This window comes from Salinicoccus jeotgali, assembly GCF_039538805.1.
Lineage (GTDB): Bacteria > Bacillota > Bacilli > Staphylococcales > Salinicoccaceae > Salinicoccus > Salinicoccus jeotgali.
Genome location: NZ_BAABCK010000020.1, coordinates 1 through 57,671 on the forward strand (window position 1 = coordinate 1; position 57,671 = coordinate 57,671).

Sequence of the window (57,671 nt, forward strand, 5' to 3'; positions counted from 1 at the left end):
ATAATTAAAGACATTTCTTCTTTGTATAAAATAAGAAAAAAAATTAGAGTGTTAGCTCCTGATTTGGTTGCAATACATTCTTCAAAAGCAGGTATTTTAGGAAGAATAGCTGCTTATTCTTTAAATATTCCAACGGTATTCACTGCACATAGTTGGTCATTCTCTCCATTTAACAATTTTTTTAAAAGAAAATTGTTTTTATTCCTTGAGAAATATATTGCTAAAATAACTAATGGGATTATCACTGTCTCATACAATGATTATCTAATTGGATTAAAACATAATATAATAAATAAAAAAGCGACACGAGTCATCCACAATGGTATAGAAGATGTGAGATTTTGCAGGAACGACGACGTAAGAGATACATTACATTTGATTATGGTTTCACGATTTGCTCACCCTAAAGATCATCACCTATTACTAACAGCTTTAAAGAACATAGAGATTGATAATTGGGAATTAACGTTAGTAGGAGACGGACCAAATTTGAATGTTATTAAAGACTATGCCAAACAGTTGGATTTAGATAAAAAAATCATATTTACAGGAGAAAAAAATAATGTGATTCCATATTTAGAAAAATCTGATGTTTTGTTATTAATTAGTAAATCTGAAGGATTGCCGATTAGTATTATAGAAGGTATGAGAGCAAAACTTCCAATAATCGCTTCAGATGTGGGAGGAATCAAAGAGTTGATAGAAAATAAAAAACAAGGGTTACTTGTAAACAATAATGTAGAAGAAATTTCAAATGCGCTTAAAATGTTACTTAATGATAACAAATTATTAAAAAAATATGGTGATTCATCTTATGAAAAATACTTAGAACATTTTACTTTTGATAAGATGTATAAAAAAACAATTAATTTTTATACACATGTTTTAAATAAAAAATAGGAGAGTAAGTACGTGGAAAATTTTATAAAAGATGTTTTTTATCGATTAGGGGTTTATAGATATGCAAAAAAACTATTATTAAAGCCATATCTGTTAATGCAATCGACTGCTTTTAAACGTAATGCAAAGCCTGCTTTAGAAAAAATGACAACCACTTTAACAGAAAATAATTATACATATTGGTTAGAATTTGGTACTTTATTGGGTGCTATTAGAGAAAATAAAATTTTATCACATGATGCAGATATTGATTTAGCCATGCCTAGAGAGGTATATGACGATTACATTGAAAACAAGATAATTAATGCAGGATTTAAAAAAATAAAAGAAGCACGCTTATTAGATAATACTTTAATAGAAGTAACTTTTAAATATAAAACTGCTCAGGTAGATATATTTCTTGCATATAAGAAAAACGATAAAATAATATTTTATGACTACATGACTACAAAAGACTTGAGTCCCAACGAATGCATTAAAAAATATGGTGGTTTGATTGTTTATGAAAATGTAGTAAATAATTTCGAATTAGATAAACATTTGATGTACGAGAAAAAATTACCAATTCCAGCAAACTATCACGAACATTTAATTGAATTATATGGATTGGATTATATATACCCAAATAAAAATTGGAGTGGCGCAGATAGAGAAATAAGAAAAAAAGTTGATTTTTACGCAAAAGTTTATTACGAAAGTTAGTGAGATAATTGAATAATACTTTGGCCGAAAAAAACGTTTCTAGGAATCATGTGGATGACTATTGGAAAATTCGCACAATTTATTCTACAATTTATATCTTTATTTCTTTTGGTCCGTTTATTGAAACCGGAAGATTTCGGAATTGTCTCAGCAGCAGGAGTTGTAATATCATTAGCAAAACTTTTTTCTTTAATAGGAGTTGGCCCTGTACTAATACAACGTCCTCATATAACTAAATCTCATATAAAAACAGGGTTTACTATTACTCTGATTTTTAGTGTGGCATGTGCTTCTATTATATTTTTCATGTCTGATTTTATAGCAGATTTATTGAATATAAAAGAAACGAGTTTAGTACTAAAATTAATTACTATCATTTTTATAGCTAAGGGTTTCTCTACAATTTCAGAATCTTTGATTCAAAGAGATATGAATTTCAAAATTATTATAAAAATCGATATTATCACATTTATTTTATATTCAAGTTCAGCTATTTTACTTGCTCTATTACATTTTAATTATTGGGCATTGGTGTTGGCATTAATAATTCAAAATGTTTTAAAAGCTATATTATTATATATATATAAACCATATCCTTTAAAATTTCAAATTAATAAAAAAGAATTTAAAGAATTTATTTTTTTTGGGGGTGGATTTACAATTAGCAAGACTGCTAACCAATTAGCTAAGGAATTAGATAAACTTGTTGTAAGTCGATCATTTGGAGCATATACTTTAGGTCAATATGATAGAGCATATCAATTGTTAGTCGCTCCTGCCAATTTGTTTACTAAGATTATAGATGCAGTATTATTTCCAGCTATTTCTAAAATGCAAACTCAGAAAGAAAAAATAGCATACATATATGAAATGAACTTATCATTAATATCCTTTTTGACTATTCCTAGCAGCATACTTATGTATTATTTAGCAGAAGAAATTGTGTATGCTATATATGGGAGTAATTGGATATCTATCGTACCTATTTTTAAAATATTAATTATAGGGTTAATGTTTAGAACGAGTTATAGAATTAGTGATTCTTATATACAAGCACTGGGTTTAGTTTACCAATATTCTGTGATAAAAATAATTTACGCTTTTTTAATATTAGTAGGAGCTTGGTATGGGAAAAATTGGGGAATAGAAGGTGTTAGTATTGGCGTATTATTGGGAATCTTAATTAATTATTTGTTAATGACTATATTAACTATAAAAAATTTAAAAATTTCAATTAAAAAATTAATACTGGCACATAAACCAGTATTTTATGCCATATTAATGGCTTTTTTATCAATAATTATTATGGAAAAAATTACTAGTTTTTTAAATTTGTTATTTATGATAGAGATTTTGTTCACATTTGGTATATATATAATATTTCTATTATTGCTATATTTATTTAACTCAGAGAAATTTTATGGTGAACATTTTTTATGGATTAAAAACCAGATGATGATTCCTTTAAGAAATTTTATAAATAAATAAGAGAGGTATTTATTTTGAAAGAAATTAAAATAGCTTTTATCGGTGTAGATGGCACTGGAAAGTCAACGATCGCAAATATATTAAAAAATAAGTTGGATGAAAAAATTGAAATACAGCATATGGGCGCAAATAAGTCTGCTGAAACAAAATTTAGAAAATATATTGTGCAGAAAAAAAAGGACAACGTATTTTTCAAAATTTTAAGTGGAGTGTCACTCTATTATGATCGATGGTACCGTGTTATAAAAAATGAGAGGAAAAAAGGAGTAATTATTTATGATAGACATCCATTATATAATCCTATAGACGCTAGAAAATTTAAAAGGATTTTAGATAAGGTTATATATTCTTTAATGCCTATGCCACACTTAATTTATTATTTTTATTGTGATGTTAATACTTCTATCCAAAGAAAACCTTCAGAGTTTGAAAGTGAATACTCAATAATAGAACTTAAAAGAAAGAAAAAGATTTTTGATTATAAATATTTAAAAAATAAAAATATAAAAAAAATAAATACAGATCAATTAGGCGAACAGCAAATTATACAAATGATTACTAATGACTTAAAAAATAAAGGTTAAGGGAATAGAAATGAAAGTAATTGAATTTACTGGGAATCCAGGTTCTGGAAAAACAGCGTTATATAAAGCATTATATACATCAATGAAAAAAAATAACTTTTGCGTAGATTCAGATGATATCACTAAAATTTTAGGGTTTAAAAGAAAGAATAAAATAATAAAATATTTGATGTTAATAATTTATATCTTTAAAGAACCTAATCATGCAAAACCCTTTATTCATATTTTTATTGCGCAAAAAAAATATTCATGGCATAATTTTCGTTTTTTAATAAATGCTATGGAACATTTTTATATAGGTTTATTAATTAAAAATGAATATGAGAAAGTCGATTATATAATCTACGATTCAGGTATATTACATAAATTATGGTCTTCTACTAAATACGGTGAGTTGATAGATAGGGCTTATTTCGATAGTCTAGTGAATGAAATATCTATGCATTTGACAATTATAAATATTGAAGTAAAAGTGGGTAAAAGAATATCAATAGAAAGGATGCAAAAGCGTTTGAACAAAACTAGTATTTTCGATCATCTATCTTCGAATGATATGTTAAATGCTTTAACGTCAAATGAGAAACAACTAGAAAAAATGCAAAATGCTATTAATAAAAATAAGAATATTTTAAAAGTTAAACTAAATGGATTAAATTCTATAAATTACAATACCAATATAATTTTAAATGAAATTAATTATAAAACGTTAGGTTAAGGATCTTTAATGAAATTTAAAAAAATCACAATTAGTTTCTTGGTGGTATTTACACTGACAATACTAGCAAAACTTATGGCTTTTCTATCTGAGTTAGTTATAAGTTATTACTTAGGGACTTCTTATAAAGCAGATGCATTCAACACTTTGAATGGAGTTCACTTAATTTTATATCCCATGCTTAGCCTAGGAATATGGGCAGTTTTTTTGCCCGTATACAAAAAAATAAGTGTTACTATTAATGTGAAAGAAGCAGATATTCTAGCCAATAAAATCCTCAATTTATTTATTTTAATATCATTAGTATTTTCCGTAGTTCTATTTTTTTTCGCAGATATTATTGTGGGTATGGTAGCTCCTGGATTTAATCATGAAACTAAATTATTAACTACAGATTTGCTACAAATCGTGTCTATTCAATATGTTTTTATTATTATTGCTTCTATTTATTCAGCAATGTTAGAAGCTCATAAAAAATTTTTCGCGAGTAAAATCAGAGAAATTGTATCATATCTTCCACTATTTATACTTGGATTTTTTTATTACGATGAATATGGAGTAAAGGTTTTTGCCTATGCATTAGTATTTGGCAGTATTTTAAGATTTTTGATCGTATTGCCATTCTTAAATTGGGGATATAAATTTAGAATAGATTTAGATTTAAAAAATAAAAATGTTATTGAAATTTTTAAAAATTTTCCAGCAGCGATTACTAATGCTGCAGTCATACAACTGAATACTTTAGTTGACCGAATGTTATCTTCAACTTTAGAAATTGGAGCAGTATCTAGTTTAAGCTATGGACAAAGATTAGTAAATGTCTTCAATGGAATAGTATCTACAGCTATTGCTACGGTATGGTATCCAACCGCAACTGAGTTAGTAGCAAAAAATGAAAAAAGAGAACTTAAAAATCACTTAATAAAAATTATATATTTAATATCTGCTGTGATGATTCCAGTAACTTTTATTTCTGTTTTCTACAGTGCAGATATAGTGAGTACCATTTTTGAACGCGGTGCGTTTGAACAAAAATCTGTTACTTTAACTTCTTTAGCCTTTACTGGATATATCCTAGGGTTATGTTTTTATAGTTATAAAGAAATAATAGATGTCGTTTTTTACTCGAATGGTGATACAAAAATGGTAATGAAAATCAGTATAGTTACTGTTTTATCTAATATAATATTAAATTTAATTCTCATAAACATACTTGGTGTTTTTGGGTTATCTTTGGCGACTTCTTTAGCTTCGATGATTGGATTTATATATTCTTTTTTTAAAATAAAAAAATATGTAAATATACATGCGAGAGAAATCACAAGTGAATTAATTAAAATAATCGTTGCTTCTTTAATTTCTAGTACTATTGCTTATATTATTTATAAATATTTTATGTTTGCGTTGCTGTTAAAACTTTTAAGTAGTGTATTCATTACAATAATATTTTATAGTCTCTTTTTAATTATTTTTAAAGCTAAAACTATAAGAATAATTATTGGTTACATCAAATATTAGAATTATTATTTTGTCCATAAGTTGCACGTGCTCCATTTTTTCTGAGAAAATGTTTATCTAACAAAGTTTGATTAATGGCCTCAAAATTATTAGAGAGTAATTTTGCATTAAATGTCATTTTTGCTACTTCTTCCAAAGCAATAGCATTTTCAAGTGAATCTAAGGCAGATTTTCCCCAAGTAAATGGACCGTGTTGATTAACAAGGACACCCGGTATATCTTGAGGCATTATATTCAAATCTGAAAATATTTCGTAAATAACTCTTCCTGTGTTTCTTTCATAGTTATAAAGAATTTCATTATCTGATAATTTTCTTGTGATTGGAATACTGCCATAAAAATGATCTGCATGAGTTGTTCCGAGTGGAGGAATACTTATTCCAGATTGTGCGAAAGAAGTTGCATACGATGAATGTGTATGTGTAATGCCCTTAATGGTAGGAAATTTATTATACAAATAAAGATGAGTCTCCAAATCGGAAGATGGATTTAAATCGCCATCGATAATTTGTCCATCTAAATTTACGATTACAATATGTTCAGGTTTTAATTGTGAATAGGGGATACCGCTAGGTTTAATGCCAATGACATTTAAATCTTTATCTATCTCACTCACATTTCCCCAAGTTAAAGTAACTAATTGGTTCGTTTCTAGCAATTTATTCGCATCGCTTACATTTTTTTTAAGTTGAAAAAACATAATAATCACTCCTAATAACAATATATCAAATTACAGTGTTATTAGAAATAGAAAGGAAACAATAATGAAAATTATCATCACATATGGTACGTATGATCTACTTCACAAAGGACATTTAAATCTGTTAAGAAGAGCAAAAGAGTTAGGAGATTATTTAATTGTAGGTTTATCCACAGATGAATTTAATAAAGTAAAAAATAAAAAAGCTTATTATAACTATTCACAAAGAAATCAATTATTAGAAGCGTTGCGTTTTGTTGACGAAGTCATTCCAGAAGTATCAGATAAAGAGCAAAAGTTAAATGATATTAAAAAATATAATGTACATACATTTGTAATGGGAGACGATTGGAGGGGTGCGTATGATTATTTAAAAGAGTTTTGCGACGTAAAATATCTTCCAAGAACACCTAATATTTCGACTACACGTATTAAAAAAGATTTAAAAAAATTCAAATAATAGGAGATAGAAATGAAGGTTTTAATTACTGGAGGAGCCGGATTTATCGGTTCTCATTTGACTAAAAAATTATCAGGAATAGGAAATAAAGTATATGTGTTAGACAATTTATCAACTGGAAAATTATCTAATATATCTTTTTTACCTAAAGAACAAATTTTTATTGAAAATTTTGAGGATAAACAATTTGTAGAACAACTTATAAAAACATATGATTTTGATTATGTCATTCATTTAGCTGCAGTAGTGAGCGTTGTAGAGACTGTTGACAACCCTTTAAAATCTCATGAAGTCAACGTAAATGCGACTATAAATCTTTTAGAATCTATACGTTTGTATAGCAATAATATAAAAAAAATAATTTTTGCTTCGTCAGCAGCTGTATATGGAAGAAACGATCAATTGCCAAAATCTCTTGAATCTAAAATAGATATTCGTTCTCCATATGCGATTCAAAAATTCACTTCAGAGCAGTACATGAAATTATATCATGATTTATATAATCTTCCTACTGTATCATTACGCTTTTTTAATGTGTATGGACCGTTACAAAATCCTTATTCTGATTATTCAGGAGTATTGTCAATTTTAAAGAGAAGTTTTATTAATAAAACTGAATTTAAAATATTTGGAGATGGTCATCAAACTAGAGATTTTATTTATATTGACGATTTAATACGAGGAATCTTAATTGTATTAGATAATGAAGAAACAACAGGAAAAATATATAATTTAGGTACAGGGACTTCTATGTCTCTTAATGAAATGTATCTTATATTTAAAAATAAATTTGGTTATGATATTCCTCTTAATTACGTATCACCCCGGAGAGGAGATGTCAAACATTCTGTAGCAGATATTAAACGGATCAAAGAGTTGGGGTTCAAACCTTATCGATCTAGAATAGAAAATTTACACAAATATATATTATTCGATGAAGATAATAAATAGTATTAAAACACAAAAAGAAATGTTTATATTCTCCCTTTAATGTTGATTTTACCACTCAATTTAAAGGGAGTTTTTATATAAAAATGATAAACATAAGTTTGAATTTTAAAATTTACAATGAAGTAACAACTAAATTATGCGACATTTTAAAGTTCATAAAACGACCGTTTTTTGGAAAGTTTATCTAAATCAAATTTAGTTTTATATAACGGGAATATTCTCTTTAGAAACTTGTTTAAATATCAGTTTTCATTTACTTAAAATTTACGTGAGTTTTTGTACTAGAAGAAAATATACTTTGTTTGGATAAATATAAAGTCTGTATCTAACCTAAAGTAGAGGGGGAGATACAGACTTTTTTTAAGGCGTGAAAGTAACAACATTTATATTCTCAAGAAATTACGATGATTAACGTATTGTTATTAATGTGTCTCGGTAAAGTTAGGATGGATCGTGCATTATTCTTCAATAGCTGTCTTGATGCTCGAAGCTATCAGCTGCCAAGCCTCTTGAGCCTTTTCTTTTGGGCCGATATGCGTGAACGCATGGATGCAGTTTATGAAGAGGTGATCTTCGACACTTACTCCAACTGCTTTTAATTTGGCAGCATACATTTCCGCTTCTGGTCTGAACGCATCATGCTCTGCAATTATGATAAGTGCAGGAGCCAACTGGCTGTTTATATCGGCATAGACGGGGGAGGCCAGGGGGTGTTTGGCATCTTCCTTTTTAGGCACATAGCACAGATTCAAAAAGTGAGCGACTTGTGGGAAGCGTGCGCGCCACTTGTTGGGCTCGGGTTTTTCTGAGAATGGTGTGGCAAAATCAAGCATTGGAGAAGAGAGGACTTGGAGGAGGGGTTGTTTTTCGCCAATTTCTTCAAGATGGAGGCACAGAGCGGCTGCGATATTACCGCCTGAGCTCTGGCCACCAATCATTATTTTATCGGCATCGACTTTCAAGTCATCTGCACTTTCCTTCATCCACTGTAGTACTTCATAACATTGTTCAATCGCCTTGGGAAAAGGATACTCGGGTGCTTTCACATAGTCGATGTTAAAGACGACACATCCCGTCTGACTTGCCAGGAAGCGGCAATAGGGATCATCCATGTCCTTGTCATTCATGATGAAGGCGCCGCCGTGGAGATTGATGTAGACGGGCCGCTTCTTTTGTTTGTCTCCCAATGGATAGTAGAAGGACACTGGAGTCGGCCCTATGGATGTCTCAACTGTGAAATCCGTTTTGGCTTCTATATGTTGATGATCGACCATGGGTGCTTTAATCGCTTGATCGGGGAGCGCCCGTAATAGTTTCGCGATGATGGTTTTAATGATAACTGACTCACTTCTTTCTCTGCTGTGATGCAACAATGGTTGAGGAATGCTACATAACTCCAGTCTCCAAAAGTATAGCTGGCACTATCCCTCAATTAATAATGGGTCCTGTGGATGGGCGAGTAGGGGAGCTTAGAGACAACATTCACTTGAGGGTTATCTTCCGTCCTCTCCAATTGACGGAGCGCAGTATGTGTACCCGGAATAGGGAATATACGAATACTCCTGCAAAGAATGTAAAGAGGATAGGGTGGAAGAGGAAGATAAACCTTTTGAAATTCCCGCTTCTTCGGGCGAACCCCATCGTTTGAAATGCGTAGAGTAGATACAACAAGCCCGTGAGCACGATGGCTACTGGGTCCATTGCCACAAGGGAAGAGATCAATGCGCCGGCACTTATGAAACTGCCGGAAATCCAGATGATGGTCATCATCATGACGAGAGGGTGTGTGGATTGTGAACCGAGCGCAAAACTTTTACACCAGCCGTCTACAAGACTTTTGAATCCTTCAGGGTACATGCGGAAAGATATGACGCCTTTACCGCCAAGACAATAAACAGGTAAATCTTCATCTAGAAAAGCTTCGCCCAGTGCGAGATCATCCATTAGCGCGCCCTCGATTTTCTTATGTCCGCCTGATGCAAGGTAATCGTCCCTATTGGATAAGATGGTCGGGCCGAATGAGCCTGCTGGCTTGAATCGGCGCCCCCATATGGTGAAGACGTTCATGCCCACAATGACGATTATGTTGAAGATCGCGGATAGATTTTCATACATATCTTTGATGTGATGGAATGGCTGCAAGGATAACAGGCCCCTTGCGCCTTTTTGGCGATAGAACTCGAGCAGATGACCCAGACTATCTGGAGTGGTGAAGTGTGTGTCGGCATCGAGGAAAAGCAGCCATTCTCCTTTTGAATGCTGCACACCGTGCCAACATGCTGCTGATTTCCCGGCACCCTCCTGCGTCGCTTCATTACACAGCACGGTGGCCCCGAAAGATTGCGAGATGGACATTGTATCGTCCATAGAGTCATCATCGACGACCAGCACTTCAAATGCTTTGAAATTCTGATGCTGCAAGGATTCTAATAGGGCGGGGATCCTTTCCGCTTCATTCCTTGCCGGAATGATGATGGATACAAAAGGCATGTTGGCATGCCTCCCTTGGCTGTGAGGAAGTGGCAGCTGCCAAAACATGAGGATCCCCACCAGAATTGTGAGTAGCCCCAATATGATACTGACCATCATAAATTGTTCCCTCTCTTCATTCAGTGATCATTCGTGGTTCATATTTCATCTGTCATCCTGCATGAGTGCGTCTGTCGCAATCTTTGCAGACATCAGTACAATCGGCACGCCTGCACCTGGGTGCGTGCTGCTGCCTATGAAGTACAAATTGTCACAGCTCGGCGACTTGCTTTGCGGGCGTTTATGGATACTTTGTGAAAGGGTAGGCTGGAGCCCGAAAGCAGCCCCATTATACGCATTGAATCTGGATGCGAATTCATGTGGTGTGAAATGGGTTTCGGTGACGATTTCCTGCTCAATGTTCTCGAAGCCCTTTATTTTCTTCAGAGTATCCAGGATATATGTGCGGTAGTAATCAATCGTTTCATCATTCCACTCATAGTCTGCTGTGGCGACATCCGATACCGGCATCAGTATATACAGTCCATCTTTGCCTTCCGGTGCAAGCGTGGGGTCGAGTTTCGATGCAATATAGACATAGAATGATGCATGTTCGAGCTTCTTGCCATCAAAAATATCCTGCATGTTCTTCTCAAGCTTTTCATTGAAGATGAAGTTATGGACATGCTCGACGTCTTCGTACTTCCGGTCCATTCCCAAATACAGCAGGAAGCCGGAACAGGAGTATTTCATACCCTCAATCTTCTTGTCTGTGAATTTCCCCTTGGCCTTAGGTGCTTTCACCAGATGCTTCATCGCATACGGAAAATCTGCGTTGCAGACGACAAAATCCGCTTCGACCTTCCTATCATCTATAATGATGCCATCTGCCTTATTGTTGTCGATGGTTATTTCCTGCACCGCGCTTCCGTAGTGCACCACACCGCCAAGTTCTTCAAAAAGCCTTTCCATGGACGATGCCATCGTATACATGCCGCCTTTAATGAACCATATCCCATATAAAAATTGAATCATTGGGATCATCGAATAGAAAGAGGGGCCATTAAATGGGGACACTCCGATATACAATGTCTGGAAACCGAAGATCTGTTTTAGGCGTTCACTTTCAATATACCTTCCGATGAAATTATCAGCAGTGCCGACCAGTTTCACCTTTGGTGCTTTTTTAATCATGGAAAGGTTATAGACATCCTTTCTGTTATAGAAAGGTCGATTAAGGATGTTTTCCATGGCAAAAGTATAGCCTTTATATATATCACTCATATAGTGAAGGAAGCCTTCGACATCCGCTTCATTGATGGCATTGATGGTTTTGGTCAATGCAGTCAGATCGGATGAGATGTCTATCGGTTCATCGGGCTTATCGCTGAAGTAGACCCGATACATGGGATCCAATTTCTCCATAGGGATATAGTCATCAGGGTCACGTCCGCACAGCTCGAACACTTCCCGGTATAATTCCGGCATCATGACGATGCTCGGGCCGAGATCAAATTGATACCCATCCTTTTCTATGCGGTTCATTTTTCCGCCCGGAGTGGATGCCTTCTCATGGATTTCCACCTGATAGCCGGCGTACTGCAGTCTGATGGCGCTTGCCAGTCCGGCAACCCCGGCCCCGATGACGATCACTTTTTTACTCATGGTTATTCCCCGTTCCTAAAGCATATTCAATCCTGTTTATATTGTAATGCGCTGTGTACAGTGTTTTGGTATGTAGGCCGACAGTTGAAGCTGTCTGTTTATGACAACATCTTTTCAATGCGGCCGCGGTTGTACCGCTGGGTGATGATGAAGGGGAGGTTGAAGACGACTGCATAGACGATCATCAGAAAACCTGCCAGAGGCGGATTCCATAAAAAGAACAGTGGAGCGGGTAGAATGGATGCCCAGTGCGTCAGCTCGGCCCGCTTCGTCTCTTCGGCAAAAGTCTTAAGCTCTGATCGATTCACCCCGTGCAACGTCTTTTTCTGATACCCTTTTTTAAATAGGGAAGCGCCGTCGATCAATCTGCCTTTCCATGATTTCACGCGGAATAGGCGATGCCAAAGATTTCCTGAATCTTCCCATCGATAGATGCGCGACCAGAAAGCATTGTTCTGAAAAGAAGCAAGCGGCAGTTTGAAGCACAAGACTGAAATGATCATATGGAAAAAGAACCATGCGATTATATCAAGGATGATGGTCCAAAATAGGGGGAGCGAGATCATTTGCATGGCTTGGCCTCCTAATCGCTTTTATTATTCGAAACAGGCTTCTGTACCCCTGCCTTTAACACTAGGGTGATTCCAGGGGAGTTGGGCATCACTCTTCCTCTGAATCCCTTTTGACAATCTTATCGGCAACATGCTGACCACTCAGCGTCACCATCGGCATACCGCCGCCTGGATTGACCGTGCCGCCGACAAAGTAGAGGTTATTATAGTGGGGGCTTTGCTTCGGGTGTTTGAACCCTTTATTCTTTTTACGGTCCGATAGGGTGCCGTAGATCGCCCCGCGGTCTGATCCATATGCGCGCTCGATGTCTTCTGGTGTCCATATATCTTTTGTGACAATGTTCTGCCGAAGGTCCTGAAGGCCCATCCTTTCAAGCTTGATCAAGGTTTGTTCCGCAAACCGCTCATAGTCTTCAGCGGTAAAAGGTTCATCCTGGATATATGGGATGTGGGGGAGGACCTTCAAGTTTTCATGGCCTGGCGGGGCCTGGTTTGGATCGGTCTTATTGACGTTGACGAGATAGATGACGGGGTCATCCGGCAGTTCATGGCGTTGGAATATCTTGTTCATCTGTTTCTTCATATCTTCTGCAAAGAAGAAGTTATGATGCGCAAGCTGAGGATAGCTTTTCTTTACCCCCAGATGCATGATGAGTCCGGAGCTGGCCGGTTCGAATTTCTTTTTTATCTTCTCGACATAATCCTTGTTCCCCCCGATCAGCTTTTCGTAGGTCGGGATGACTTCCATATTCGAGACGTAGTAGTCTGCCTGCAAGTCTGTGCCGTCTTCCAAAGCAGCGCCGATGATTTTGCCATCTTCATAGTGGAGGGCCGTAATCTGCTGGCCGGTATGGAATGTCACGCCGACCTCTTCGGCGAGCTGCACAAGCCCTTTGGCAAGATTACCCAGACCGCCCGGCACATACCACACGCCCTGGTCATGCTGCATATATATCATCATGTTCAATACAGCAGGCGCATCGTAGGGGGAGGACCCGACATATTTGATGAAATAGGACAGCATATCCTTCAATTGGTCATTGCTGATCCGCCTGTCGATGCCCTGATAGATCGTCGAGAATAGATCGAAGCCCTTCAAAGTGCTGATCAACCCCTGGTACTCCATGATGTCCTTCTTATCATCGACCCCTTTGAAGTAGCTGTTCTCGGTCGTATGGTAAAGCTTCTTGGAATACGCAAGCAGATCTTCATACTGTTTAATATCCTTATCACTCAATGATGGATTCTGCTCGCGCATATCTTTTAGATCCTCATACAGATCGATGACATTGCCATCCGGGAAGAAGGAGCGCCACTGGTGGTCGAGCTTAATGGTCGGCACGTAATCTGCCATCCTTTTCTCGCTATTAGTAAATAGCGTTTCAAATACTTTCGGCATGGTCAGAATGGAGGGACCAAGATCAAACCCGAAGCCATCCTGCTCCAGACGATTCACCTTCCCGCCCAAGTGGTCATTCTTTTCATATAGAGATACCTTGTATCCTTTTTGGGCCAGGGAAATCGCTGCAGACAGGCCGCCGAGCCCGCCGCCGATTATCAATACGCTTTTTTGTGGCATTCGACACATCTCCTTATATAGAAACGATTAGTTACACTGTATTACGCATCTTACGTTTACAGCAATGATATCACAGTGATTGAGTGTACAGAATTATTATAATTATCTAGATGATTTTAAATATCTATCTTAATTTATATACCGTAACCGTAGAAAATTGATGGAATTGATCATCCAAAATGGTATAAAAAGACGATTCATGCAGTCGTTCACATGAATCGTCCATTTGTCATTTCCGGTTGATTATTATTTGCCGCCGTCGAAACTACGTTTGGCGAGCTCCCGTTCATAGATGAAGAGGGCATTGTTGTCGTCTTTGATGCGCTCGATATAGTCGATATGGCGCTCGAATGTGGCTTCTTCCTCAACCTGTTCATCGAGGAACCATCTGACGAAGGACAGTGTCGCATATTCTTTTTCTTCAGTCGCGATATCAGAAATAGTGTAGAAGGATTCCGTCACTTCCCTCTCTTGTGCCAATCCTGCCTTGAAGGTGTCGATGATAGAATCATAATTCACTTTTGGAGCAGGAATCTCTTTAAATGTGGCGTGCACGCTGCGATCATTTAAATAATTATAGAGCTTCATGGCATGGAAGCGTTCCTCTTCCGCCTGCTGAATATAAAAGTTCGCAAAACCATCATAACTTCTATGCTCGCAATAAGCGGCCATAGCCATATACTCGTGAGCTGCCGCAAATTCATTATTCATCTGATCATTCAATTTTTCTGTAAGTTTTTCCGATAACATACTATAAACACTCCCTTTAGACGATTTAGTTATATTTACCCTCTTCTGATCAAATATATCATTTTTAAGAACAAAAATTTAATGTCGTCCCTTTATCCCTTCAGCAATAGAGGGAGGACTTCCAGCAATCAGTTAAATCGAAAAAATCACTGAAAAACAGAATTTCTTGTGATATCATTTAATTTGTCAATTATTTGAATTCCGAATAATATTTTAAACGAATGAAAGGAGTGTAATGTATGCCGGAATCTACAGTGGCCATTACGGAGCTGAATAAAAAGATCGGACGTAAAACCATCATTAAAGACCTTGATTTTACCGTGCGTCCGGGAGAAGTATTTGGCTTCATTGGACCCAATGGAGCAGGCAAGACGACGACCATCCGAATGATGGTTGGGCTCATGGGCATCACAAGCGGGGATGTGATCATCCAAGGCAACAGCATCAAAAAGAACTACAAGCAAGCAATCAGTGAGGTCGGTGCCATCGTCGAAAACCCTGAAATGTACCCGTTCATGACCGGTTGGCAGAACTTGAAGCACTTTGCCCGCATGTCACAAGGTGTGACACAGGAACGCATCAATGAAGTGATCCGTCTCGTGGGCCTTGAAAATGCGATCAAAACGAAAGTGGCGAAGTATTCTTTAGGGATGCGCCAGCGTCTCGGCATCGCCCAGGCTCTGCTGCATAACCCATCGGTCCTCATATTGGATGAGCCGACGAACGGCCTTGACCCCTCAGGCATAAGGGAAATACGCAGATACATACGTAAGCTGGCGGTTGAGGACGGTGTTTCTGTCATCGTCTCGAGCCATCTATTGAGCGAAATCGATCTGATGTGCGACCGCATCGGGGTCATTAAAAATGGTGAAATCATCGCCATCAAGGACTTGAACGAAGTAGATGAAACAAAGGTGCATACCGTCAAACTCACCCTCGAGCCAAAGGAGCAGGCGATCGAACTGCTCAAGCTTGAAGAGACAATTAAAATAGTGGATACGACCGATCAGATTCAAGTTGAAATGAACCAGTCCGACATCCCGCAACTGATCACAAAACTGGTGGCCGAAGACATCGCCGTTTATGGTGTGGATGCGGCCAAATCAACATTGGAAGAACGATTCCTCGAGATGATTGGAGAGAATGTCATTGAATAGAATAATGAGCCTGATCAGAAACGAACTGTCGAAAATCTACATCATGAAATCAACTTGGATTATGTACGCCTTCCTGTTGGCAGCGGTCGTCTTCAGCCTGGTGATGAACACCGTCACCGATTCGGTTGACACTGAAACGTCCTATTCGGACGACTGGAAGACCGAGCTCGAGGAAGAGAACGAGACGCTGATGCAGGAGATCGAAGATGAAAAGGAAGAAGATCCGTTCATTGAACAGAGAAATATGCAGCAGATAGAGGAGAACACCTACAGAATCGATAATGATGTGCGGCCTTCCGGCTATCATGCCGGCAATTTCGTTTTGGATAATCTATTCGGCTCTTCGCTGATCAACCTGTTCACCATCATTGTTGCAGGAGGGATTGTGGCCAATGAGTTCAGATGGGGCACCATCAAGCAACTGCTGATCCGCCCGATCCCGAGAGCGACGATCTTGTTGTCGAAATATATAGCTGTATTGTTGTTTGCGTTGTTGACCATGTTGAGCCTGCTCGTGATGACTTTTATCATCGGTGCAATCATGTACGGATTGCCATCAGCTGGTCCGGAAACGTTAGTGAACCGACCTGAAGGCCTGTCCCATAACGGCGTGATGTCCGAAATAATGCTCCAATACGGATTTAAGCTGATAAACATAATCGTGCTCGCAACGTTTGCATTTATGATATCGAGCATATTCAGGAGCAGTGCCCTGGCGATCGGCATTTCGATGTTCCTGATGTTCGCCGGCACGACGGCTTCAGTGGCCATGTCCCAGTACGCCTGGTCTAAATTCGTACTGTTTGCCAACACCGACCTGGCGGTCTACTTCAACAGCATGGGGCCGATAAGGGAAGAGATGACCATAGGGTTCTCAGTTGCGGTCATTGCCGTCTATATGCTCATCTTCATCGTTGCGGCGTGGAGTGTCTTCACTAAACGCGACGTCACATAACCACTAGGAACACGTAACGAGATAAATCCCGTCACATGTTTAATTGCATATGCCACAAAGAAAGGACACCTGCTATTCAGCAGGTGTCCTTTAATGGTTATAGATCTTTCAGCAGCTCATGAGCCGCTTCATTTTTGCGTGGCGCCCTTTTGAAGAGATATTCGCCATTACGTACAGAACAGAGTACTTCCGCTCTCTCACGGATGGCTTCGTATGCGTCTTGTGCATCGAGTACGATGAAGTTGGCCGGATTCCCCACTTCCAACCCGTACGCTTCAATGTTCATGACTTTCGCGCCATTATAGGTGATGAGATCGAACGCTTTGTTGATCTCATCGATGTGGGTGTAGTGGGCGAGATGGATGCCGTTATCGAGTATATTCATCATGTTTCCGTTGCCGAGCGGATACCAGTAGTCGGCTATGGAGTCTTGTGCGAACGCGACCGTGTTGCCGTTTTCCAGGAGCTCTTTGACGCGCGTCAGTCCCCGACGCTTCGGATAGGAATCCGCGCGTCCCTGGAGGTGGGCATTCTCTGTGGGACATGAGATGAAATTGATCTGGGACGCCTTGAACAGTCCCATCATCTTCGATGCATAGGAGCCATCGACCGAGCCGAAGCTGCATGTGTGGCTCGCCGTCGTTTTCGGGCCGTAGTCCTGTTCCATGGCGAGTGCATTCAGCACTTCCAGGAAGCGGCTGTTGGGATCATCGTTTTCGTCACAGTGGATATCTATCATGACGTCGTATTTGACCGCCAAGTCCACAATGCGCCTCAATGATTCGACGCCGTATTCATAGGATATTTCAAAGTGGGGGATGCCACCGACGACATCAGCGCCCATGGTCAATGCTTTCTCAACCAGCTGTTCTGCGCCTTCGTACCGGAAGAACCCTTCCTGTGGAAACGCGACGAGCTGGAGCGTGACAACATCCCTCAGCTCTTCTTTGAGCTTCAGCAGTGCCTTCATGCCGGTGAGGTTGGGGTCGGTCACGTCGACATGCGTCCGGATGTATTGTACACCGTGGTTCATTTCTTTACGGATGCCCTCTAATGCACGTTCGCGTACCATTTCCTCGGTCAATGACTTCTTGTTGTCGCTCCATCTCTGTATCCCTTCGAACAGGGTGCCTGAGCGGTTTGCGTTGCCTTCGCCCAATCCGGAAAAAATATAATCCAGATGGAGGTGTGGGTCGACGTAGGGTGGCAGTACCAATTTCCCTTCAAGATCAGTAACGGTGTCGACTTCTCCAACATCCGGCGCGATTGATTTGAACTTCCCGTCGTCGACCAGAATTTGCTGGGGCCCTTCTGTTCCATAAATGTTGGCGTTGATGAATTTCTTCATTGCGATTTACCTCGTTTCTGTTATTGCTTGATTCAATTTTATTATATTTATCCGATAACCATATTAATTATCGATCAATACCCAACTTCTACGACCGCATTGACGATATACATCAGATCATTTTTATCATTCTGGTCTTCCAGATAGATGCCGCTTGAAGTGGCAAGACCGCCGTCAAGCAGTTCAACTGTAACCGTACCGTACGGAATCATACCTTTGACCGCTTCAACATCCAGGCGATCATGATCCATCGGCAGACCAAGCTTCACATTCACCTTCATGTTGGAGAGGTTGTTCTCAGGCAGTATGTTTCTGATGCCCGGCATCGAATTATAATGTAGGGCATTCTCCACAGCCCTACGGGCCGCCACATTTATATCCTGGCCATGCACGTCGGTGCCGGTGCCTGTTTCGATGAAAACAAGTTGTTTCATAATCAACACTCCCTGTATCATTTTTTGTATCCACCATTACTATACCGTTTATGGTGGCGTAGGAACAAATTTTTCGGGCAATTAAAAGCTGTACACCTGTAAGTTATAATTTGACTGAATATTCAGAAGGGTATAAGATGGATATATGTTCCATATTTTGGACTTATGTAAAGCGGATAAAGCCATTCGGCTTATCATATAAAAACCTTGGAAAGGAGATGAAATTTAAGCACCTTGTCGCTCTTGCATTAAGCTGTTCAACAAAACATATTACGCAGTGCTTGTGCACTGTCAGGAGGGGTATCATGCAAGGAAACCGTGGTGTAGTCTATACAGGTAATGGTAAAGTTGAAGTTCAGGATATCAGTTATCCCGATCTCGTATTGAGGGATGGGCCGGGTGTGCCGAAGGAAAACGTCGGCAGGAAATGTGAACACGGCGTCATCCTGAAAGTCATTACAACAAACATATGCGGCAGTGACCAACATATGGTAAGGGGACGGACCACTGCACCGGAAGGAATGGTGCTCGGTCATGAAATACTGGGAGAAGTGATTGAGGTCGGCCGTGATGTCGAATTCGTCAAGAAGGGCGATATCGCATCTGTACCGTTCAACATAGCGTGCGGCCGTTGTGTAATGTGCCGTGAACAGAAGACGCATATCTGCCTGAATACAAACCCTGAACGGCCAGGCGCCGCATATGGGTATGTCGACATGGGTGGGTGGGTCGGTGGCCAATCCGAATACGTGATGGTGCCATATGCCGACTTCCAGCTGCTCGTCTTCCCGGATAGGGAAGTCGCAATGGAGAAGGTGCTGGATCTGACGATGCTGTCGGATATATTCCCGACAGGCTATCATGGTGCATACTCTGCAGGCGTCAGGACAGGCTCGACCGTCTACATCGCCGGTGCTGGCCCTGTCGGCCTGGCAGCAGCCCATTCAGCGCAACTGCTCGGAGCATCTAGGGTAATTGTCGGTGATCTGCAGGACGATCGCCTCAAACAGGCGGAGAGCTTCGGCTGTGAGACAATCAACGTTTCTAAGCATGACCGTTTGGGCGAACAGATCGAAAATATCCTCGGCACCGATCAAGTCGACTCTGCTGTGGATGCGGTCGGATTCGAAGCTTATGGCCAGGAAGGTGAAGACAAACCAGCAGCGGTATTAAACAGTATAATGGACGTCACCTCTGCCGGTGGCAGCCTTGGCATTCCAGGGTTGTATGTTACAGAAGACCCAGGTGCAAAGGATAAAGATGCACAGCAGGGAAGCCTAAAGGTCCGTTTCGGTCTGGGTTGGGCGAAGGCACATACATTCGTCACCGGACAGACGCCTGCAATGAAATACAACCGCGATCTGATGAAGGCGATACTATCAGGCCGAGCGGAAATCGCGAAAGCCGTTAATGCGACTGTCATCAGCCTTGATGAAGCACCAGGCGGTTATGAGGACTTCGACAAAGGAGCGGCTAAGAAGTTCGTCATCGACCCACATGGCGCACTCAAATAAATAGGCCACTCAATTTAAAAAAACCTGGATGAAGTAATCCCTTCATCCAGGTTTTTCTGCGTCTTCCGGCAAACGTGGAAACGTTTGAAGTCGTTATTCGATGATTTTTTTAAGGAACTGCTTGTCTTCAAGCTCAAGGAAGTCCACACCGAATAACACAAGAATGGAAATTCCAGCCGTCCACAAGATGACGCTCGCCGTCACCCACCAGAATGTCGCTTTCCTGCTGCCTCCGAGAATGACTGCCATCAGGGCAGTGAAGTGGCTGCCGACGAAGAAGGGGCCGATGAACGCCAGACCCGGCAGACCATATTTATGCCAGATCTTCTCGGCACGCTGTGATTTACCTGAGCCATTTTTGCCTTTCGCTTCCCGTCGCCTCAAGTACCAATTTTTAACCCGGTCGATTACTACGACGAGCAGCAGCAATGTGACCAGATTGCCGATGATGCCGATGAGCAGGGTCATCGGGAAGTTCATGCCGCTCAGTATGCCAAGCGGTACGATGACGAATGATTCGAACAGTGGCACTGCAGAGAGCACAAAGACGAAAAAGTAGGCGATAAGTAGAGATGAATTCATGACTTTCCTCCAAACCATGCAGCATTATAGAGACAGCATCGATGTTTTATATTTCTCCAATCATACACGAATGCGGGTATCCCATCAAAGGAAGCACACTTTCTGGCATGCTTATCAACTCCTATAAAAGGGAATAAACTACTATCATTCAGGTGAGGAGGATTAAGATGGCAGTGGATATCAAAAAAGGTGAAAATATGCTGTTTGTCGGGGAGGATGAGCTCGATCCCCAGGCTAAAATGGTTTTCGAAACGGACGCAGAAGGGGACTATGTCGTGACACATACAGAAGTGTCAAGCGACATGGACGGGGAAGGCATCGGCACACAGCTTGTAGAAACCATGGCTGATTTGGCGGCTCAGGAGAAACGCAAGATTACACCGCGCTGCTCCTTTACAAGGAGTGTCATGGAGAATGATGATAAGATGAGAAAAATGATTAAAGATTAAAATGCACGCCGGGGATGAATATTCCCCGGCATTTTATGTATAATGGATGGCAGTGAAAAAATGAAAGGATGAAGGATAGTGGCAAAAAGTGTCGTACTCGCCGAAAAACCATCCGTAGCGCGGGATATAGCGAAAGTGTTGAACTGTCATAAAAAAGGCAATGGATTTTTAGAGGGGGATAAATATATTGTAACGTGGGCGCTCGGTCATCTTGTGACACTGGCCGACCCTGAAAGCTACGATCAGAAATACAAGACATGGAACCTCGATGACCTCCCGATGCTCCCGGATCCGCTCAAGTTGACTGTCATCAAGAAAGCGGGCAGGCAATTCAATGCTGTAAAGTCACAGCTGATACGTAAAGATATAGATAAAATCATCATCGCAACGGATGTTGACGTATCTCTATAAAAATTTATGTACAGTACCTCAAATATTATCCACCTTATAATGTTACTAGGTATACAATAGTATTTTATTAGCTGTACATAAAGGAAACATGCACATAAATCTATATATTTTTATTATTTATGTGCACTTTTCTTATTTTAATAGATTTAAATAGATTTAAAAACTATCTAGTACTCATCTCTCTAACATTAATTCGGGTAGTCTGAAATCCAGCTTTGTCAAATTTATATCGTGTATAAAGTGAAACTTGGTCACTATGTGTAGATAATATAACTTGATAGTTTTTAAAGTCATTTTTGAGTAATTCTATAAAAGATACCATATTCATTTCATCCATAGTTTGAACAGGGTCATCGATTAAGAGTGTTTTGATTCCATTATGATTATAAACTTTATTTAAAGATAATGTTAGAGCCAAAATAGTGGCAGATAATTGACCAGAACTAAAAGTATGCACTATATCATGATCAGTACCTTCTGGAGGAACAAACCTAAGAGTATTAATTTTTGACTCATTTTGTCTATTATCATAGAGAAATACACCTATACCACGTTGATAGTGCTGAAGGATTTTACCAGTATATATGAAGAAGGGTACTTCTATTTCTGATATCATTTCTGAATTATGAAGGTTTATTTGTTTATTATATACATCTAAGGATCTTTTAATAGATTCATACGCTTCTTTGAGTTTGTTATGTTTCTCAATCAACTTAGTGTACTCCTGATATTTTTGGTTAGATTGTAAAAAATATAAATAATTAATATAAGCTTTCTTTTGTTCAAATTTTGAGGTTTGAATCTTGTCGATTAAAGAATCATCTTTCTTAAATGTATTTATATATAGATCTTTCGATTCTTCAAATATTGTGGAATCAAATGAGTTATTATCATTCAGTTTTTCTTTAAGTCTATTTTTCAAAACGTTAGCTTTCTGTGAGAGGTCATCAAAATTATCCAGCTGTTTATATACTAAATCGTTGATATCGATACCTAGACTATTAAATGTTTCTGCAACTTCCTCTTTATTAAAGCCTTTATCATCGTACATTTTTAAATGTGAGTAGATTTCATCATCTATGAGTTTACTACTATACGTTTCTATATCTATTACTAAGTTGTTTATTATATCATCGTATAATGCTTTAACATGTTGTTCTGATATCTTAGACGATTCATCTAGTTGCATTTTTAGCAATTCAGTTTGATTTGATAAAACCTTGAGTAAATTGGCATGGTTCTCCCATTCTTGACCACATAAGGGACAGGTACTATTATCAATCCCATGACTTTCAACATTATGGTTTTCTATTAAAGATTCAAAACTTCTCTTAAGTCGCTCTCGTTGGTCGAGTAAATCTTTAATCATACTTGATACCTGATTAGTATGTTTGTTTAGGTTTTGTATAAGTTTTAATCTATCATCTAACTTTTCTCTTGTGACTGGCAAGTTAAAATGTTCATATAACAAATCCCAATTAATATGTTTGTTTAGAATTTCATGGCTTTTCAGTGACTTAATAATATCACTTAGATTTCTTTTTAAATAATGCTCTGCATTAATCTTTTCCATAGATTGATGGTGATGGAAAAGTGTTATGACTTGCTCAATTTTATAATCACTATAGATTAATTCATTAATGTGATTATTCATTAAAAGTTGCTTAAAAGAAGTGAAATTACTGATAAGGTACTTTAAAGTATTAATTCTATTAAAGTAAGTCTCTTTTAGCTGAATGTTTAAATTGTTAATTACACGATTATCCCAGGACTCTTTTTGATTTACTTCATCTGGCAAAAGTTTGAAGTATTCAATTTTTTCTGCTTCTGGATTTTCACTTGGTAGATTTGTATCTCCTTCATAATCCTGTATTCTTTTAAATAGATTTCGAAGATTTTTCGACATTATATTCTTTGCTTTTTCTAATTTATTGCGTTCATTTATTTCTTTTTCTATATTAAATAAAGAACTTATTATTGCCATTCTCTCTGTTTCTGAACGCTTGAGAAAATGAGAACTATCTTCTTGTTCTATGTAATTATAGAGTCCATAAGTATTTTCAAAGTCGTTTAGGTCGATGATTTCTTTGAAAGATTCTTTTTTATTTTGGTTAGATAAATCATCTTCAATGTCATCCAATAAGTGAATTGTACTTTTAAAAAATTCAGGTCTATTCTCTTTTTTTCGATTTGATAAATGATCTATTTTGCGGCCAATAGTTACCTCGTAATTATTTTCAGCATCATCAAGTGTTACTTTTAAAATTATGGGTTGGTTTTGATCTTTAGCATATAAATAATCCTCATAACCTATATTCCCATCTGTGATTTTTGTTTGTACTGTCCTGCGTATTTGGCCAGTCAATACTAGCTCTATTGCGTCAAAAATTGAGGTTTTTCCAAAACCATTTGGCCCATCTAATATTGTAAGGTCTTTATTTTTTAAATCAATATACCAAGAGTCAATTCCTTTAAAATTTTCAATAATAAGTTCTTTAATTTTATAATTCACCATTTTCCACCTCTAAGCTTTTTAATATTTCGTCCCAACTGATACCTTCTAATGGCATATCTAAAATATTCTGTATAATATTTTTATCTATTGGTGAAATCTCTGTATCTATTTCTTCAGATAAATTAGGTAATGATTTATCATCAATATCAAGTGTTATGAATGGGAGTTTTATAATTAGTTTAGAAACAATATCATATGTCTTAGCTTCATCTGTTGATAGACTTGAACTGTCTTTTTTGAAAGCAGAGAAGAAATCTTTATCATTTATTACAGAATTAATAAATTCAATAATACTACGGCCAAGAGTTGATTCAAGAACTAATGGTTCTGATTGACCTTTAACAAAAGGCAGTACATATTTTTTGAATTTAAAAGGATCTTCTTCATACTTATAAACTAGTTTTTGAAAATCATCACTATACTGAGAAGTAGGTCTCTCCACCAATAATAACAAGGATAAATTTTTATCAATCCCGGGTATTTCATAAGCATTGAGTATATCTTCGAAAAAGTCGGAAATTATTCCATCAATATCTTCTGTTTTCAATTGATCTTCGGTAAGTTCAACAACTAAATAAAAATCAAAGAAATTTTCATCATGCCGAGTGGCAAATAAATATTCGAGACCATGTGTTTTTATTCCTAAATTTTCTATAATATTAAAATTACTTTCACTGAAAATAGATTTTATGATACTAATCATCCAAATACTCCTTTTTGAAAGTATTTATACTTATAAATTTTATATTTTTGGGATCTGTAATACTATCGCGGTTGTCATGGTCGGTAACTATATTTGAGTTAGTATCTGATTGTATCTTAGTAATGGAACCTTCGAACTCATTATCTATATCTTTATTAATATAGCCGTCAATATCGTATAGTAAAGAAAACATATCATCGTCTGTTTTTAAATTCTTTATGATACTTTCACCTCTATTTTTATAAGCACTAGGGCCACTTCCTTGAAGAGTAGAAAGGCTGAAAAATAAATGTTTTGAGTGGATGTTGTATGAAGTTTTTGGTTCTTCTGGCAGATTAATAACTTCAGCAAGTTCAATTATTGCGTGTAAAAAAATCTCACGTACTGCTGAAGGCTCCATTAAATTTCTGAGTTCTGAGAGAGTTGCCTTTTCTTTATGTTGAAGCGAGATGTGGGGTGCTAACTTTCTACATAATAAAAAAAAGTTTTCTGCGTTGAAAATTTTCAGTTGGTCTAAATGAAATTTCAATAATTCGCTAGGCTCATCCTCAAGTTCATAATCAATATAATATGTATAATATTGATCTATAATATCACTTAACAATAGGCTGGAAATAGTTTTTGGAGTTATATCAAATACACTTTTATTATTTAATATCTGAGTAAATTGTGTAAAGTCTATTAAAATTTTCCCTTCAGGGTTTTCTTTCTGGTGTTGTGACATGACTACTTCATCGATTAAGTTAATAAAGTTAGAGTACATAAACTCTCTGTTTTCCTCATTTTGAAATTGTGTGGAGTTTAAATTATCACTCTGATTAGAGTAATAAGTCTGGATTTCAATTAAAATCATATCTTTGATATCTTTGAATTTTATAGCACGTTCAAATTGAATATCTCCTTGATGAGGGAATATGCCCCCGTCTGTTGAAACTTTGAACTTTTTAAAAAGTTGATCAAATGTGTTTTCTTCAATAATTAAATCTTTGTAATCACTAAGGGACTTCTTTTTGTTACTGACATCGAAATCTTTAATTCCTGAGTATATTTCACCTTGGTCAAAGTCTTTTAGTTTTGAAGCAGTATGTAAGTTAACCTCTTTTATATTATTGTCATTTGCAAGTTTTCCCAGTAAGTCTATAATAGCAGCTTTATAACCACCAATTGTCTTCATTTCAGGTTTTGCTTTTACCTGATGAAGAGAAATATAGTTGTTACTCTCTAAGATTGAGAAATCTTCTAAGTGTTCAATCTCTAATTTTAATCTATTAATCTTATGAGCGTTTTGTCCTTGTATACAGAAGTTTATGTATTTTAAAGTTGTGTAAATCGCGACCTTTCCTTGGTATGTATAACCATTCCAACTAGAGGATGCATCGTGAGTAGTTTGGTTAACTATACTGTCTTTATTCGCATCAGATCCAGAACTTTTCATCTCATCTGCCATCTAATCCCTCCTATTTCTGAAAGAATTTCCATAAACAAATATCTTAATATTATAATCCCGTAGTTATTGAAAAATGCATTTTGACACGTTACTTAACAGTATAACTTAAAAAATGAATAAAAAACCCTCTGTTAGAGGATTTCTTATTCTTTGAGCTTGGATAATACCTCCGCAAAAGGGTTGTTTACAAATTCATTATCTTGATTATTAATATATTTATTAATATCCTTCTTAGATACCTTAGACTTCTGGTGTTTTTTTCGCCTTTTTTCAAAAGTAGATAGTTTCTCCCGGTGTCCACAAACACATGTAAATGTTTGTCCATCACCTTCACCATAGAGTTTTAATCGTTTTTTACAGTTAGGGCATCTGGCATTAGTGTTTTTATAGACGTTCTTTTTATGATTACATGATTGGTTTTTACACCTTAAAAATTTGCCCTGTCTATTTTCTATTTCTAGCATAAAATCATCACATTTAGGGCATTTAGTTCCAGTGATATTATCGTGTTTAAAAGTTTCATCCATGTTCTTAATCTGTTGAACAATATCTTTAGTATATGACTTTATTTCAGAAATGAATTGATTTTTTTCCAACTCTCCATTTTCGATTTTGAGCAGTTTATCTTCCCATTCTGCCGTTAAAGATGCGGAACGAAGATCTTCAGGGGCAAGATCCAGCAGTTGTTTCCCAGTCTTAGTTAGGTGTAGATATTTCCCTCTTTGTTCTATATACCGACCATTTATAAGCTTTTCTATTACATCAGCACGTGTTGCTACAGTACCAATTCCTCCAACAGCTTTAAGTGTCTTTGTCATTTTTTGATCAGTTTCTTCCATGTATCTAGCTGGATTTTCCATCGCTTTTAATAGTGACCCTTCTGTATGTCGTTCAGGAGGTGACATACTTCCTTCTTTAAGAAGAAGCTGACCTTTAATATGTTGCCCTTGTTTAAGGTTGCTACCTTTGTTACTTTGTTTCTCTCCGTAAATCTCTTTCCAACCTAGTTTTGTAGTTAGGTTTTCTTTAGCGACTAGTGTTTCTCCGCTTACTTCTGCTATTATTTTTATTTGTTCATATTCAAAAGGCTCGCTAAGTACTGCCAAAAATCTCTTTATTACTAAATCATATATTTTTCTTTCATTGGTATCCAATGCATCAATAAAAACAGCCTCTTCTGTTGGAATGATTGCGTGATGATCACTAACAGCTTTATCGTTTACTACTGATTTTGGTAAGTGAAAAGTTTTATGAACCAACTTACTAGCGTATTTGTTATATTCACTAACACTGCACGCTTTAATTCGGTCTTTAAGTGTCGGTACAATATCTGATGAAATTACTCGAGAGTCAGTTCTTGGATATGTTAAAACCTTATGTCTCTCATAGAGTTGCTGCATTATGCGTAACGTCTGTTTCCCGGAAAATCCGTAGATTTTATTAGCATCTCTTTGTAGCTCAGTTAAATCATATAGCTGTGGTGCAAATTTTTTCTTCTGACTCTTTTCAATAGAATTTATAATTGCTGTATGGTTATTCATTTTATTATAAAGATTGTCTGCTTGTTCCTTATTAAAAATTCTGGAATTATTTTTATCATCATTCCAGAGAAAATTTATGCCATTGTTAGACTTAAAAGTAACTTCATTATATTTTCTTGGGGTGAAGTTTTTTATTTCTTCTTCACGTTGAGCTATTATACCTACAGTTGGTGTTTGCACTCGTCCTGCAGATAATTGAGCATTAAACTTTGTAGTAAGGGCTCTTGTTGCATTTAAGCCAACGTACCAATCTGCTTCAGATCGTGCTACAGCTGCATGGTATAAGTTTTCATACTGTTTACCATCTTTTAAGTTTTTGAAGCCTTCTTGAATTGCTTTATCAGTCACTGATGAGATCCACAGTCGTTTAATTGGCTTATTTATATTAGCTTTATCTATTATCCATCTCGCAACCAATTCTCCTTCTCTTGCGCTATCGGTTGCTATAACGACCTCATTTATATCTGAACGGTTCATTTGCCTCTTTATTGAATTGAACTGTTTATTGGTTTTTTTTATTATAGTCGTTCTTAAATTAGAAGGAATCATAGGTAGCTCTTCTAAGTTCCAAGTTCTATATTTAGTATCGTATGATTCTGGGTCTGCAAGAGTAACTAGATGACCAAGTGCCCAAGTTATAATATACTTGTTTCCTTCTAAATAGCCATCGCCTTTTTTATTACAATCTAGTACACGTGCAATATCTCTAGCTACAGAAGGCTTTTCAGCTATAACTACACTTTTCTTCATTACTCATTCAACGTCCTTTCAAAAATGATTGATAACAATTATATCATAGGAAATATAAGGGAGGTTTTATGAAAGTTAAAAGTCATTGATTTATTTAACAACACAATTCCAAAACGATTCTGACATTTATTGCTATTACATTGTTATGAATTAGGGTTAAGTGTATTATTGAAGTGAGTTAATTCTTACATGGTAGTACTTTAATTTAGATAAAACATTTTATAGATAGTGACATTAACTTTAATGCATAAAGAATAGAGGTAATGAGATGTCAGTTATTGAATTAGAAGATATGGTAATAGATATAGTGAACAAAGATAACCATTCAAATTTCATCTATGATTTTTTGAGTGTTTATAACATACCTAAAGCAACGATTACTAGATTAAAATCTGGAAATCAAAATTTAACTAAAAGAGATGACGAAATTCATTTAAAAAATAGATTATGGTATAAAAAAACCGATGGTAATAAAATTTTTGATGCTTTTGTTGATGTGGAAGAAGAAGTAAAGGAGCTGTCTGCAAAGCCACGATATATTATTGTGACTAATTTTGAAAACTTCCTTGCTAAAGATACTAAAACTCAAGAAGCGCTTGATATTGATTTTAAAGATCTACCACAATACTTTGAATTCTTTTTGGGATGGATGGGGATTGAAAAGATTAATTTTGATAAAGAGAATCCAGCAGACATTAAAGCTGCAGAAAGATTTGCCAGGATATACGATACTGTTAAAAGAGAGAATGAAGATATTGTAGCTAGTGAAGGCTTTGATATATTCTTTATGAGACTTTTATTCTGTATGTTCGCGGAAGATACGGATATATTTAAACGAGGAAGTTTTACAAATACCATTAAAACTTTGACAAAATCAGATGGATCAGATCTTGATTATTTTTTCCACGAACTTTTTGATATCTTGGATAAAAAAGATCGAAAAGAAGTACCAAAACATTTAGCAGATTTTCCATATGTAAATGGACAGCTATTCTCAAAAGAACATCAAAGTATAAAATTCTCTTCTAAATCAAGAAAACTAATAATTGAATGTGGAGAATTGCTTAACTGGACAAAAATAAACCCTGATATTTTTGGTTCGATGGTCCAAGCAATTGCTACTAATGAAAATCGTAGCCTGTTGGGAACCCACTATACAAGTGTACCCAATATTATGAAAGTCATAAAACCTTTATTTTTAGATGATCTATATCGAGAATTTGAACGCGCGTATGATAATGTAAAGAAACTAGATTTATTGAATGAGAGACTCGGTCAAATTAAGTTTTTTGATCCAGCTTGTGGATCAGGTAATTTTCTAATAATTACATATAAAGAACTTAGGATATTAGAGATTAAAATATTATTAAGAAAACGAGAGCTAACTGAAAATTTAATGTATCTTCCTTCAGTGACACTTGATCAATTCTTCGGAATTGAAATAGATGATTTTGCTCATGACGCTGCTAAATTATCTCTTTGGATTGTCGAACATCAAATGAATATGGAACTAGAAGAAATTTTTGGTTATAAAGTTCGTGCTACTTTGCCCTTACAATCTGTAGGAGATATCAGGTGTGCTAATGCTATAAAAATAGAATGGAGTGAAATATGTCCTGTAACCACAGGCGAAGAAGTTTATGTTTTTGGTAATCCTCCATATCGTGGTTCTAAGAAGCAAAGTAAGAGCCAAAAATCAGATATGAATACTATTATAGGAAATATTAAAAATGGGAAAATGTTAGATTATATCTCTGCTTGGTTTTTATTAGGTGCAAAATATAGTCAAAAAACAAATGCAAAGGTAGCTTTTGTATCTACCAATTCAATTACTCATGGGGAGCAAGTTTCTATTCTTTGGAATGAGATGTTCAAACATAATATACAAATAAATTTTGCATATACCTCTTTTAAATGGGAAAATAATGCAACAAATAATGCAGGAGTAACTGTTGTAATTATCGGATTTAATCAAACTAATAATCATAAGAATAAGGTTTTATTCACTAATGAAACTCAGAAAGTAGTTAAAAATATAAATCCTTATCTAGTAGAAGGCAAAGACATCCTAGTCACATCAACTAAGAAATCAATCTCAAATTTACCAAGACTAAGGTTTGGTAATATGCCCAATGATGGTGGCGGCCTTCTTTTTACACGTACAGAATATTTAGAAGCAATAAATCAATACAATGAATTAATTCCATACTTCAAAAAGTTTAAAGGATCGGTTGAGTTTATTAATGATGAACCAAGATATTGTTTATGGCTAGACGAAAGAAAATATGAAGAAATAAAAGATAACCCTATCGTTAAAGATAGAATCTTAATAACTAAAACACATAGAGAAAATTCACGAGATACAGGTACTAACAAACTCGCTTTAAGGCCTTGGGAATTCAGAGACACCCACGAATCAGAACAGTACTCTATAGTCGTCCCAGCTGTTTCTTCAGAGAATAGATTCTATATTCCTATGGGAATTATAAGTGCGGATACAGTAATTTCAAATCGTGCATATGTGATTTATGATGGCGATATTTTTCTCCTTGGTGTACTAATGTCGCGTATGCATATGACATGGGTAAAAGCTATCGGTGGCAGACTAAAGACTGATTATAATTATTCTGCAGGACTATGCTATAATACGTTCCCATTTCCTAAAGTTTCAACTGTAAGACTAAATAAAATTAGAGAGGCAACTTTAAATATATTGGACATAAGAGAAGAACAAGGAGGTTCTCTTGGTGAATTGTATAGTCCTGAAACTATGCCGAATGAATTAAAAAATGCTCATATTGAACTTGATGATATCGTTGATAGAATTTATCAAAAAAGAGAGTTTATCAATGATGAAGAACGTTTAGCTGTCCTTCTTAATTTGTATCAAGAAATTACAAAAGTGTAGGTGTTTTAATGGAGAAATTAATAGAGATAAACTATAACCAGACAGGGAAAAGTAAACACGAAAATGATTATGGAATGCGTGAAATGCAAGCAAGAGCATTTGAAAAACGAGAGTCACAATATTTGTTGGTTAAAGCTCCGCCAGCTTCTGGTAAGTCGAGAGCTTTGATGTTTATTGGTTTAGATAAACTGATTAACCAAGGATTGAATAAAGTTATTGTTGCTGTACCAGAGCGGGCAATAGGAGCATCTTTTAAAAGCACTAATTTAAAAAGTAGTGGTTTTTTCGCAGACTGGGAGGTTAATCCTAAAAATAACCTTACAAGTCCTGGCGGAGATAAATCTAAAGTAAATTCATTTGTAAGATTTATGAATTCTGATGATAATATACTTGTTTGTACTCACTCAACACTTCGCTTTGCATATGAAAAACTAGATGACAAAGTATTTGATGAATGCCTGATAGCTATAGACGAGTTTCATCATGTGTCAGCAGATGTAGACTCTCGTTTAGGAGATGTATTACGTAACATTATCCGTAATTCTTCCGCACATATAGTTGCTATGACGGGCTCTTATTTTAGAGGTGACTCTGTGCCTATTTTATCTCATGAAGAAGAGGAGTTATTTGATAAAGTCACTTATACATATTACGAACAGCTAGATGGTTATGAACATCTCAAAAGTTTTGGTATAGGTTATCATTTTTATCAAGGGAAATACACAACCGCCATACACGAAGTACTAGACACCAATTTAAAGACCATTATCCATATCCCGAATGTAAATTCTGGTGAATCTACAAAAGACAAATATGATGAGGTTAATCGTATTATCGATTTAATAGGTGTTGTTGAATACCAGGATGAAGAAACGGGCATAATATTTGTGAAACGACACGAAGATGGAAAAATGCTGAAAATTGCAGATTTAGTTGATGATCAACTTGATCGAGAAAAGGTAGTTGAATATTTAAGAAATATGACAGAGTTAGATGATTTAGATATCATTATTGCTCTTGGAATGGCAAAAGAAGGCTTTGATTGGCCCTATTGCGAGCACACTTTAACAGTGGGATATCGCGGTTCTCTAACAGAAATTGTTCAAATTATCGGCAGAAGTACTCGAGATAGCTATAATAAGTCTCACGCGAGATTTACTAACCTAATTGCACAACCTGATGCAGAGGATGATTTGGTTACTTACAGTGTAAACACTATGCTTAAAGCTATCTCAGCTTCATTATTGATGGAACAGGTACTTACACCTGATTTTAAATTTAAGCGTAGAAAAGATGATGGAGAAAAAACATCGGGCAAAGAGGGAGAATTATTTGTAAAAGGTTTTAAGGAACCATCGACTGAGAACGTAAAAAAAATTATAGATAATGATATTAATGATTTGAAAGCTCAAATTTTCCAAGACCCTCAAGTCCAAAAGTCATTTACAGGCGATGTAGAGCCAGAAGTATTGAATAAGGTGTTAATACCCAAAGTGATTCAAAAAGTCTATCCTAAGCTAACTGATGAAGAAATAGAAGAGGTTAGGCAGCATGTCGTACTGGACACTGCACTCAAAGGTTCAAAAACAGAGGAAGTTGGGAATAAAAAGTTTATAAGAATGGCAGATAAATTTATTAATATCGAAGATCTTGAAATCAATCTTATAGACTCTATTAATCCATTCCAGAAAGCTTATGAAGTTCTATCTAGAGAACTGGATGCACCAGTATTGAAAATAATTCAAGAGTCAATAGAAGCTAAGCGTATAACTTTTGATGAGTCTGAATTGGTATATATTTGGCCTAAAGTAGAAGAATTCTTTCAAAGGAATGGCAAACGTCCAGATTCAAGCTCTACAGATCCTATCGAGAAAAGAATGGGAGAGGCAGTACTCTATATGCAGGAGCTAAGGAGAAAGAAAGAAAATGAACAATAGATATCATTCAATTGATGAAATAATGAAAAGTGATTTATTCGAAGATATAACATCAAAAACTAAGAAGATCAATAAAGTAAGTTATGATCCAGAAATAGAAAAGTTTAGAGAGATTATAGATTTTGTAAAGGAAAATGGAAGAGAACCTTATAAAGTTGATAACAACTGGGAAGAACGGAAATTAGCTAGTCGTTTAATTGGTATACGTAAAGATGGTGAACGATTAAACTATTTAAAGCAGTATGATGAAATTGGGTTATTGGGACAAAACAAAAAAGAAACAAAAATACCCGAAGTGAACTCTGTTGAGGATATTCTTTTGAGTGGGTCTTCTGAGTTGTTGAGAGATAGTTCATTGGAAAACGGTAAGAAGTCCATCTTTGACACAAGCTCAATACGAAAACCTATGACAATGCCAGGTTACATAGCTAAACGAAAGAAAATTAAAGATTTTGATAGATATGAGAAATTATTCAAAGCTTGCCAGAAAGATATTGCGGAAGGTAAAAGAAAACTTTTACAATTTAGAAATGAGCAAGATATTCATCCAAATAACTTTTATGTTCTAAATGGGGTTTTACTTTATGTTGAATCAGTTGGAGAGCGAAAAAAAGTTAATAATAAAACTAATGCAAGATTAAAGTGTATATTTGAAAATGGGACCGAATCAGATATGTTACTGCGGTCTCTAAGTGCAGAGCTATATAAAAATGGTAGAAGAGTGACTGAAAATGAGAATACTCTTTTAGACAATATAGGTACGGATGACGTGGCTACAGGATTTATTTATGTACTTAAATCTTTAAGTGAAGATGTTCAAATTAGCTCTATTAAAAATCTATACAAAATTGGTTTTACCACGGGAGCAGTTGAAAATAGGATAAAGAATGCAGAAAAACAGGCAACTTTCCTCTACGCACCAGTTGAAGTAGTTGCAACTTATCAAGTGTTTAATTTGAATGTGAGTAGATTTGAAACATTACTCCACCGAATACTTTCTCATAAGAACGTTAATATTTCTATAGTAGGACCGAATGGCAAAACAGTAGTTCCTAGAGAGTGGTTTGTGTCCACCTTAGAAGAAGTTGAAGAAGTGATTAATGACATTGTCATGAAAATCAATCTATAAAAAAATTAGTTTCCAGTGTCCTTTAATACTCAATCAAGAATGGATATAGTTTTAGAGAGTATTTCAAAATTGATAAATATAATAGGAGCTAAAATCCTTTAAATTAGGTATTTATGAGGGCTAAAGATCTTAGGACTCTTAGGCTGAGACTTATGTTTCAGCCTGTTTTTTTTAAATATAATAACGATATTATTTCTGTATTATATGAATTTTATATTTTTAATCTTTGTTTCCAGCCCTGCTTTGCCTGCTTCATATACGTATCTATATGATTGATCTTCTGTTATGTTACTGATTAACTCCAATTTACCTAAGAGAATTAACGTTGTTAATATATCTATTTGTTCGAAGTTATTATCATACACATCTTTTAGATGTTTATTGAAATCAATAGTGATTTCTTTAAATAAGTTGTCTAGATCTATATTACTTAAGTGTAAACGACAGTTATAAAATGTAGGAAATCGGCAATTTAAAATTGTTGGTTTACCTACATTTTTTAGTATGCTTCTCTTATCCGGAAGAAAGGAGACAGATGGATGAGAGCAGACATACGCGAAGGAGTGAGACGCTACGTGAATGACGACATCAAACCCAATTTCGCTGCACTGGCCCGACAGTACAACTGTGACTATCGAACGGTGAAGGCAGCGTATGAGGCGGCAAGACATCCCCAACCCGAAAGGCAACGGAAAAGGAAACGAAGCAAACTGGATACATATGCGGAGATCATCGACTCGAAACTGGAACTCCAATGCAGCGCCTACAGTATCTACACCTTCATCCGCAAGCAGGGTTATGATGGCAGCTATAGCCTCGTCAAGCAGTACTGCCGGAAAACCCGGCAGGAGAAACAGAAGAAGGCGACCATCCGGGTGAGCTATTCCCCCGGCCTGGCGGGCCAGGTGGACTGGAAGGAGGATATGACGCTGGTGAGCCGGCAGGGAGAGATTTTCCGATTCAACATATTTTTGTATGTATTGTGCTACTCGCGGAAGAAGTTCATTACCCTGACTTTTGAACGCAGTCAGGACACGCTGTTCAGCTGCCTGGATGATGCATTCCATCACACTGGTGGCGTACCGGAGGAGATCTGGTTCGACAATATGCGGACGGTGGTGAACCAGCCGAAGAGCCAGTATACGGATGTCCAGTATCACCCCCGGCTCTATGAATTCAGTAAGGATGCCGGATTCCAGCCCATTGCCTGCCGGCCCTATCGACCCCAGACGAAAGGCATGGTGGAAGCACTGGCACGGACGATGGACCGGCTGCGGGTCTATAACCATGAGTTTGAGGGTACCATTGAACTGCTTCACATTGTGGATGAACTCTGTGAGGAACTGAATACGGAAGTGTCCCAGGCCACAGGGGCGCGTCCGGATGATCTGTGGCATGAAACAGAAAAAGAGTACCTGCACACATTGCCGGAGAATCTGCTGGCCCCCTACTTCGAAGACCAGATTACCCGGGTGGTCTCGAAGGAAGCCATGGTGCAGTTCCGTCAGTGCAAGTACTCCGTGGATCCTCGGTATATCGGGAAGACCGTTGACATCGAACTCTCCGATACCGAGGACACCATACACATCCATTATAACGGAGAAATGATTCGTTCACATCCACTGACGACCGATCGATTGAATTATACAGCGGAAGACGCATTCCATATTCTCAAATCCGATGTATTTGCCGACCGCCCGGATGAAGATATCCATGCATACATCCAGGAATCATTGGCATTATATGACCAGTTGGAGGTGGAATCATAATGAGTGACTACCAGCAGCTACTGCTGAATTTCGAACGCCTCGGTTTGAATCATATGCAGGCACATTTCCCGGCATTCATGGACCAGGTCAATCAGAAGGAGACCACGCTGACTGCGGCCCTGCTGGAGATGACGGAAAAGGAGATCGGTTTTCAGGATCAACAGAAAACCGATCGTGTCATCCATAGAGCCCGTTTCCCAAAACTGAAAACCTTCGATGCCTTTGATTTTGATTTCCAGCCCGGTCTCAATCGAATGGAGATATTGGATCTCAAGCATCTTGGCTTTATGGCGCACAGTGAAAATATCGTATTCATCGGCAGTCCAGGGGTGGGGAAGACCCACCTGGCCACTGCCCTCGGTGTGGAAGCCTGCCGCCAGGGCAAACGGACGCTGTTCATCAACTGTCATGAACTATTACTCAGACTGCGTACCGCCTACGACAAAGGCACCCTTGAACGGGTGCTGAGGCGATATGCCCGGTATGAGCTCCTGATTATTGATGAAATCGGATATCTGCCTATTGAACGACAGGAGGCCGACCTGATCTTCCAACTGTTGAACATGCGCTACGAGAAACGGTCCACCATCTTTACCACCAATATCGCCCTGTCCGGCTGGGGCGAACTGTTCAAAAGCCCTGAGACCGCCGCAGCGATTCTGGACCGGATTGTGCATCACGCAAAGATATATAAAATAACAGGCAGATCATATCGTCTGAGACGAGATCCGTCTGCTTGAGCAATCTGGCACTCTACATTTTGATTGTCGAAAACCGACATTTTTATTTTGCCCTTAACCTACAATTTTAAGTTGCCCTTGACACTTAAGTTTAAAAAGGACTTTTTATTGTCTTTAGACTGTAGTTCTAAGTTGTTGTCAAGAATCTTTTTTAAATAATAATAATAGGCACTATGTTCTGACCCTCGTTCAAGAGTGGTGATAATATAAGAACTAAATTCTGTTTCATCGAAATAGTATAAAGCAGTATAATATATATATAACTCTTCTATTTCATCCAGCATTGCTTCATCGATGTAGCTTTTCCCACGCATACTTGTTATAAAATATTGTTTAAGTTGCGCTGGCATATTCTTCTCTTGAATATAATCATTTATATTATTTTTCAATATTTTCACCCCAGTTTTTATATTCCCATATTATCATATATCACTGCTTATGTAGACTATAGTCAGTAGACCTGAAGCCACATTCCTTTAAGAATTAGAATAAAGGAATGTGGGGATAGTTATGGAGATTGATAAAGCATTTGGCGAAGTATTAAAACAAAAAAGAGTACATAATTCAATTTCTCAAGAAGAATTAGCATATTTAAGCAATTTAGATCGTACTTTCATAAGTATGCTTGAAAGAGGGAAGAGACAACCTAGTTTAAAAACTATATTTGTTTTAGCTGATGCATTAGAAACTCTCCCTAGTCAGCTTATAAGTGAAGTGGAGAAAAAATTAAAATTATAAAATAATATAAGAACAGAGGCACTAGATTCGTGCCTCTGTTCTTATTCTTCAATATCAAAATCCTCTAATAGAATGTTCATATTCTTACGTTGCTGTTCTTCTTTCTCCCGGCTGGATTCTTCTTTTGGAATATCGGGAAAAAATGAATTTAAGTTCTCAATAGATATATTTTTATCTTTATTAAGATCCATGTTAATTAACTTTTCTTTAATGTTGAATTGATTAACTGCTGATTCTTTTATATCCTGTAGGTGAGGATACATACTTGAAAGAATTATATTATTATATAATTCTTCATAATGTCTCGCGCGATATTCTTGCTTATTTTTCTCTTCTCTTAGTAACTTATTGTCATCAATGTACTGTTTATATTTTTGTTCATTTTCTTTTAATTTTTTGAGTTCATTATACATATCGTACAGTAAGATCTCTAAATCCAGTAATTCATTTTTTAAATTATTATTTTCAATATCATGCCTTTTTAAAATGAGATCGATACTTGGTAATAATGAATCGTTTAAGTCATTTGGCGAGACTTTAGTTATGACAGGGTTATTTAATTCTTCAATATAGTTTTTCATACGTCTGCTCCACGTATTTCTGCCAATTTTGGTCTCTCTTTCGAGTAAAGAAGGTGTTAACTTTTCTCCATGAAGTCTATACTTTATATCCAAAGCAAGTCGCATTAATTGTTCATCTGTCCATTCGCTAGGTCTTCCACGGCGCTTCTTTAGTTTATTCTCTTTCAAGTGCTTCATCCTCCAATAAGTTGGAATCAATAGTTGCTTTTTTATCCATGAAAGCTGCTAATTGTTTTGATGTAGATTTTAATAAATCATTATTTCCTTGTATATAAGTTTTAGAAAGATTCGTTGATAAATCTCGCATCAGTATTATTGATTCTTTAATTTTCACACTTAAGTCATCAGAAGTATTCGTCAACCAATCAATAGCTTCTTCTCGCTCGTTAATTGCTGGTTTAAATGCAAACTTAGGACAGAATTTACAATACTCAATGCATGTATCCGGAAAAACAGATTTCTCTTCTGTACAAAACCCATATTTCACTCTACCAACAATTTTATCTAAATTATATTGATTAATATCGATAGTTCTGCCTTTATCATAAATATATCTTTTCCATCCGATAATCCCGCCCTCCATGTTATTACTGATTTTATTTTCTATTTGGTTTTGAGACAGGCGATAAACATAAGACTGTGAAAAATGTTCTGCATGAGAATAATAGCTGTATTGGCTTCTAATTTCATCATGTCCTGCCATTCTGGCTATCGATAGCATATTAAAACCTTGCAGAGCCATGTTAATAATTGCAAAATGTCTTGTGTCACCGGATTTAATTCTATCTAGGTTATAAATACCATATTTTCCTTCAACAATATTCTCATAAAACTGTTTTTTCATTAGATCAAAATCTCTTCTATTTATTCTTTCATTTTTTTTAGTATATTTCTTTTGTCTGAAGGCATATAGTAACTCAACAGGTAACAAATACTTTGATTCAGATTCAACAGTAGCCAATTGAAAAATAATGTTTTTCATCAACTTATAAGTTGATTCATCGATTTCGATTCTTTCAATTTGGTCTTCCGATATATTATACTCTGTATTTTTCTGTTTTATTCTCTGTATTTTAATTCTGTATGGTGAAATATAGTTTGCATTGAATTCTAAACAGTCCTTCTTTAATGATAAAAATTCAGTTGGTCTTAAAGGAATAATATTAGTTAGAAGCCACCAAAGCTTTATTGGTAAATACTCTAGTGTGTCTTCTGTAGAGTTATTTTGAAAGTAATCATTTAAAACTTCATCAAAAGTAATAATATCTTCGAATGCTGGTAGGTTTCTTTGAAGTTTCTTTTTAGAAAGATGACCATTACAAAGATTAATTATCTTTTTTGAAAGAGGTATTTTATAGAAAGACATAAAACTCTTAACCACAGTTAAAAGATGATAGCCTTGGTACGAATAATGTTGTGTTTCTTTGGTTAAGAGCTTTTCTAAACTATCGGTATCATTAAATCCTTCACTTGCTAGTGTAGCTTTTTTTAAAGCAATCACTTCATTATAAATAGTTAATGATTTCCTTCCAGATAGCAACCGGGTAATAGTAAATTTTTTTAATGCAAGATTTATCTCAGGATATCTATCGATATCAAATTTTATTGGTATGTAGTGATTATTGATATCGCAGGAAAGTTGCCATTCAGTTTGTTTAAATGAACCAGTGATGGATTTCTTAGATGAAAGTTGTTTAAACAAAACTTCATATTCGACTGTATCAAATGTATTAAAATCGACATTTTGTCGTTTCTCGATAATATTATTATTGTTAAATTGACTGACTATAGCTTTTATTTCCATAAGTTCACCTCTTTTTATTCCAGTTTAAGCTTATGAGATATCTTATTAATTTCATCCCACATTTTTTGGGAGGGTATATATGTGTTGACCACTTCATTTCCAAATGCTAATCGTGCTTCTTTCCAAACAAACAAGGTATGGAGCAAAAATTTTGTCTCTCTCTTCATTAGAAGATGATTTTCTTCCTCCTTAAGCCTCTTTATAAGACGTAGCATTTCCTCGTTTAATTGAATTAAGATGAGGTTGTTTGGTATTACATATTCACAAGAGAAACAATTTGTAAGTTGTGGATTTATACAACTGGGTGAAATCAAACATTGAGCATTTTCATTCTTGGAAGGAAGATTTCCTCTGGATAGTTTAACCAATATCTCTTGTATTTCACTTTTAGTATAACCCTGAAGTTTTGAAACAAGATTTTTTCTTTTGTTATACATTTCTTCTAAAAAACTCTCAATATTTTGATTGCTTTCGTTAGATGGTAAAGTTATGTTTAATGTAAATTCAGCAAGGTTTTCTAAATGACTTGGAGAGACATTATCTCTAACATTTTCAATTAATCTAGTCCGGTCTTCCAGTGTATGATGTACATGATCCAAATGGTTTAAATATATAATCAGATAGTTGTATAGCCACCCAAAATGACCACGTTTAAAGAGATTATAGGCAACACGATTAATTGAACCATCTTTATTTGTAGCCTGAATGTAACGACGAGTAGAGTCACCCCTATTATGAGACCGAGAGACTTGTGTTAAATGTAATGCAAGATCACTATCCTCACCATCTTCTTCTGCTATAGAATAGAAAAGATACGTTGCTACAGTATTATTCATTTTTCGTGAGCTAAATAAAAAATCATACTTGTTGTCAAGTTTGTCAAAAAACCTTTTATGACTTATCTTGCCTTCAGTTCTGATATTATTATACTTGCCTTCAGTAAAAGTATTTAAAATTAAACCACTCTCAACACTCCTTCTGTGTAATTCAGAAATCACTAAACCATATGCAAGTGGTTCTTTTAAATCAGGCGAAACAATGAAGGTCAAAAGTTCATCAGTTTTATTACTTCTTTGGTGTCTATAGTGTATATAAAGCTGCTTTATTACAGATTCAATTTGAAAATCCGTTAGATGATTATCGTTGAACCATTTTAAATCATCTATATCAAGATGTTGAAGATTAATATTGGGTGTTTTTAATATTAGATCCTGTCCTCTGATAAAATCAGTCATAAGCAAAATAGTATAAACCCACATATTTGCATAACTTCTATTATTAACTGAAGAAGGAATATGAATATTAACATTTTTTACATATTGGTAAATTTCAAAAAATACCTCTGGACTATATAATTCTTTTGTTTTTTCTCGGAATCCATTAGATAGTAATGAAAATTCAATCTCAGGATCAATAGCTTTTTGATTGTAAACATATTTTAAAAATAAAATCAGAATTTTCTTCTCCCCTTTTTTAAATGAAGAAGAGTCTTGAAAAAAGCTATTGATTTCTTCAGTAGATAACAAGAATATCTCGTTATTCATATTGCTAACTATTTTTTTGTAAAATCTTTTATACAATAAAATTCTATCTCTCACATAACGATTACTACCTTTTATTTTGTTTATCTGTTGTGAACAGTACTGTTTAAATAACTTCTTAGTTTCCGTTAGTTCTATCTTAGTGTCAAAATTATCAACAAACTCCTTTAATTCTTTTGCAGCGACACTGGGTGTATAGTCTATCTTTCTGTTCTTCGATACTTTCTTCATTTGGAATTCTTCAATTTCTTTTTTGGGAATATACCAAGTGTTATTGTGTTTAAAGGAGTGGGGGAATTGATTATAAGAGTTAATCAATTCTACTATGTTAGCACTATTTTTATAACCTAATTTTTTGGCTGCCTCTTTAACAGTTAAAGAGTTTTCTATGTCTAATTCTATTTTCTTTCTGTAAATTAAATATTTCTCATACTCTTTTATAGGAACCCACCATTGGTTTCCATATTTCATTGACTGATTAAATGTGTTGTCTTTGAACAATTTATGCACTTCGTATCTGCTTATATTCAAATTGTCGGAGATATCTTTAGCAGAAAGGTAATCTTTGACTAATGGATCGTCATTTAACTTAATTCTTTTATTACTATTATATTTGCTTCTTTGCATCTTCAGAGCATTTTTCTTCTTTACTAAATGGCTTTCAAAATTTTTTAAATCGTCTTTATGTACTCGCCAACTACCATTTAGTTTTAATGACTTGGGAAATACGCCAGCATGAATATAGCTTAATATTGCACTCCTGGACTTTTTGAGTATAATCATTATTTTATCAATACTTAAATAATCATTATCATAATATATCTTTTTATATTCGTCGAAATCTGAACGAGGTATTCTCCATTTTCCCTGAAACTTAAAAACATTAGGAAAGATGTTTCTTCTTATTAGTTCAGATACTGCGGCATTTGAACTCAAGCCAAGTTCTATTGCTGCCTCAGTTGTGCTCAGCGATTGAAAACTTTTAGATTTGTAGTTTTCAATGTCAGATAGAGGAATTCTCCATTTTCCATTAAGTTTAAACGCATTAGGAAAAATAGACAGATTAATTAAATCGATTATTGAAGTCGTATTATTATATCGAAGTATTTCCATAGCTTCTTTGGTATCAATAGAATTTTTTCTTTTATCTAAAATATTTTTAATATCATTTAAAGGTATTTTCCATGCTGAATCTTGCTTATAAGCATTAGGGAGTGCTTTCTTCTTTATTAGATGAAGCACAGCAGTAGTTGATCCAAGGCTTAGTAATTTTGCTGTTTCTTTAGTAGTTAGCAGTTTATTTTTGTCAAAACTCACTATAAATCACTCTTTTCTTGAGATAAGTCTAGGCATATATTTTTCATGTAGATTAGAAAATTTGTCCTCAATCTTTTTATGGATTCTTTCGGTAGAAACGATATATGTGAGTGAAGAATCAATGCTTGAGTCGCCTCGCAAGTGGGCGATTTCATATGGGTTTTCAGCTTCTTCAGCAATAATATTAGTAAAGGTGCCACGCCCAATATGAGTTGACCACTTCATATATCTTAAATGTTTAGCAATCAGTTTTTGTTCACTGTCACCATGGTTTTCTAGTAAGCTTATAAAATGACCTTTTACTTTTTCAAAGTATTGACGATAACTTCTTTGAGACATGGCTTTACCATCTCTGTTTACAAATAAAGCATTAGTGCCATCTTTAGTTCTATAAAGTTTAATATGATCACGAAATAGACTGTGTCCCCAACCATTTATCTCAAGTACCCTTTGGCTGCGTTCTTTTTTTACAGATGAATGTTCCTTTAAATCAGTTCTAAAATTTTGGTTTTGAAGTTTTAGAATATAATCACCTTCCTTCATTCGTCGGGCTACTTGTACTCTCTTTAAATTAATAACCTCAGAAACTCTTAGTCCTCCAAAGATTTGAAAGTAAATCCCCAGGGCAATAGGCTTAGCTACAGATATTGCAACTTCTAACAGCAGAGGGATATAATTAACGGGTAATGTATGTTCTATCTCTTTAGCTTCTCTTGACGGGTACATAGGTTTGAAAGGAGATTCTATATATAATCCGAAATGTGATTCCTTTTTCTCAAAGCTATTCTTGCTAAAGGAGTCTATAACATTAATACTGACTAACCAAAAATAAAAATGGGTCAATGTTCTCTCTACATCCTTAACTGTATCCCTCCTCACCCCAGATGATGAAAGATTGTTTAAATACTGGGTGCCGTGTTTTATTTTTAAATCGCTTAACAAGGTTATATTAAGGTTTTTTTGATTTTCTACTAAGTAGTTAAGGAATTTAACTGTGTTATTAGAATGTTTTCTTTGGGTGTTGTATTCTTTATTTTTCCAGTTATCGGTAATGAACTGACTTAAAGGGTGAATTATATGGGTGTTCGAAGCAATGTTTTTAAGACCTATTACTGCAAAGTGCTTTTTTTCAGTCTTACCATTACTTAAAAAAATACTATCGACCCATGCTGAGGTTGTACTAAATTTAATATTTTTATTATTATCAAACTGTATAATATTTTTAGTGTTCAATTTACATTCTCCTTTTATCAATTTATGAGTAAATCCTTATTTATAAGATCACCCATAGTTTATTTGTATATTGAGTATATTTCTATAATATACCTCAAAAGGTCTTTCGTTTATGAAATACTGACTGATAAAAACTATTTATTTTTAGAATAATGTACAGTTTTTCATATTCATACTTTCTAGATATTCATTTGAGGATAATTTTCTACTCTAGATTAATGTACAGTATATTTTAAATTGATTCCACTTGAAACTGTTTATATAAAGGGATTTAGAGTATCTTATGATTTAGTTTTTATGTACACTTTAATTATGTACAATTATATTCAGATAAGCCGGCCGTGAAGGGGAGCTTGTGGCCCGTTGGATCATCAAAAAAGCAAAAGTACAAAAGCCGATTGAACGGTTGTGGATCTCTTCAGTGACGGATAAGGCGATCAGGGAAGGGTTCAACAACTTGAAACCCGGCAAAAATTATGAAGATCTCTATGAAGCGGCTGTAGCGCGTTCTGAGGCGGACTGGTACATCGGACTCAACGCTTCCCGGGCTTTGACGACAAAATTCAATGCGCAGTTGAATTGCGGCCGCGTCCAAACTCCGACGCTTGCGATCATCGAACGCCGCGAACAGGAAATCAAACATTTCAACCCCAGGACATACTATGGCATAGAAGCATATGCACACGGTTTGAAGCTGACATGGCAAGATGATAAAGGCCAGACGCGCAGCTTCAATAAAGACGCTTTGGACCGTACCATGCAGAGAATTGAAGGCGAAGTATTTAAAGTCGCTGTCATCACACATAAAACGAAGAAATCTTCTGCACCTGGTTTGTATGACTTGACGGAACTGCAGCGCGACGCCAACAGACAATTGAATTTTTCGGCAAAGGAAACGTTGAATGTGCTGCAGAGCCTATACGAGCGCCATAAGGTCGTCACCTATCCACGTACCGACTCAAGGTATATTTCCGAAGATATCACCCCCACGCTCCCCGAAAGGCTCAAAGCGGCAGGCATCGGCGAGTACCGGCCCATCGCAACCAAAATATTGCGCAGTGGCATAAAGGCCAATAAATCATTTGTCGATGACAGCAAAGTCAGCGACCACCATGCGATCATACCGACTGAGAACCATGTGCATCCTGCAGACTTCAATGAAAGGGAAAAGCGCCTCTATGATATGATCATAAAAAGGTTCATGGCTGTGCTGCTCCCGGCACATGAATATGAGCAGGTGACGGTGAAGGTGAACGCCGGGACCGAGCATTTCACGGCTCAGGGCAGCACCGTCAAGAAAGAAGGATGGAAAGCGGCCTATAAGAATCATCGTGAAGATCCGGGGACTGAGCAGAAGAATCAGCAGCTCCCTGAATTGAATGAAGGCGATATCCTTGAAATTGACCGCATCAACCAGACATCCGGACAGACTAAAGCACCATCACGGTTTACAGAAGCCACCTTATTGTCGGCAATGGAAAATCCAACCAAGTACATGGAGATGGACGACAAGAAACTTAAGAACGTATTGGATGCGACAGGTGGGCTTGGCACAGTCGCAACACGTGCGGACATCATTGAGAAATTATTGAACGCCTTTATGATTGAAAAACAAGGTCAGGAACTTCGCACGACTTCAAAAGGGCGCCAGCTGTTGGAACTGGTCCCGGATTCGCTGCGCTCACCGGCCACTACAGCCATATGGGAACAGAAACTTGAGCAAATCGAAAAAGGTAGGCTGGATAGGGAGACTTTCATCAAAGAAATGAAGGCGCACACCAAAACGATCATCCAGGAGATAAAGGCGAGCGACAAGACGTACAGACATGACAATATTTCAAGCAGATCATGCCCTGACTGCGGAAAGCCGATGCTTGAAGTCAATGGCAAAAAAGGCAAGATGCTCGTATGCCAGGATCGTGAGTGTGGCCACCGCAAAAATGTTGCGCGCATCACCAATGCCCGTTGTCCGAGATGCAAGAAGAAGATGACTTTAAGTGGTGAAGGCGAGGGCCAGATATTCACATGCTCCTGCGGATACAGGGAAAAACTATCAGCGTTCGAAGCGCGCAAAAAGAAACAGGACCGCGGGAAAGTCGATAAAAAGACAGTGAAGAAGTATATGCAGAAGCAGGATGACGAAGCACCGATCAATAATGCCCTGGCAGAGCAGTTGAAAGGCTTGAAGCTTGATGACTAGATAAGTGGTGGTTTGCGTTATCGAGATGTCTATGGCATAATGTCGTGCATGCATGGAAGACCATGGACTCATTCACGAGCCTCCATATGACGAATGTATAAAGGAGAGGTACCTTGACACAGTGTAACAATTGTGGAGAGAACTGGAATTTTAAACATGTCATGACACAATATCTGGCATTCAATCCATCAATGGACTGTCCGTCATGCGGTGAAAAGCAGTACTTGTCCAGCAAGTATGCCAAAAGATGTGTGGCTGCCACGCTGCTGCTGCCCATCCTCATGCTGCTGCCCGCTTTTTTTGAAATATCCATCGTGGCGATGGCAATTATGTTTGCAATCGCCCTGATCGCCATAGTTTCCGTCCATCTGTTTACGGTTGAATTGATGTGCGAAGATGAAAGATGGCCAGGGCGTCTATATGACCGCATGGCAGACAGATGAAATAAATGAAGACAAGGAAGGCTCCCTTCCTTGTTTTTTTATTCACAAAAGTGTCGGTTTCGCCGCGTCCTGCCTCATTATGGGACTGCTATGATTGAAGCAGGAGGTGTCGGGATGAAATTCAAGAAACAGAATCAGCACGGTGCATGGGCCATGGTATTCATGCCGCTCATAATAGGCATGGTCGCCGGAGGCTTTCATCTTTCTCAGTTATTTTATATGGCAGGATGGTTGATGATATTCTTTATGGCGGATCACATCCTCCATTTCATCAAACGGTTCAAACGAAAGGAATATGGCTATTTGAAAGCAGCAGCCCTGTTCTTTGCAGCTGCCGCATTGCTCTTTGTCTACCCGCTCATCACCGAATACCGGATAATCTTCTTCTTTATGGCGATGATTCCATTCGGTATGGTAAATGCGCGCTATGCCTATATCAAAAAGGAGCGTGCCTTGGTCAATGATGTTGCAGCCATCATCATCTTTTCAATAGCAGGCGGGGGCATTGCATTTTTGAATCTACATACATTTACAAGTGGTATCTTCTTCACCATGCTGATCAGCTTGTTATTTTTCATCAGCACTGCATTATTCGTCAAAACGATGATCAGGGAAAAGAAGAACAGGATATTTAAAATCATTTCCTTTTCGTATCATACGGCACTTTTTATACTGATGATGTGGTGGCACTGGTTTTTGGCAATCGCATTCATATTCAGCCTGATCAGGGCTGTTCTCCTGTACGGCAGGGGATGGAAGATGAAGCGGATCGGCATCCTCGAAATCATCCATGCCATATGGGTGACGTGCTGGGCGATCATCTATCTTGTCTACGTCATATAGATGAAATGAAGATTCATCAATCGTCATTCATTCTGATATAATTAATCATGAATATGAAAAAGATTGGAATGACGAAGATGGAACGGGACACCTTGTACGAATCGGCTAGAGAAATACTCAATACTAAAAGGACCACCCGCAACGGCAAGTTGGGCCATGTCGCGAGCGCCATTTTAACCCGCACGGGCAATATTTATACAGGAGTAGCCATGGACCTGCCTTCATCAATCGGCTTCTGTGCAGAACATGCTGCAGTGTCCGCTATGGTGACGGCTGGGGAGTACGATATCGCAAGCATCATCGCCGTCTATGAGAACGGTGATGTCATGGCCCCATGCGGCAGGTGTCGCGAATTGATCAACCAGGTAGGGGAAGATAATTATGACTGCACAATCTATCTTCCTGACGGGCGAAGCGCATCCCTCCGGCAGTTATTGCCGGAACGCTGGGATGTGCGATACCTGAATTGAAGGGTGGACTATGCTAAAATTTGAGGGGAATTGAACGAAAGGGGGAGAATGATGGCTAATTTCAATGACATAAATGCAACGGCGCAAGGGAACACCAAACGTCTGGTGAAGAGCGTGCCGGATGTGATGAAAAGCTTCAAAGACCTGCAGGAGGCAGCCTACAAGGACGCAGCACTTGATACGAAGACTAAAGAGTTCGCTGCCTTATCCTATGCCATAGCAGACAAATGCGAAGGTTGCATCGGCGCACACGTCAATAAATTGATCAAACTCGGCGCGACCCGCGATGAAATCGCTGAAATTGCAGGCGTCGCCATCGTCATGGGCGGGGGCCCGGGCAGTGTATACGGTGGTAAAGCGTTACAGGCCTACGATGACTCCATGGAAAATCAAAGGTAATGAAATAACACAGACCAGGGTAGAGGCTACTCCGGTCTGTGTTTATTTTTTCGGCGCATGATGACGATTTTAATTGCGATATCAATTACTTATATTTTTGTTACTTAGGGCTTGATCAGTGTATTTTAAGCGAATCGGTGTGCTTACGAATCAATTGCAGTCAAGGGGACTTAGTGGTAAATTAAATGGGAGAAACTTTCACAAAAAGGGGTTTATGAATGTCTAACACCATAAATATGGACAGCCTCGAAGAGGCACAGGCACTATTGGGTGCAAATGATCAGCACATCTCATTCCTGGAAGAGGAATTCGGCGTCACCATCCATACACTGGGCAATGAAATCACTGTCGAAGGCAGCTCAGAAAAAAATGTTGGAATGGCTGAAGATGTGCTGAGCAATCTATTGAAAATCATCCAGCGGGGTATGGCGGTCAACCTCCGGGACGTCCAGTCGGCCGCCCTTATGGCCCAAAAAGGCACAATCGAATACCTTGCTGATCTTTATAATGAAGAAATTGCACGCGATCAAAAAGGCAAAAGCATCCGTGCCAAAACAACGGGTCAACGGCTCTATGTCGAAAATATCAAGCGGCATGATCTTACATTGGGCATCGGCCCGGCCGGTACAGGCAAAACGTTCCTTGCCGTCGTCCTCGCGTGCCAGATGCTCCGTGACAACAATGTAAAGCGCATAGTGCTCACAAGGCCGGCAGTTGAGGCTGGAGAGAACCTCGGCTTCCTTCCAGGTGACCTCAAGGAGAAGGTAGATCCATACTTGCGCCCGCTCTACGATGGTCTACATGCCGTACTCGGAGTGGAACAGACGGACCGTCTGATAGACCGTGGGGTTATAGAAGTTGCACCACTTGCATACATGCGCGGCAGGACGCTCAACGAAGCATTCGTCATCCTCGATGAAGCGCAGAATACCACTCAAATGCAGATGAAGATGTTTTTGACCCGTCTTGGCTTCGGTTCCAAGATGGTCGTCACAGGAGATGAAACGCAGATCGACCTACCGGGATCCACTAAAAGCGGCTTGGTTGAAGCCGTCAGAATTTTAGGCGACGTCAAAGGGGTTGCGGTCAACAGAATGGATGAAACGGACGTCGTCAGACATCCGCTCGTCTCTAAAATCATCAAAGCTTACGAGAAGGAGTGAACGGAATGGTCAATATAGATTTTCTCGACGAACAGAATTTCACAGACGACACAGAGAAGAAAGAGATAGATTCACTTCTTAACTTTGCATATGAACACCTCGATGAAACCGAGTCTGCTGAGATCAGCATATCGTTTGTCGACCAGGAGGAAATCAGGGCGCTCAATAATGACTACCGCGGCAAGGATAGTGTCACTGATGTCATCAGTTTTGCGATGGAAGATGAGGATGACAGCCTCATCCACGAAGACGCGCCAAGGATGCTTGGCGACATCATCATCTGTACTGACCGTGCAAAGGAGCAGGCGGAAGAGTACGGACACAGCTACAAACGCGAGTTGATGTTCCTGAGCCTCCACGGTTTTTTGCATCTGCTGAAATACGATCATATGGAAGCGGAAGAAGAAAAAGAGATGAATGAAACCCAAGATAGGATATTGGATGCTTTCGGCATTCCCCGTAAGAACTGATATGAAATGGTTGGACCGCTTCAAGTATGCTGTAAACGGCATACGGCAACTACTGGAGAAGGATAGCCATTTCGCACTGCATACAGGCTTTGGCTTGATTGCCGTTATGGCCGGGGCGATCATTGGCATAGACAGGGTGGAATGGCTGTTCATACTCAGTGCGGTGTTTTTTGTATTAGTGGCTGAAGCCTTCAATACTGCGCTGGAAACGGCGGTGGATCTTGCTGAACCGGGCCGCCATCCACTGGCGGGTGCCGCCAAGGATATGGCAGCAGGCGGTGTGCTGCTCTCAAGCATATACGCTGCAAGCGTCGGATTGATTGTCTTCATACCTTATTTGATTTGAACAGGGAGAGATTGCGATGAATGATGGAATTTATAGAGGAGAGTGGCTGGAAGAGGTCAAAGTGGCGCAAAGCCGTGCCTATACGCCGTATTCCAAATTTAATGTAGGTGCATTGCTGGTTACACAGGATGATGAATATATTTATGGTGCCAATATCGAGAATGCCGCGTATCCCGCGACGATATGCGCCGAGCGCAGTGCCTTAGTCAGTGCGTATTCCAACAACATCAAAACATTCAAGGCGATCGTCATCATTACAGATGCAGAGGAGCCAGCAAGCCCTTGCGGGACATGCCGCCAGGTGATGAAGGAACTGTGCGATGACGATATGCCAGTCTATATGACGAACAAGGCAGGGGAAGTGATCAAGCGTACGGTGGATGAACTGCTGCCGCTTGGTTTCTCAGGAAAGGATATGGATCTATGAGTGAAAAAGGGTTTAAATCAGGTTTTATAAGTATCATTGGACGGCCGAATGTCGGTAAATCGACGTTCATGAACAAAGTACTGGGGCAAAAAGTCGCCATCATGTCGGATAAGCCACAGACCACACGCAACAAAATCCAAGGGGTCCATACCACTGAAGACAGCCAGATGATCTTTATCGATACCCCTGGAATCCACAAGCCGAAGCACCAGCTGGGCGAACACATGATGAAGGTGGCCCGCAATACGCTAAGGGAGACGGAAGTCATCCTCTTCATCATCAACGCAGCTGAAGAAATCGGCCGGGGTGATGAATACATCATCGATATGCTGAAAAACAATGACACCCCAATCATCCTCGTCCTCAATAAAATCGACCTGGTCCATCCCGATAAATTAATGGAACAGATTACAGTCTATAAGGATAAATTGAACTTCAGCGAAGTCGTGCCGATCTCTGCCTTGCAGGGCAATAATGTCGACCATTTGTTGTCGGTCATCGAAAGCTATCTTCCTGAAGGGCCGATGTACTATCCCGAAGACCGGATAACAGACCATCCGGAACACTTCATCGTCAGCGAACTCATACGTGAAAAGGTTTTGCACCTGACCAGCCAGGAAATTCCGCATGCAATCGGCGTTGAAGTCGACAAGATGAAGGCAGATGACAACGGCACCGTCCATGTGACTGCGACAATCTATGTCGAACGCGACTCGCAAAAGGGCATGGTGATCGGCAAGGGCGGTAAGATGTTGAAAGAAGTAGGACAGCTTGCCCGCTATGATATCGAGAATCTGCTCGGTAGCAAAGTCTTCCTTGAGTTGTGGGTCAAAGTCCAAAAGGACTGGCGCAACAAAAGCCAGTTCATCCGTTCGCTCGGATACCGCGATGAGGAGTATTAGAAAGAAATGATTTTTCAGCAAAAAGGCATCATGATCCGGCAGACGAACTATAGTGAGTCCAGCCGGATCATTACTGTGCTGACCGAAGACGGCACCCAAGTGCCGATGATGGCAAGGGGGTTCAATAAGCCAAAAAGCCCCTTTATAGTACTCAGGCAGGGGATCAAGGAAGTCCTATTCACATACAACCGCTTCAAAGGCATCGGCACGTTGAATGAAACCGATGTCGTCCAGCCCTTCAAGTACATCAACAACACATTTTCAGTCTATACGTATGCCTCCTATATCGTCGAACTGATCATCCGTGCCCTTGAAGAAGATCAGCAGCAGGAAAGTTTCTACCGGCTGCTCATCAAAAGCGCCTCCCTTCTGGAAGATAAGAGTACGCCCGCTGCAGTGACGGCCTTTGCAGCAATTAAGATGCTGCCGTACTACGGGGGACAGATGAATGTGGATGAATGTGCCACCTGCGGCAGTCGTGACCGTTCGCGCTTCTCGCATTACTCATTCAGCTATCATGGTGTGATATGTGCGGACTGCTTCAACGAAGACACGGGTGTGCGTTCGGTCCCGGTCAAAAGCCGGGTCTTGTATCTTGCAGGCTATATGAAACACGTCGCACTCCACAATGTCGAGTCCATCAATGTTACTGATGAGAATGGCAAGGCGTTGCTGAAGTTCGTGGAAATGATCTACGATGAGTATACCGGAGTATTCTTCAAATCCCGAAAACTCATTGAAACATTATAGAAAAATCCCACAGTACCAGCCTGAATGGTGGAAGATGAACAGACCTTCCACCATTCAGGCTTTTTATCTACAATCAATTCATGACTATCGCCGCACATTATGGATGACAGTACATGTTGGCTATTTGAATTTCATGCATGAAGACCGCTTCGCAGGGTAGAGATAAGGAAGAGAAAAAAGGAGGGCTATAATGGATATTGGAATCATTGGTGCTGGCGCGATCGCAAACGTGATGCTCAAGCGGATCAATGGCGACCAGCATGAGAACCTTACGATCAAGAGTGTGTTTGTAAGGAATGAAGAGAAGTACAATCATCTGGAAGATGAATTTAGTGTGCAGCTGTACACCGACTTGGAAGCGTTTCTGGCATCGGGCATCGACATTGTAGTCGAAGCGGCCGATGTTGCAGCTGTCAAGGCGCGTCTGCCGGAAGTACTCAAGCATAAGGACGCCATGCTGGTCAGCGTCGGTGCATTGGCTGATGGTGAGCTTGTAGCTGACCTCATGCAGACCGCGAAAAAATATGACCACACCCTGCACCTGCCGTCCGGCGCCATCGGTGGTTTGGATCTGCTGCAGAACGTCCAGTCACATGGTGAACTGGAACGTGTGCGGTTGACTACGCGTAAACCAGCCTCATCACTCAGCTATGAGGACGCCGAATCGGAGAAGGTGATATTCGAAGGCAAGGCAGCAGATGCCATCACCCACTATCCGAAGAACATGAATGTCTCCATCATCCTCGGAATGGCTGGTGTGGGCATAGAGGAAACGGAAGTGACATTGATCGCTGACCCCGAAATTGACCGGAATATCCATCAGATTGAAGTCGAAGGGGCGTTCGGCAACGCGGAATTCAAAATAGAGAATCGTGCCCTACCTGAGAATCCTAAGACGAGCTACCTTGCGGCCATCAGTATACTCGGCACTCTTGAGCGCCTCAACAGACATTTCAGTATTGGATGATTATCCAAGCATATAAAAATCGCACTCGTTCCCCTAGAGGAATCAAGTGCGATTTCTTTATATGCTGGCGCGGCTTGCCATTTTGGCCGCTGGTTATTCTAATATTTCATTTTGTCTGCAAGGAAAGCGTTCAGATCATCTATGCTGACCCGCTGCTGTTCCATAGTGTCACGGTCCCTTACCGTCACTTTCTGGTCTTCCAGTGAATCGAAATCAAAAGTGATGCAGTAAGGTGTACCGATTTCATCCTGACGTCTATATCTTTTGCCGATTGACTGGGACTCATCGAATTCTATGTTGAAGTCGCCTGCGAGCTTCTCATAGACTTTGATTGCCTCTCCACTCAACTTCTTGGATAGCGGCAACACTGCTGCTTTATAAGGCGCAAGCTGGTGGTGGAATTTGAGCACCGTGCGCTTCTCGCCATTATCCAATTCCTCTTCATTGTACGCATCACACAGGAACGCAAGCGTGACGCGGTCGAGTCCAAGGGAAGGCTCGATGCAATAAGGGATATATTTCTCATTCGTCTCCTGATCATGATAGGTCAAGTCTTCGTTCGAATGCTCCATATGCTGACGCAGGTCAAAGTCCGTACGGCTTGCGATGCCCCAAAGCTCTCCCCAGCCGAACGGGAATTTGTATTCGATGTCGGTTGTGGCGTTGGAGTAGTGGCTGAGTTCATCCTCATCGTGATCGCGGAGCCTTGTATTCTCTTCTTTCAAAGAAAGGTTTTTCAACCAGTCTGTTGCGAAGTTTTTCCAGTAATCCTGCCATTCCATTTCAGTGCCCGGCTTACAGAAGAATTCGAGTTCCATCTGATCGAATTCACGTGTCCTGAATGTAAAGTTACCTGGCGTAATCTCGTTACGGAATGATTTACCGATCTGGCCGATGCCAAACGGCAATTTCTTGCGCATCGAGCGCTGGACATTTTTGTAGTTGACGAATATACCTTGGGCCGTTTCAGGTCTCAGGAAGATCTCGTTGGTCGAAGACTCCGTCACACCCTGGAACGTTTTGAACATCAGGCTGAATTGTCTGATATCGGTATAGTTGTGCGCGCCACAGTTCGGGCATCTGATATCGCGGTCGTCGATGATTTTCTTCATTTCATCAAAGCTCAGGCCATCTGCAACGAATGAATCGTCTTCCTCCTGGAGGACGTCTTCAATGAGTTTATCTGCGCGGTGGCGTGTATTGCACTCCTTGCAGTCGATCATCGGATCGTTGAAGTTGTTGAGGTGCCCTGATGCCTCCCAAGTTTTCGGATTCATCAGGATTGCAGCATCAAGTCCGACGTTGTACGGTGATTCCTGGATGAACTTTTTCCACCAAGCCTGCTTTACATTATTTTTCAGTTCAATGCCAAGCGGTCCATAGTCCCAAGTGTTGGCCAGGCCGCCATAAATTTCACTGCCTGGGAACACAAAACCTCTGGACTTCGCCAAATTTACGATTGTTTCCATTTCCATTTGATTCGACTCCTCACTTTATCTTTTGTCATAGCGAAAGATGGTGAAAAATATAAACGTCCCCGGATAACAGTATTGTTATCCGGGGACGAGCCAAGCCCGCGGTTCCACCCCAATTAGTGTAAACACTCCGCTTTTATATATTTTCTGATCATCATATGCCAATTTCGGGTGTTAAGCTCGCACCATCCTTAACTCGCTTCACTATCATTATAGCCAGTCATCCACTTTTGTGCAACGATTTGCTTGTATTTCTTTATTTGCCTGAATGTATTATAATTATCCTGTTGGGAGTGAGCGCATGGAACTTAATGAGAGACAGGAAAAGATACTTAAAATCGTAAAGCAGCATGGGCCCATAACCGGCAGTAAAATTGCCGAACAGCTGTCCTTGACCAGGGCGACCTTGAGGCCCGACCTGGCAATACTGACCATGAGTGGCTATTTGGATGCGAGGCCGCGTGTCGGCTATTTCTATACCGGTAAAGAATCCGAGGAAGTGATGACTTCAAAAGTACGCAACATCCTTGTCAGCGAGGTGCAGAGCGTACCGATCCTGATTAAACAGGATACTTCCATCTATGAAGCGATCGTCAAAATGTTCCTTGAAGATGTGGGCACATTATATGCAATCGATGAAGACCAGTCGCTGGTCGGCGTAATTTCGAGGAAAGATCTTCTGCGTGGGACGATGGGCTCGAACGATATCGAAAAGGTACCCGTCAGCGTCATCATGACACGTAAGCCGAATATCACAATCTGTTATCCGAATGATCTGTTGATCTACGCAGCCAATCAACTGATCGAAAAACAGATTGATTCACTGCCCGTAGTCGAAGAACATGACGGCGTCGATAAAGTCATCGGCCGCGTCACGAAGACCACCATCACACGGGCATTCGTCAATCTAATGGAATAAGGAAGTGTTTCAATGAATAAAATCAAAGTGATCATCGCATCCGATTCGGTTGGGGAGACTGCTGAGCTTGTCGCCAAAGCCTGTCTCTCACAATTTGAAGTCGACGAATCAGAAGAGGTACTGATCAGGTACCCTTATATAGAGTCAGAAGAAAACGTCGATGAAGTGATCGACCTGGCCAAGAGTAAAGGGGCCATCGTGGTCTTTACGATCATCACGCCGGAGATACGGGCATACTTGAAGAAGGAGCTTGAGGCTGAGAATATCTCCAATGTCGATGTCATGGGACCGCTTATGAATATCCTTAAAGAAGAGACTGAGGATAAGCCATATTACGAACCGGGAAGGGTGCACCGCCTCGATGAAGATTACTTCAAGAAGATAGAAGCAATCGAGTTTGCAGTCAAATACGATGATGGGAAGGATGCCCGTGGCCTTGACAAGGCTGATATCGTATTGATAGGCGTATCACGCACCTCAAAGACTCCACTTTCTCAATACTTGGCCCATAAAAAATATAAAGTGATGAATGTGCCACTCGTCCCTGAGGTGACACCTCCCCGTGAAATCTACAATATCGACCCTGGCAAATGTGTCGGCCTTAAAATAAATGCGCCTGCACTCAATAAAATCCGAAAAGAACGGCTTACCCAGCTCGGCCTGAAGGATACGGCCAATTATGCAGATGACCAGCGCATCCAGGAAGAACTCGATTACTTCAATGAAGTGATCGGCAAAATAGGGTGCCCTGTAATAGATGTCTCGGACAAGGCGATTGAGGAAACGGCGAATGAAATTTTGGATTACGTCGAAAAAAGACTTGAATATAAGGATTGATGCAAGTGAGGATACCTGAAGAGACAGTGGAAGCAGTAAAGCAGGGGACCGACATCACCGATCTCGTCTCCAGTTACATCAAACTGGAGAAGCGGGGGCGGAACTATGTCGGTCTCTGCCCGTTCCATAATGAGAACACCCCATCCTTTACAGTAAGTCCGGATAAGCAGATCTGTCACTGCTTCGGCTGTAAGAAGGGCGGTAATGTATTCCAATTCTTTATGGAAGCCGAAAATGTCGCTTTTTCTGAAGCAGTCCGCCGTCTTGGGAAACCGCTCGGCATCGAAATAGAGAAGCAGGAAAGCAATGTCGACGATAATGAAATGCAGTTCATCAAAATGCATGAATATCTGACTGACTTGTATCATCATGTCCTGATGCACACAAAAGAGGGCGAGACCGCACTCGAATACCTGGAGGACCGGGGTTTTACACCGGAAATCATCCGCAGGGAAAAAATTGGCATCGCACCAAGCATGAAGGATTTCACTAAAAACGCATTGA

General features: G+C 38.5%; 53 protein-coding genes and 1 pseudogene (1 of these 54 running past the window's edge). 34 read left to right on the forward strand and 20 right to left on the reverse strand.

What is annotated here, in order from left to right:
- From ABD734_RS05050 to murJ, 6 genes are all read left to right on the forward strand, one after another.
- Positions 1–900, forward strand: a 900-nt coding sequence (locus tag ABD734_RS05050; RefSeq protein WP_344702031.1) for a glycosyltransferase family 4 protein, incomplete at its 5' end; no start/stop codon positions are given.
- A gap of 12 nt (positions 901–912) precedes the next feature.
- Positions 913–1,602: a LicD family protein gene (locus ABD734_RS05055; protein WP_344702033.1), complete on the forward strand. Its 690-nt coding sequence runs from the start codon at positions 913–915 to the stop codon at positions 1,600–1,602.
- 54 nt (positions 1,603–1,656) lie between these two features.
- Positions 1,657–3,090, forward strand: a complete 1,434-nt coding sequence (locus ABD734_RS05060; protein WP_188349281.1) for a lipopolysaccharide biosynthesis protein — start codon at positions 1,657–1,659, stop codon at positions 3,088–3,090.
- A gap of 14 nt (positions 3,091–3,104) precedes the next feature.
- A complete protein-coding gene (locus ABD734_RS05065) occupies positions 3,105–3,674 on the forward strand; it encodes a nucleoside/nucleotide kinase family protein (protein WP_344702039.1) in 570 nt (189 codons plus the stop codon).
- Positions 3,675–3,684: 10 nt separating this feature from the next.
- Positions 3,685–4,389 carry a P-loop NTPase family protein gene (locus tag ABD734_RS05070; RefSeq protein ID WP_344702041.1) on the forward strand — a complete coding sequence of 235 codons (705 nt, stop codon included), beginning with the start codon at positions 3,685–3,687 and terminating at the stop codon, positions 4,387–4,389.
- A gap of 9 nt (positions 4,390–4,398) precedes the next feature.
- On the forward strand, positions 4,399–5,907 hold the full coding sequence (gene murJ, locus ABD734_RS05075) for a murein biosynthesis integral membrane protein MurJ (RefSeq protein ID WP_344702043.1): 1,509 nt from the start codon (positions 4,399–4,401) through the stop codon (positions 5,905–5,907).
- On the opposite strand, the gene araD is transcribed toward murJ, so the two are convergent.
- On the reverse strand, positions 5,897–6,607 hold the full coding sequence (araD, locus tag ABD734_RS05080) for an L-ribulose-5-phosphate 4-epimerase AraD (protein ID WP_188349277.1): 711 nt from the start codon (positions 6,605–6,607) through the stop codon (positions 5,897–5,899). The genes murJ and araD overlap by 11 nt on opposite strands.
- A 64-nt stretch (positions 6,608–6,671) precedes the next feature.
- Here araD and tagD point away from each other — a divergent pair, with 64 nt between their 5' ends.
- A complete protein-coding gene (tagD, locus tag ABD734_RS05085; RefSeq protein WP_344702045.1) occupies positions 6,672–7,067 on the forward strand; it encodes a glycerol-3-phosphate cytidylyltransferase in 396 nt (131 codons plus the stop codon).
- 12 nt (positions 7,068–7,079) lie between these two features.
- Positions 7,080–8,018, forward strand: a complete 939-nt coding sequence (locus ABD734_RS05090) for an NAD-dependent epimerase/dehydratase family protein (RefSeq protein ID WP_344702047.1) — start codon at positions 7,080–7,082, stop codon at positions 8,016–8,018.
- Between the two features lie 458 nt (positions 8,019–8,476).
- Here the strand turns inward: ABD734_RS05090 and ABD734_RS05095 are convergent, their stop codons facing one another.
- From ABD734_RS05095 to ABD734_RS05120, 6 genes are all read right to left on the reverse strand, one after another.
- Positions 8,477–9,292 carry an alpha/beta hydrolase gene (locus tag ABD734_RS05095; protein WP_344702049.1) on the reverse strand — a complete coding sequence of 272 codons (816 nt, stop codon included), beginning with the start codon at positions 9,290–9,292 and terminating at the stop codon, positions 8,477–8,479.
- Positions 9,293–9,500: 208 nt separating this feature from the next.
- A complete protein-coding gene (locus ABD734_RS05100; protein ID WP_344702051.1) occupies positions 9,501–10,607 on the reverse strand; it encodes a glycosyltransferase family 2 protein in 1,107 nt (368 codons plus the stop codon).
- A gap of 45 nt (positions 10,608–10,652) precedes the next feature.
- Entirely contained in the window at positions 10,653–12,152 is a 1,500-nt protein-coding gene (locus ABD734_RS05105) for a phytoene desaturase family protein (protein WP_344702053.1), read from the reverse strand.
- Positions 12,153–12,250: 98 nt separating this feature from the next.
- Complete coding sequence (locus tag ABD734_RS05110) at positions 12,251–12,724, reverse strand: glycosyl-4,4'-diaponeurosporenoate acyltransferase CrtO family protein (RefSeq protein ID WP_344702055.1); 474 nt, start codon at positions 12,722–12,724, stop codon at positions 12,251–12,253.
- Positions 12,725–12,812: 88 nt separating this feature from the next.
- Positions 12,813–14,303 carry a phytoene desaturase family protein gene (locus tag ABD734_RS05115; RefSeq protein ID WP_344702057.1) on the reverse strand — a complete coding sequence of 497 codons (1,491 nt, stop codon included), beginning with the start codon at positions 14,301–14,303 and terminating at the stop codon, positions 12,813–12,815.
- Positions 14,304–14,549: 246 nt separating this feature from the next.
- Entirely contained in the window at positions 14,550–15,053 is a 504-nt protein-coding gene (locus ABD734_RS05120) for a ferritin (protein ID WP_344702059.1), read from the reverse strand.
- A gap of 239 nt (positions 15,054–15,292) precedes the next feature.
- Between ABD734_RS05120 and ABD734_RS05125 the strand changes: the two genes are divergently transcribed.
- Positions 15,293–16,210: an ABC transporter ATP-binding protein gene (locus ABD734_RS05125; protein ID WP_344702061.1), complete on the forward strand. Its 918-nt coding sequence runs from the start codon at positions 15,293–15,295 to the stop codon at positions 16,208–16,210.
- On the forward strand, positions 16,203–17,165 hold the full coding sequence (locus ABD734_RS05130) for an ABC transporter permease (protein ID WP_344702063.1): 963 nt from the start codon (positions 16,203–16,205) through the stop codon (positions 17,163–17,165). Before ABD734_RS05125 ends, ABD734_RS05130 begins: the two co-directional genes overlap by 8 nt.
- 97 nt (positions 17,166–17,262) lie before the next feature.
- On the opposite strand, the gene ABD734_RS05135 is transcribed toward ABD734_RS05130, so the two are convergent.
- Together ABD734_RS05135 and ABD734_RS05140 are read right to left on the reverse strand one after the other, a co-directional pair.
- Positions 17,263–18,513 (reverse strand): amidohydrolase family protein, encoded by a 1,251-nt coding sequence (locus tag ABD734_RS05135; RefSeq protein WP_344702065.1) that lies wholly within the window; start codon positions 18,511–18,513, stop codon positions 17,263–17,265.
- Between the two features lie 74 nt (positions 18,514–18,587).
- On the reverse strand, positions 18,588–18,947 hold the full coding sequence (locus ABD734_RS05140) for a Lin0512 family protein (RefSeq protein ID WP_344702067.1): 360 nt from the start codon (positions 18,945–18,947) through the stop codon (positions 18,588–18,590).
- Positions 18,948–19,252: 305 nt separating this feature from the next.
- Here ABD734_RS05140 and fdhA point away from each other — a divergent pair, with 305 nt between their 5' ends.
- Positions 19,253–20,461, forward strand: coding sequence for a formaldehyde dehydrogenase, glutathione-independent (gene fdhA / locus ABD734_RS05145; protein WP_344702069.1), 1,209 nt, complete (start codon positions 19,253–19,255; stop codon positions 20,459–20,461).
- Between the two features lie 93 nt (positions 20,462–20,554).
- Here the strand turns inward: fdhA and ABD734_RS05150 are convergent, their stop codons facing one another.
- Complete coding sequence (locus ABD734_RS05150; protein WP_344702071.1) at positions 20,555–21,043, reverse strand: small multi-drug export protein; 489 nt, start codon at positions 21,041–21,043, stop codon at positions 20,555–20,557.
- A gap of 167 nt (positions 21,044–21,210) precedes the next feature.
- Here ABD734_RS05150 and ABD734_RS05155 point away from each other — a divergent pair, with 167 nt between their 5' ends.
- Positions 21,211–21,492 (forward strand): N-acetyltransferase, encoded by a 282-nt coding sequence (locus ABD734_RS05155; RefSeq protein WP_344702073.1) that lies wholly within the window; start codon positions 21,211–21,213, stop codon positions 21,490–21,492.
- 78 nt (positions 21,493–21,570) lie between these two features.
- Positions 21,571–21,885: pseudogene (locus tag ABD734_RS05160) on the forward strand (toprim domain-containing protein); the annotation flags it as partial.
- 181 nt (positions 21,886–22,066) lie between these two features.
- On the opposite strand, the gene ABD734_RS05165 reads toward ABD734_RS05160, so the two are convergent.
- The 4 genes from ABD734_RS05165 to ABD734_RS05180 form a co-directional block, all read right to left on the reverse strand.
- Complete coding sequence (locus ABD734_RS05165) at positions 22,067–24,418, reverse strand: AAA family ATPase (RefSeq protein WP_344702075.1); 2,352 nt, start codon at positions 24,416–24,418, stop codon at positions 22,067–22,069.
- Positions 24,405–25,121 (reverse strand): ABC-three component system middle component 1, encoded by a 717-nt coding sequence (locus ABD734_RS05170; protein WP_344702077.1) that lies wholly within the window; start codon positions 25,119–25,121, stop codon positions 24,405–24,407. Before ABD734_RS05170 ends, ABD734_RS05165 begins: the two co-directional genes overlap by 14 nt.
- Positions 25,114–26,568: an ABC-three component system protein gene (locus ABD734_RS05175; protein WP_344702079.1), complete on the reverse strand. Its 1,455-nt coding sequence runs from the start codon at positions 26,566–26,568 to the stop codon at positions 25,114–25,116. Before ABD734_RS05175 ends, ABD734_RS05170 begins: the two co-directional genes overlap by 8 nt.
- Before the next feature lie 143 nt (positions 26,569–26,711).
- A complete protein-coding gene (locus tag ABD734_RS05180; RefSeq protein WP_344702082.1) occupies positions 26,712–28,859 on the reverse strand; it encodes a DNA topoisomerase III in 2,148 nt (715 codons plus the stop codon).
- A 268-nt stretch (positions 28,860–29,127) separates the two neighbouring features.
- On the opposite strand from ABD734_RS05180, the gene ABD734_RS05185 reads away from it, so the two are divergent.
- From ABD734_RS05185 to istB, 5 genes are all read left to right on the forward strand, one after another.
- A complete protein-coding gene (locus tag ABD734_RS05185; protein WP_344702084.1) occupies positions 29,128–31,767 on the forward strand; it encodes a DNA methyltransferase in 2,640 nt (879 codons plus the stop codon).
- Between the two features lie 8 nt (positions 31,768–31,775).
- On the forward strand, positions 31,776–33,704 hold the full coding sequence (locus tag ABD734_RS05190) for a DEAD/DEAH box helicase (RefSeq protein ID WP_344702086.1): 1,929 nt from the start codon (positions 31,776–31,778) through the stop codon (positions 33,702–33,704).
- Positions 33,694–34,833 (forward strand): GIY-YIG nuclease family protein, encoded by a 1,140-nt coding sequence (locus tag ABD734_RS05195; protein WP_344702087.1) that lies wholly within the window; start codon positions 33,694–33,696, stop codon positions 34,831–34,833. Before ABD734_RS05190 ends, ABD734_RS05195 begins: the two co-directional genes overlap by 11 nt.
- Before the next feature lie 539 nt (positions 34,834–35,372).
- Positions 35,373–36,602, forward strand: coding sequence for an IS21 family transposase (istA, locus tag ABD734_RS05200; RefSeq protein ID WP_344702089.1), 1,230 nt, complete (start codon positions 35,373–35,375; stop codon positions 36,600–36,602).
- Positions 36,602–37,342 (forward strand): IS21-like element helper ATPase IstB, encoded by a 741-nt coding sequence (gene istB, locus ABD734_RS05205; RefSeq protein WP_344702091.1) that lies wholly within the window; start codon positions 36,602–36,604, stop codon positions 37,340–37,342. The genes istA and istB overlap by 1 nt, the downstream gene beginning before the upstream one ends.
- A 59-nt stretch (positions 37,343–37,401) precedes the next feature.
- Here istB and ABD734_RS05210 read toward each other — a convergent pair whose 3' ends face one another.
- Positions 37,402–37,731 (reverse strand): hypothetical protein, encoded by a 330-nt coding sequence (locus ABD734_RS05210; protein ID WP_344702093.1) that lies wholly within the window; start codon positions 37,729–37,731, stop codon positions 37,402–37,404.
- Positions 37,732–37,852: 121 nt separating this feature from the next.
- On the opposite strand from ABD734_RS05210, the gene ABD734_RS05215 reads away from it, so the two are divergent.
- A complete protein-coding gene (locus ABD734_RS05215; RefSeq protein WP_340719175.1) occupies positions 37,853–38,080 on the forward strand; it encodes a helix-turn-helix domain-containing protein in 228 nt (75 codons plus the stop codon).
- Positions 38,081–38,121: 41 nt separating this feature from the next.
- Here the strand turns inward: ABD734_RS05215 and ABD734_RS05220 are convergent, their stop codons facing one another.
- The 4 genes from ABD734_RS05220 to ABD734_RS05235 are packed head-to-tail and all read right to left on the reverse strand — an operon-like array spanning position 38,122 to position 44,556.
- Positions 38,122–38,829, reverse strand: a complete 708-nt coding sequence (locus ABD734_RS05220) for a hypothetical protein (RefSeq protein ID WP_285336400.1) — start codon at positions 38,827–38,829, stop codon at positions 38,122–38,124.
- Entirely contained in the window at positions 38,816–40,465 is a 1,650-nt protein-coding gene (locus ABD734_RS05225; protein ID WP_344702097.1) for a tyrosine-type recombinase/integrase, read from the reverse strand. Before ABD734_RS05225 ends, ABD734_RS05220 begins: the two co-directional genes overlap by 14 nt.
- A 14-nt stretch (positions 40,466–40,479) precedes the next feature.
- Complete coding sequence (locus tag ABD734_RS05230) at positions 40,480–43,323, reverse strand: helix-turn-helix domain-containing protein (protein WP_344702098.1); 2,844 nt, start codon at positions 43,321–43,323, stop codon at positions 40,480–40,482.
- Positions 43,324–43,329: 6 nt separating this feature from the next.
- Positions 43,330–44,556 (reverse strand): site-specific integrase, encoded by a 1,227-nt coding sequence (locus ABD734_RS05235; protein ID WP_344702100.1) that lies wholly within the window; start codon positions 44,554–44,556, stop codon positions 43,330–43,332.
- Positions 44,557–44,911: 355 nt separating this feature from the next.
- Between ABD734_RS05235 and ABD734_RS05240 the strand changes: the two genes are divergently transcribed.
- The 12 genes from ABD734_RS05240 (at position 44,912) to nadX (ending at position 53,936) form a co-directional block, all read left to right on the forward strand.
- A complete protein-coding gene (locus ABD734_RS05240; RefSeq protein WP_425568350.1) occupies positions 44,912–46,756 on the forward strand; it encodes a DNA topoisomerase 3 in 1,845 nt (614 codons plus the stop codon).
- Positions 46,757–46,869: 113 nt separating this feature from the next.
- Positions 46,870–47,199 carry a TIGR04104 family putative zinc finger protein gene (locus ABD734_RS05245; RefSeq protein WP_344702102.1) on the forward strand — a complete coding sequence of 110 codons (330 nt, stop codon included), beginning with the start codon at positions 46,870–46,872 and terminating at the stop codon, positions 47,197–47,199.
- A gap of 114 nt (positions 47,200–47,313) precedes the next feature.
- A complete protein-coding gene (locus ABD734_RS05250; RefSeq protein WP_344702104.1) occupies positions 47,314–48,042 on the forward strand; it encodes a YwiC-like family protein in 729 nt (242 codons plus the stop codon).
- Positions 48,043–48,110: 68 nt separating this feature from the next.
- Positions 48,111–48,512, forward strand: a complete 402-nt coding sequence (locus tag ABD734_RS05255; protein WP_344702106.1) for a cytidine deaminase family protein — start codon at positions 48,111–48,113, stop codon at positions 48,510–48,512.
- A gap of 51 nt (positions 48,513–48,563) precedes the next feature.
- Positions 48,564–48,911 carry a carboxymuconolactone decarboxylase family protein gene (locus ABD734_RS05260; RefSeq protein WP_344702108.1) on the forward strand — a complete coding sequence of 116 codons (348 nt, stop codon included), beginning with the start codon at positions 48,564–48,566 and terminating at the stop codon, positions 48,909–48,911.
- A 218-nt stretch (positions 48,912–49,129) separates the two neighbouring features.
- Complete coding sequence (locus ABD734_RS05265; protein WP_344702110.1) at positions 49,130–50,074, forward strand: PhoH family protein; 945 nt, start codon at positions 49,130–49,132, stop codon at positions 50,072–50,074.
- A 5-nt stretch (positions 50,075–50,079) separates the two neighbouring features.
- Positions 50,080–50,544, forward strand: coding sequence for an rRNA maturation RNase YbeY (gene ybeY, locus ABD734_RS05270; protein WP_344702112.1), 465 nt, complete (start codon positions 50,080–50,082; stop codon positions 50,542–50,544).
- A gap of 1 nt (position 50,545) precedes the next feature.
- Positions 50,546–50,890, forward strand: a complete 345-nt coding sequence (locus tag ABD734_RS05275) for a diacylglycerol kinase family protein (protein WP_344702114.1) — start codon at positions 50,546–50,548, stop codon at positions 50,888–50,890.
- A gap of 16 nt (positions 50,891–50,906) precedes the next feature.
- Positions 50,907–51,317, forward strand: a complete 411-nt coding sequence (gene cdd, locus ABD734_RS05280; protein WP_344702116.1) for a cytidine deaminase — start codon at positions 50,907–50,909, stop codon at positions 51,315–51,317.
- Positions 51,314–52,219, forward strand: coding sequence for a GTPase Era (era, locus tag ABD734_RS05285; RefSeq protein ID WP_344702118.1), 906 nt, complete (start codon positions 51,314–51,316; stop codon positions 52,217–52,219). Before cdd ends, era begins: the two co-directional genes overlap by 4 nt.
- Positions 52,220–52,225: 6 nt before the next feature.
- A complete protein-coding gene (gene recO, locus ABD734_RS05290; RefSeq protein WP_344702120.1) occupies positions 52,226–52,969 on the forward strand; it encodes a DNA repair protein RecO in 744 nt (247 codons plus the stop codon).
- 190 nt (positions 52,970–53,159) lie between these two features.
- Entirely contained in the window at positions 53,160–53,936 is a 777-nt protein-coding gene (nadX, locus tag ABD734_RS05295; RefSeq protein WP_344702122.1) for an aspartate dehydrogenase, read from the forward strand.
- A gap of 98 nt (positions 53,937–54,034) precedes the next feature.
- On the opposite strand, the gene ABD734_RS05300 is transcribed toward nadX, so the two are convergent.
- Positions 54,035–55,411, reverse strand: a complete 1,377-nt coding sequence (locus ABD734_RS05300; protein ID WP_344702124.1) for a glycine--tRNA ligase — start codon at positions 55,409–55,411, stop codon at positions 54,035–54,037.
- Positions 55,412–55,712: 301 nt separating this feature from the next.
- Between ABD734_RS05300 and ccpN the strand changes: the two genes are divergently transcribed.
- The 3 genes in view from ccpN to dnaG are tightly spaced (at most 12 nt apart) and all read left to right on the forward strand, a layout consistent with a single transcriptional unit that may run on beyond the window.
- Positions 55,713–56,330 carry a transcriptional regulator CcpN gene (gene ccpN / locus ABD734_RS05305; protein WP_344702126.1) on the forward strand — a complete coding sequence of 206 codons (618 nt, stop codon included), beginning with the start codon at positions 55,713–55,715 and terminating at the stop codon, positions 56,328–56,330.
- A 12-nt stretch (positions 56,331–56,342) separates the two neighbouring features.
- A complete protein-coding gene (locus ABD734_RS05310) occupies positions 56,343–57,167 on the forward strand; it encodes a pyruvate, water dikinase regulatory protein (protein WP_344702128.1) in 825 nt (274 codons plus the stop codon).
- Positions 57,167–57,671 carry the beginning of a DNA primase gene (gene dnaG / locus ABD734_RS05315; protein ID WP_344702131.1) on the forward strand. It continues 1,247 nt past the right edge of the window, so the window shows 505 of its 1,752 coding nt (coding positions 1–505); it begins with the start codon at positions 57,167–57,169; the stop codon falls past the right edge of the window. The genes ABD734_RS05310 and dnaG overlap by 1 nt, the downstream gene beginning before the upstream one ends.

Bases quoted from the DNA above. Each gene is read 5' to 3' on its own strand.
- cdd (WP_344702116.1), top strand. From the start codon at position 50,907: ATGAATGATGGAATTTATAGAGGAGAGTGGCTGGAAGAGGTCAAAGTG.
- ABD734_RS05105 (WP_344702053.1), bottom strand. From the start codon at position 12,152: ATGAGTAAAAAAGTGATCGTCATCGGGGCCGGGGTTGCCGGACTGGCA.
- ABD734_RS05100 (WP_344702051.1), bottom strand. From the start codon at position 10,607: ATGATGGTCAGTATCATATTGGGGCTACTCACAATTCTGGTGGGGATC.
- fdhA (WP_344702069.1), top strand. From the start codon at position 19,253: ATGCAAGGAAACCGTGGTGTAGTCTATACAGGTAATGGTAAAGTTGAA.
- ABD734_RS05060 (WP_188349281.1), top strand. From the start codon at position 1,657: ATGACTATTGGAAAATTCGCACAATTTATTCTACAATTTATATCTTTA.
- ABD734_RS05175 (WP_344702079.1), bottom strand. From the start codon at position 26,568: ATGGCAGATGAGATGAAAAGTTCTGGATCTGATGCGAATAAAGACAGT.
- ABD734_RS05120 (WP_344702059.1), bottom strand. From the start codon at position 15,053: ATGTTATCGGAAAAACTTACAGAAAAATTGAATGATCAGATGAATAAT.
- ABD734_RS05135 (WP_344702065.1), bottom strand. From the start codon at position 18,513: ATGAAGAAATTCATCAACGCCAACATTTATGGAACAGAAGGGCCCCAG.
- ABD734_RS05225 (WP_344702097.1), bottom strand. From the start codon at position 40,465: ATGGAAATAAAAGCTATAGTCAGTCAATTTAACAATAATAATATTATC.
- nadX (WP_344702122.1), top strand. From the start codon at position 53,160: ATGGATATTGGAATCATTGGTGCTGGCGCGATCGCAAACGTGATGCTC.
- ABD734_RS05110 (WP_344702055.1), bottom strand. From the start codon at position 12,724: ATGCAAATGATCTCGCTCCCCCTATTTTGGACCATCATCCTTGATATA.
- ABD734_RS05150 (WP_344702071.1), bottom strand. From the start codon at position 21,043: ATGAATTCATCTCTACTTATCGCCTACTTTTTCGTCTTTGTGCTCTCT.
- ABD734_RS05185 (WP_344702084.1), top strand. From the start codon at position 29,128: ATGTCAGTTATTGAATTAGAAGATATGGTAATAGATATAGTGAACAAA.
- murJ (WP_344702043.1), top strand. From the start codon at position 4,399: ATGAAATTTAAAAAAATCACAATTAGTTTCTTGGTGGTATTTACACTG.
- ABD734_RS05275 (WP_344702114.1), top strand. From the start codon at position 50,546: ATGAAATGGTTGGACCGCTTCAAGTATGCTGTAAACGGCATACGGCAA.
- ABD734_RS05115 (WP_344702057.1), bottom strand. From the start codon at position 14,303: ATGCCACAAAAAAGCGTATTGATAATCGGCGGCGGGCTCGGCGGCCTG.
- istA (WP_344702089.1), top strand. From the start codon at position 35,373: ATGAGAGCAGACATACGCGAAGGAGTGAGACGCTACGTGAATGACGAC.
- ccpN (WP_344702126.1), top strand. From the start codon at position 55,713: ATGGAACTTAATGAGAGACAGGAAAAGATACTTAAAATCGTAAAGCAG.
- ABD734_RS05195 (WP_344702087.1), top strand. From the start codon at position 33,694: ATGAACAATAGATATCATTCAATTGATGAAATAATGAAAAGTGATTTA.
- ABD734_RS05310 (WP_344702128.1), top strand. From the start codon at position 56,343: ATGAATAAAATCAAAGTGATCATCGCATCCGATTCGGTTGGGGAGACT.
- recO (WP_344702120.1), top strand. From the start codon at position 52,226: ATGATTTTTCAGCAAAAAGGCATCATGATCCGGCAGACGAACTATAGT.
- ABD734_RS05260 (WP_344702108.1), top strand. From the start codon at position 48,564: ATGGCTAATTTCAATGACATAAATGCAACGGCGCAAGGGAACACCAAA.
- ABD734_RS05125 (WP_344702061.1), top strand. From the start codon at position 15,293: ATGCCGGAATCTACAGTGGCCATTACGGAGCTGAATAAAAAGATCGGA.
- ABD734_RS05155 (WP_344702073.1), top strand. From the start codon at position 21,211: ATGGCAGTGGATATCAAAAAAGGTGAAAATATGCTGTTTGTCGGGGAG.
- ABD734_RS05250 (WP_344702104.1), top strand. From the start codon at position 47,314: ATGAAATTCAAGAAACAGAATCAGCACGGTGCATGGGCCATGGTATTC.
- era (WP_344702118.1), top strand. From the start codon at position 51,314: ATGAGTGAAAAAGGGTTTAAATCAGGTTTTATAAGTATCATTGGACGG.
- ABD734_RS05215 (WP_340719175.1), top strand. From the start codon at position 37,853: ATGGAGATTGATAAAGCATTTGGCGAAGTATTAAAACAAAAAAGAGTA.
- ABD734_RS05070 (WP_344702041.1), top strand. From the start codon at position 3,685: ATGAAAGTAATTGAATTTACTGGGAATCCAGGTTCTGGAAAAACAGCG.
- tagD (WP_344702045.1), top strand. From the start codon at position 6,672: ATGAAAATTATCATCACATATGGTACGTATGATCTACTTCACAAAGGA.
- ABD734_RS05165 (WP_344702075.1), bottom strand. From the start codon at position 24,418: ATGGTGAATTATAAAATTAAAGAACTTATTATTGAAAATTTTAAAGGA.
- ABD734_RS05180 (WP_344702082.1), bottom strand. From the start codon at position 28,859: ATGAAGAAAAGTGTAGTTATAGCTGAAAAGCCTTCTGTAGCTAGAGAT.
- istB (WP_344702091.1), top strand. From the start codon at position 36,602: ATGAGTGACTACCAGCAGCTACTGCTGAATTTCGAACGCCTCGGTTTG.
- ABD734_RS05090 (WP_344702047.1), top strand. From the start codon at position 7,080: ATGAAGGTTTTAATTACTGGAGGAGCCGGATTTATCGGTTCTCATTTG.
- ABD734_RS05255 (WP_344702106.1), top strand. From the start codon at position 48,111: ATGACGAAGATGGAACGGGACACCTTGTACGAATCGGCTAGAGAAATA.
- ABD734_RS05190 (WP_344702086.1), top strand. From the start codon at position 31,776: ATGGAGAAATTAATAGAGATAAACTATAACCAGACAGGGAAAAGTAAA.
- araD (WP_188349277.1), bottom strand. From the start codon at position 6,607: ATGTTTTTTCAACTTAAAAAAAATGTAAGCGATGCGAATAAATTGCTA.
- ybeY (WP_344702112.1), top strand. From the start codon at position 50,080: ATGGTCAATATAGATTTTCTCGACGAACAGAATTTCACAGACGACACA.
- ABD734_RS05300 (WP_344702124.1), bottom strand. From the start codon at position 55,411: ATGGAAATGGAAACAATCGTAAATTTGGCGAAGTCCAGAGGTTTTGTG.
- ABD734_RS05140 (WP_344702067.1), bottom strand. From the start codon at position 18,947: ATGAAACAACTTGTTTTCATCGAAACAGGCACCGGCACCGACGTGCAT.
- ABD734_RS05265 (WP_344702110.1), top strand. From the start codon at position 49,130: ATGTCTAACACCATAAATATGGACAGCCTCGAAGAGGCACAGGCACTA.
- ABD734_RS05095 (WP_344702049.1), bottom strand. From the start codon at position 9,292: ATGGTCGATCATCAACATATAGAAGCCAAAACGGATTTCACAGTTGAG.
- ABD734_RS05170 (WP_344702077.1), bottom strand. From the start codon at position 25,121: ATGATTAGTATCATAAAATCTATTTTCAGTGAAAGTAATTTTAATATT.